This window comes from Pirellulaceae bacterium (assembly GCA_029243025.1).
GTDB lineage: Bacteria > Planctomycetota > Planctomycetia > Pirellulales > Pirellulaceae.
In genome coordinates this window covers 115,343-156,438 of record JAQWSU010000016.1, presented here as the reverse complement: position 1 = coordinate 156,438, position 41,096 = coordinate 115,343, and the positions used below count along the sequence as shown (strand labels likewise).

General features: G+C 52.6%; 24 protein-coding genes and 1 pseudogene (1 of these 25 cut by a window edge). 13 read left to right on the top strand and 12 right to left on the bottom strand.

Going from position 1 to position 41,096, the window contains the following annotated elements; all coding sequences use genetic code 11:
* Positions 1–1,860 (bottom strand): HlyD family efflux transporter periplasmic adaptor subunit (locus tag P8N76_07030; protein ID MDG2381410.1); only part of this gene is annotated, 1,860 nt, incomplete at its 3' end.
* A 340-nt stretch (positions 1,861–2,200) separates the two neighbouring features.
* Positions 2,201–5,071, bottom strand: coding sequence for a hypothetical protein (locus P8N76_07025; protein ID MDG2381409.1), 2,871 nt, complete (start codon positions 5,069–5,071; stop codon positions 2,201–2,203).
* 678 nt (positions 5,072–5,749) lie between these two features.
* On the opposite strand from P8N76_07025, the gene P8N76_07020 reads away from it, so the two are divergent.
* The 7 genes and pseudogenes from P8N76_07020 (at position 5,750) to P8N76_06990 (ending at position 13,619) form a co-directional block, all read left to right on the top strand.
* Positions 5,750–5,980: a hypothetical protein gene (locus tag P8N76_07020; protein ID MDG2381408.1), complete on the top strand. Its 231-nt coding sequence runs from the start codon at positions 5,750–5,752 to the stop codon at positions 5,978–5,980.
* Between the two features lie 15 nt (positions 5,981–5,995).
* Positions 5,996–6,325, top strand: a pseudogene (locus P8N76_07015) (peroxiredoxin family protein).
* A gap of 59 nt (positions 6,326–6,384) precedes the next feature.
* Positions 6,385–7,023 (top strand): hypothetical protein, encoded by a 639-nt coding sequence (locus P8N76_07010; protein ID MDG2381407.1) that lies wholly within the window; start codon positions 6,385–6,387, stop codon positions 7,021–7,023.
* Positions 7,024–7,124: 101 nt separating this feature from the next.
* Positions 7,125–7,745: a thioredoxin family protein gene (locus P8N76_07005; protein ID MDG2381406.1), complete on the top strand. Its 621-nt coding sequence runs from the start codon at positions 7,125–7,127 to the stop codon at positions 7,743–7,745.
* Between the two features lie 427 nt (positions 7,746–8,172).
* Positions 8,173–11,097, top strand: a complete 2,925-nt coding sequence (locus P8N76_07000) for a PQQ-dependent sugar dehydrogenase (protein MDG2381405.1) — start codon at positions 8,173–8,175, stop codon at positions 11,095–11,097.
* 369 nt (positions 11,098–11,466) lie between these two features.
* Complete coding sequence (locus tag P8N76_06995; GenBank protein ID MDG2381404.1) at positions 11,467–12,150, top strand: DUF1080 domain-containing protein; 684 nt, start codon at positions 11,467–11,469, stop codon at positions 12,148–12,150.
* 29 nt (positions 12,151–12,179) lie between these two features.
* Complete coding sequence (locus P8N76_06990) at positions 12,180–13,619, top strand: D-arabinono-1,4-lactone oxidase (protein MDG2381403.1); 1,440 nt, start codon at positions 12,180–12,182, stop codon at positions 13,617–13,619.
* Between the two features lie 140 nt (positions 13,620–13,759).
* Here the strand turns inward: P8N76_06990 and P8N76_06985 are convergent, their stop codons facing one another.
* On the bottom strand, positions 13,760–15,130 hold the full coding sequence (locus P8N76_06985) for a PQQ-binding-like beta-propeller repeat protein (protein ID MDG2381402.1): 1,371 nt from the start codon (positions 15,128–15,130) through the stop codon (positions 13,760–13,762).
* Between the two features lie 412 nt (positions 15,131–15,542).
* Between P8N76_06985 and P8N76_06980 the strand changes: the two genes are divergently transcribed.
* Genes P8N76_06980 through P8N76_06970 form a run of 3 tightly spaced genes read left to right on the top strand, consistent with a single transcriptional unit; the run spans position 15,543 to position 19,362 of the window.
* Entirely contained in the window at positions 15,543–17,222 is a 1,680-nt protein-coding gene (locus P8N76_06980) for a CehA/McbA family metallohydrolase (protein MDG2381401.1), read from the top strand.
* Between the two features lie 18 nt (positions 17,223–17,240).
* Positions 17,241–18,251, top strand: coding sequence for a hypothetical protein (locus P8N76_06975; protein ID MDG2381400.1), 1,011 nt, complete (start codon positions 17,241–17,243; stop codon positions 18,249–18,251).
* Positions 18,238–19,362 (top strand): Gfo/Idh/MocA family oxidoreductase, encoded by a 1,125-nt coding sequence (locus P8N76_06970; GenBank protein MDG2381399.1) that lies wholly within the window; start codon positions 18,238–18,240, stop codon positions 19,360–19,362. The genes P8N76_06975 and P8N76_06970 overlap by 14 nt, the downstream gene beginning before the upstream one ends.
* Positions 19,363–19,416: 54 nt before the next feature.
* Here P8N76_06970 and P8N76_06965 read toward each other — a convergent pair whose 3' ends face one another.
* Both P8N76_06965 and P8N76_06960 read right to left on the bottom strand, forming a co-directional pair.
* Positions 19,417–20,760 carry an MFS transporter gene (locus P8N76_06965; GenBank protein ID MDG2381398.1) on the bottom strand — a complete coding sequence of 448 codons (1,344 nt, stop codon included), beginning with the start codon at positions 20,758–20,760 and terminating at the stop codon, positions 19,417–19,419.
* Positions 20,761–20,795: 35 nt separating this feature from the next.
* On the bottom strand, positions 20,796–21,908 hold the full coding sequence (locus P8N76_06960) for a Gfo/Idh/MocA family oxidoreductase (protein ID MDG2381397.1): 1,113 nt from the start codon (positions 21,906–21,908) through the stop codon (positions 20,796–20,798).
* A 210-nt stretch (positions 21,909–22,118) separates the two neighbouring features.
* On the opposite strand from P8N76_06960, the gene P8N76_06955 reads away from it, so the two are divergent.
* The gene (locus tag P8N76_06955; protein ID MDG2381396.1) at positions 22,119–22,685 is read left to right on the top strand and encodes a DJ-1/PfpI family protein; all 567 of its coding nucleotides are present in this window, start codon (positions 22,119–22,121) and stop codon (positions 22,683–22,685) included.
* On the opposite strand, the gene P8N76_06950 is transcribed toward P8N76_06955, so the two are convergent.
* Both P8N76_06950 and P8N76_06945 read right to left on the bottom strand, forming a co-directional pair.
* On the bottom strand, positions 22,679–23,500 hold the full coding sequence (locus tag P8N76_06950; GenBank protein ID MDG2381395.1) for a TIM barrel protein: 822 nt from the start codon (positions 23,498–23,500) through the stop codon (positions 22,679–22,681). The two genes, P8N76_06955 and P8N76_06950, sit on opposite strands and share 7 nt — an antisense overlap.
* A gap of 119 nt (positions 23,501–23,619) precedes the next feature.
* On the bottom strand, positions 23,620–30,957 hold the full coding sequence (locus P8N76_06945) for a lamin tail domain-containing protein (protein ID MDG2381394.1): 7,338 nt from the start codon (positions 30,955–30,957) through the stop codon (positions 23,620–23,622).
* A 444-nt stretch (positions 30,958–31,401) separates the two neighbouring features.
* Between P8N76_06945 and P8N76_06940 the strand changes: the two genes are divergently transcribed.
* Positions 31,402–32,772 carry a DUF1501 domain-containing protein gene (locus P8N76_06940; GenBank protein MDG2381393.1) on the top strand — a complete coding sequence of 457 codons (1,371 nt, stop codon included), beginning with the start codon at positions 31,402–31,404 and terminating at the stop codon, positions 32,770–32,772.
* Positions 32,773–32,840: 68 nt separating this feature from the next.
* Here the strand turns inward: P8N76_06940 and P8N76_06935 are convergent, their stop codons facing one another.
* The 5 genes from P8N76_06935 to P8N76_06915 form a co-directional block, all read right to left on the bottom strand.
* Positions 32,841–34,499, bottom strand: coding sequence for an AarF/ABC1/UbiB kinase family protein (locus P8N76_06935; GenBank protein MDG2381392.1), 1,659 nt, complete (start codon positions 34,497–34,499; stop codon positions 32,841–32,843).
* 27 nt (positions 34,500–34,526) lie between these two features.
* Entirely contained in the window at positions 34,527–34,790 is a 264-nt protein-coding gene (locus P8N76_06930; GenBank protein ID MDG2381391.1) for a hypothetical protein, read from the bottom strand.
* Between the two features lie 479 nt (positions 34,791–35,269).
* On the bottom strand, positions 35,270–36,031 hold the full coding sequence (locus tag P8N76_06925) for a SapC family protein (GenBank protein MDG2381390.1): 762 nt from the start codon (positions 36,029–36,031) through the stop codon (positions 35,270–35,272).
* A 101-nt stretch (positions 36,032–36,132) separates the two neighbouring features.
* Positions 36,133–37,821 (bottom strand): aldehyde dehydrogenase family protein, encoded by a 1,689-nt coding sequence (locus P8N76_06920; GenBank protein ID MDG2381389.1) that lies wholly within the window; start codon positions 37,819–37,821, stop codon positions 36,133–36,135.
* A 64-nt stretch (positions 37,822–37,885) separates the two neighbouring features.
* On the bottom strand, positions 37,886–39,625 hold the full coding sequence (locus P8N76_06915) for a redoxin family protein (GenBank protein MDG2381388.1): 1,740 nt from the start codon (positions 39,623–39,625) through the stop codon (positions 37,886–37,888).
* Between the two features lie 179 nt (positions 39,626–39,804).
* Between P8N76_06915 and P8N76_06910 the strand changes: the two genes are divergently transcribed.
* Positions 39,805–41,096, top strand: the 5' portion of a protein-coding gene (locus P8N76_06910; GenBank protein MDG2381387.1) for a penicillin acylase family protein. The gene runs 913 nt beyond the window's last position; the window shows 1,292 of its 2,205 coding nt (coding positions 1–1,292); it begins with the start codon at positions 39,805–39,807; its stop codon lies beyond the right edge, outside the window.

Sequence of the window (41,096 nt, the reverse complement as noted above, 5' to 3'; positions counted from 1 at the left end):
GTTGCCCTGAGCACTGTTGCCCTGAGCACTGTTGCCCTGAGCACTGTTGCCCTGAGCACTGTTGCCCTGAGCACTGTTGCCCTGAGCACTGTTGCCCTGAGCACTGTTGCCCTGAGCACTGTTGCCCTGAGCACCACTCTTCGGTTTTCCGCCGCCATTTGCTGGACGCGTGTTGGTCGGTCGCCCCTGTCCGGCTTGACCCGGTCTGCCGCCTGGAGGACCACCCGTCGGTCGCCCCTGTCCGGCTTGACCCGGTCTGCCGCCAGCGGAGCCACGCGGTGGTCCACCGGGGCGTTGAGCAAAGCCAGCACCACCCTCTCGGGCGGTTGCTCCCTGGCCATCGCGAGCACGATTTTGAGCTGCATATTTGCTCACATCCGGTGGTGGTTGATCTTCCTCGAAAGTGAAGCTTTTGAAATCAAACAGGTCGAAGTGTCCGCGCGGATGCAGCACCACTTCGGAGCCCTCTGCCGGCGACCCTTCAGCCGCTTCGTTCACGGCCACAACCTTGTCGTTGGTGGAGGAGATGGCGACCGGGAACGTTGCATACTCATCTCCCGTCTTGACCAAACAAAACGTTCGGCCCTTATGTTCCATGATGGCTTGGACAGGGAGTTGCAACGCATCATTGACATTTTCGATGTGAATTCGCACCTCCGCCGTCAGTCCTGATCGAATTTGCGGTGGTGGGTCAATGACCTGAATTGTTGTTTTGTATTCCTTTGCGGACGAGCTCCACCAACTGCCTGCTTCGGCGTACTTGTTGACCTTGGTGACAACCCCTTCCAGTGACTCGTCCCCAATGGCATCGATCCGAATGGTGCAGGCCATGCCCTCGCGGACCAAACTGATCTGAGACTCGCTGACCTTGGTGGAGACCTGCATCTTAGCTGGGTCGGGCAACCGGATGATGACTTGACGCTCGCGAACCGATGCTCCAGGCTCGACGACGAATTCGCTACCACTGCGACTACTGCGGACGTTGGCGTAGACGACCTGGCCATCCTGAGGAGCCATCGCGGTGCAGGCCGCAATCTGTTCGGTGTATTCCTTTAACGTCTTGAGCTCTTCTTGATAACTCGCTTGCTCATTTTCCCATTTGATCTTGGCGGCTTCAATGTCACTGTCCAGTTGCGTCAGCATCTTTTCCTTGGTGTACGAATCGAGCACATGGAGCTTTTGCTTGGCAAGTTCAAGTTGTTTTCGAGCGGCGTCGACGTTGAACTTCTCGCCTTGGAGTTGGAGGGAGGAGATGAGTCCCCGAGCGACCGAACGCTTGATTGAGTCATAAGACAACTCTGCCTTTTTGAGGTTGTCCTCTGCAACAAAGATCTCGTTCTCGATCGTTTTGCGTTCTTGTTGGTAGGTGCCTTCCAAATACTCTTTTCTCGAAATCACGGCCGTGTCGTAAGCTGCCTTGCTTTGGATCACCAACGTTTCACTGGTTTTCACCAGAATTAATTGTTGTGACTTTGATTGCTCAAGCGCGCTCGAGTCAAACGTGACGAGCCAGTCACCCTCTTTCACGGTGCTTCCCTCAGGAATCACGTCGAGGATGGTCGTCGAGGGTGAGTTACCCCCACTGCGGTTTTTGACGCTACAGCGGACTTCGACATTCTCGGAACTCTCAATTTCACCCTGTTCCAACACGATGTGTTCGTAGGGGCCGCGGGTTAGCGAAGTGAGCAGGGGAGCGTCGATCTTTGCGTTCCGATTTCCACTCTTTGCCCACCAGACGACGGCACCAAGTAACACGACGACCAACAGCGTTGAAACGACCGTCGTGCGTGTTACCCCACGACGATCTGCAAGTCGAGCTTTGGGTCGGCGAGCAGGCCGAGTAGGAGTCAGAAAGTACATAATCACCTCGGCCAAACGTAGGGTAGCGGGGGGCAAGTCGGGGGGAGGTTTCTACGCCGGCGGGACGGTCTTGTCAGTCCGAGCGCTGTCGCAAACTCGTCCTGCAAGCCACCGATGGAGAGAAACCTTACCTAAGTATAAACGCAAATGTGATTGCTGCTTCTACTGCGCGGAATGGTTTGGACGCCTGTCCATCGGACCCATTATTGCTTCTTGAGCCCCGACGACAAGGTCCGATGTCCTGGGGCGTTGGGTTGATAAGGTGGATTGGGGGCTGTGTGGTGGGTCGAATCAGGACAAGATGATCGTTAAATCGGCTGTTTCATCAGCAGATCGTCGGTTAGGCCGCTCCGTTCGGTTTCGGCAGTCGAAAGATACGAATCGGCTCTGTTTCAGATTCTGTACCGCCCGGGGGTAGAATTTCCGGCATTGAGGAGGGGTATTCGTCCGATTCCCTCATCCACATTTCGTCGTCAGGTGAGAGCATGGGATTACCATCCTCTGGGCAATTCGCGATGACGAAAGGGGGATCGCCTCCTCGAATGGGCCCCGGATCGACCCAAAGTCCGAGCGCATCGAGTCGCATGGTACCGAGGTTGAAGTCGAGGAACTGGCGATTGACGTTATAGGTGATCCAGACACCTGTGAACGCATCTTGGGCATTCTGGAGATCGCTGAGAGCCTGAACAATGTCTCGGGCCGCCGTGCCGCTTTGTGCTTCTCCACGAGCTTCATTGAGGCTGGTGATCTCATCATTTAAAACGCTTTGCTCGATAGCGGACAGGACAGCCACGCGCCGAGTTTCAAAATTGAGTTCGTTCAAATTAAGTGTGCGAAGGGTAGATCGCAGGCCTTGGGAAACACGGTCGATGAATTCGTAATAGTTACGACGAGCCTGCTGATAGTCGATGAGTACTTGCCGGTAAGTGTTTCGTTCGATTAACCGCGTGAACGGTGCGTCAAACTCGACGCCCATTCTCAAGCTTCCGGTAGTGGAGCGAAACTTCAGGGGATTGTCACCGACGGTTCTGAGGTCGCCGTCGGCAACGATGTCCAAAACGCCTTCCAGGTCATTGGCGACGAAGGCAATCGCTCGCCAGGTGTTGACGAGTCCGGCACGTGCATTCATCCAATCTAAGCGATTGATGGAAGCAATTCCCAAGGCCTCTTTCATCGATAGTTCGACAGGGATCAGATCAATAGCATCGGTTCGGGCACGCGCTTGAACCAACGAAAGGTCAAGCACATCCGAACTTAGATCTGCCAACAGACCAGGAATCGTGAAGATGACTTCGGATTCCAATTCGGTGTAAATGTCTTCCTTGTCAGGTAGATCCGCTCGGGCTGACAATCGTTCGATTGTCGCATCGAGTTTGGTGATTGTTTCGTCGTATCCCTTGAATTGGGTTTGCAGACGATTGAATTCTTGTTCCAAATCTTTGCTGAGGTTATCGAGTCGGTTGACACTCAAGATGCTGCGGTCGATGTCGGCTGGTAGCCGAGTTTGCTTTTCGATGGCTAATTTCATCTCTTCGCTGAGGACGACCGGGTATTTCTCACTTAAGCGGTGTAACGACTTGCGCCTTTCGGGTAACGCGGCAATTAAAGCATCGATGTCGGCGCGAGCGCGAGCCATATTGTGCGTCATCAAGGTGTTTCTCAATATCTTGATGCGGCCGAGTGCTTTCTTGAGTTCTCCGACATGTCCCTCCAGGGCCTCCGTCCATTCAAGCGTTGCAACCCGTTGACCATCTCGCTCTTCATAATTCACAGCGGCCAGGATTTGTTCGTTCGTCAAGCCGACCATCGCGCTCAAATCTGCGACTTCGATTTGCAGCGGAACAATCGCCGTATCGAGTAGGTTAAATTGATCGAGCAAAGGATCTTCGATCACCACGCCGATGTGGGGCGGGAGGCCTAATTCAATCTTGAAATTGTCGACGGACGACTGGTAGCCGGCCTCGGCACTGGCGAGGGCAAATTCAGTATCGTAAAGCTGCTGACGCGCCTGTGCGATTTGTAAGCGATCGCTGACAACCTGGGTGGGGTTTTCAGGGATCTGCAGGAGGTTTTCGTTCAGCGTCTGCTGGAAGCGAACGACGTTTGCTCTCAAGCCTGCGATGTTGGTTTGTTGATTTCGGATGTTTTGACGATCTTGAAGCAAGCCGTAAAAGCCGCCTACCTGGAGAGCTGCGCCCGCAGCGAATGCGCCGCCTCCACCGAAGACGCCACCCACACCGCCAAATCCACCGCCGACGCCAGTGAAACCCTGGAGCCCAGAACCACCGAACAAGCCACCGATTCGTGACGGGCCACCGACGCCTCCCGCACCCGATGCGATTTCCAAGTAGAAACCACGTCGGAATCGCTCCAGTTGCCGGACATTTGCCAGAAGGTTTCTTTCCGCCAGTGTCAATTGAGTGAGGACTCGATCTTTTCCTGCACCTCGCAAGAGCGGCTGGACAAAAGAAAAATCCACCAGACTGAAGGCGGCGTTGGTGTCGCGTCCGTGAAAGTCCCAAATGATGCTATTGGCGAAGTTGACAATCAGGTCTGCGCCCGTGATGTACGCCTTCTGTACCGCCAGGTCGGAATCGATACGGAGCCCACTGCGTGGTGTGCCACCTCGGTCTTTGCCATTGGCGCGGTAAATAATGTTGCTGCCACCGAATAGCTGGGCGTCGAACTCAAAACGTTCAGCGCTTACATCCAACGCTGAGAGGTAGAGTGACTCGTAGGCTTCCTGGTAGTTCGGCGCATTAATTAGCGCCAGTTCGACAGCGCGGCGTAAATCAAGAACGAGAATCCCGTTCTTATTGAGAGGCAAATACTGCATGTAGTCGGGGTTTTCGACATACGGCGTCGTGCCGTCCTTCGTCCATTTTTGATAGTTCCGCCTGCCGTCAATGCAATACATCAACTTGTCGGATGCGGGATCGTCGGGAGGCATCGGCGGGAAGTCGGGATTGAAAGGGTCATACATGCGAGAACGCGGGTCAATCTTGATGCTGATGCGAGGCGGATCCCAGCGAGGATCATCTGCTTTTTGAGCGATCAACTCATACGCTTCTGCGTCCGCATTTTTTCGATAATAGGATCGCTTGCAGCCGACCGAACTACCGATCACGACGGCCAGCAGCAACAGCGCTAATTGACCAAGGTCAGCAGCTGATTGCGGAGATTGGCTAGGGGAATTCCAGGTTTTTAGCATCTTGATTGTCCAGAAGAATCAGATAGCGATCGACAGACTGCTTTGACCACGAGAACAAACGCTCGCACGAATGTTCGTTTCAATCAGGATTGTCGGATTTCAGTTGGATGGGACTTCAATGTTGTATTGAGTGTTCCGGTTGTAACGATTCTCAGTAAGTCTCAGTGAGTTAGGTGGTTAAGCTGATTTTGCCCTTTTGTTCGCCTTGGGTTGCTCGAAATTTCAAGGCAATGGGGGCGTTCAGCGAGTTGCGATCGTTTCTACCGCTCCATCGAGGGTCGAGACAGGCTGAGAAGCACGATCGCTTGAGAGCCGATTTGCTGTCGTTGCTGTCAGACTCGTTTATTGGCAGCCTGGGTGTCGAAAAAGGAGGGAGTTTTCTTGCAGGAATAGATAAAGGCCCTTAGCTTTTATTCTCGGCGTGATCGGCAATTTTGTGACGAACGGTTTGCAAACGGGCGAAGCTCACCGGTCGAATTACTGTTGAAACGACCGAATTCGCCGGAAGGACGGAGCGATGCTTGAAGAGACATGCTGAAGTTCTAGATGATTGAGATTCTGTACATCGGCTTGCTTAACTTTCCTCGCAGGTTGATACTCGTGAGGGTGAACTTTTCCTGATTTCGTCCGGGGAGCTTTTAAAGGAACTATCAAAAATAGTTTTGCGAAAGATGTAAAATGGTGAATCGAACTCGAGTGACATTGGGGCTATGTTTAACCATTCTGTTGATCGGATTGTGTGGTGCGGACGAGGCTGCCAATCGTGATTCGATGCCCGGCATCGCAGCCGGGGCAGTTGCTCCTGGATTTCGTTTGAAAGACCAGACTGGTCGATTTCGTCAACTTTCAGAATTTGTCAAACCGGATAAATTTGTCGCCTTGGTCTTTCATCGCTCGGCCGACTGGTGACCTTATTGCGTTCAGCAATTGGTTCAATTGCAAAAAGATCGTCAGCAGATCGAGAAGGCAGGTATCCAAGTGATTGCCATCAGTTACGACAGTCCTGAGGTGTTACGCGAATTCTCCATCGCCCAACAGGTCAAGTTTCCCTTGTTGTCTGATGAGTCGAGCCAAGCTATCGATGCCTACCACGTACGGAACGATGACGTTCCACAGAAACGATTTGAGGGAGTCCCTCATCCGGGAACCTTTTTGATTGGTCCAGACGGGAAAGTTAAGGCAAAGCTGTTCTATGATATTCGAAAACGTCATTCGACGAATGAACTTATTCAGGCGTCTCGATCAAATCCGTAAAGTCATCATGAGTGCCCCTCGGTTGATCATGTGGATAAAGGTAATGAAGGAATTCCGTCGTGGCTAGACGCATCATTGTTGTACTTTCGCAAGCAGCTCGCGCAAATTCAACTCAGCGAGATTTTGAGAGTAGTCTCGTGGCAGAACTATTGATGGTTCACGGGTTGGAAGTGACATTGATACCTGACTTGACTCGCCTGAAGCCGGGCGACACGGGACTGTTATGTTTGGAGGGGATCACGAGCGATATGGTAATGCTCAGTTGGATTGATGCCACGCAAGCTCATCAACAACTTGCCCAATTGGAAATACATGGTCGGCCAGGGCGCACTGCTTGGGGGAGCTTGCCGATTGTCGCAGTAGAGCATGCGCGGACGATTTTTCACATTGATCTGCGGGAATTGCCAGCCGTTTCCGATTGTTGTGATGAGATCAAACGCATTCGTGAAGAAGCAACGATGAAGACTTATGACCTAGGCATCACGTTGAATGATCCGGCGACAACGCCCCCTGTGAATGATGTGCCGATTGATTCTCCACCGAGCAGTGAAGACTCTGCCCATGGCAGGAATTCGCTGACTGCTTCGGAATCCTCTTCGGATCACCCGCCTACCGTGAATGAGTCGGATAAAGAGGACGAAGAAGATGAAGAACAATTAGACCGTTGGATGCAACAACTTGATGATTGGGATTCCTAGTTGAGGGTTGTCAAGTCTACAATCAGAGCGTTAGTCGATTGTATCAATAGCAAGCAGTTGGAGAAATATTAGCTTGCCTATCCAGTGACGAGAGGATACTCATGGTTCGGTTTTTCTTGTTGACTGTCGTGGCGTCGACGCTTGTTTCGGCTGCTGTTGCTGGAAAGTACAATCCCGTGCTGAGCGTTGGTGACAAGGCTCCTGCCTGGCAAGGTCTGGTAAACGTTGATGGCAGCAAGCATTCGCTTGCCGATATTAAACAGCCAGTCGTGGTGCTCGTGTTTACCTGTAATAGCTGCCCCTATGCGGTTGATTATGAGGCTCGTCTTAAGTCGCTTGCCGCAGAGATCGATCAGGAGAAGGTCGCGATTGTTGCAGTTAACGTCAATAAGATCGAAGAAGATTTGCCGGCTGCTATGAAGCTGCGAGCTAAAGAGCAAGGCTTTCGTTTTCCCTATCTGTTCGATGGATCTCAGGAAATTGCTCGTGATTACGGAGCAACCTACACCCCTGAGTTTTTTGTGCTCGACGAGAATCGTAAGCTTGTCTACATGGGCGCGATGGATGACAGTACTGATGCATCAAAAGTAACCAAGCGTTACGTCAACGACGCGATTGCAGCGGCCTTGCAGCAAAAGCTTCCAGCAGTCTCCGAAACCGTGGCGATCGGTTGTCGGATTCGTTTCGAACGAATTCGCCGTCGACGTAAAACGTCCCGCTGAAGGGACTGGAGCATTGGATTTCCTGAGCGGACAACGGGAAATGAGTAGCGGGGCTTGACCTGTTTTGCGTCATGATCGCTTTTCCTCTACCTCGCTCGAGATGGGGATTTTGGTTCGCGGATGTGTTTCGCAATATCAGCCGAAAAGTTGCTGCTCATCTACCGGATTCGGTTGGCCAGCAATCAAACGCTGTCGAGATGGTAGCTTGTTTCTAATTATCTATCCTCCAACAGGGCTCGCTTGCTGCTCTGAGGTAATGTCCGATGGAGTTCGATAGGATGCCTTCTTGGGAGGGTTTTCTGGCCGCAAAACTTCTTGGGTTTGATAAACGCCGACTCGCGAGATTGGACTGATCTTCTGATACAATGAGGGCGTCTTGGAAGTGATCATCATTTGTGGGGCAGCGCCGACTATGATTCGAGACCGGATGATTGATATTGTGGCAGCGATCGATTTCGCGTCACGGCGAGCGATTTCGTTGATCCGCTTCGTTTTTTTTGTCGGTTGGATCGCTGTTGCGATCGGCACGGTTGCGATCGGTAGCGAGGAGGAGACGACGGCCAAATCTCGCCGAACCTGGAACCAATCACGGTTTCGCGGGGCTCCCGATCCACCACCCCCGTATCGTGTCGAGCTTGCTTTTCCTGAACTCAAGTTTGCCCAGCCCGTGACGATCACCAACGCGCCGAGGTCAGACCGTCTGTTCGTAGTCGAGGTCGGTGGGAAGGTGTTTTCATTCCCCGATCGATCTGACATCACGCAAAAAGATTTGTTTGCCGATTTGCGATCGTTCATTCCAAATATTTCTCAGACCTACGGGTTGACCTTTCATCCTGAGTATCCTGAGCAGCCGTATGTTTACGTCTGCTATATCCTTTCAGGGAACGCACCTGACGGAAGCGTAATCTCCCGCTTTGAGGTCGACTTCACGGATTTTCCTCGACTCATTCCGTGTAGCGAACGCATTTTGATCCGATGGTTGGCCGGCGGACACAATGGATGTTCCCTGAAGTTCGGTCACGATGGGTTTCTTTATATTTCGACCGGAGACGGGACGGGACCGAATCCACCTGATCTGTTACGCGCTGGTCAAGATGTCACTAATCTGCTTTCTGCCATTCTTCGTATTGATGTGGACCAAACGGATGGTGAGCGAAATTATTCAATTCCGGATAACAATCCATTTGTTGATCTGCCGTCGGCTCGTCCTGAAATTTGGTCCTACGGTTTTCGAAATCCGTGGAAGATGAGCTTTGATCGAGAGACGGGTGATCTCTGGGTTGGCGATGTGGGTTGGGATACGTGGGAATTAATCTATCGGGTCGAGCGCGGTGCCAACTACGGTTGGAGCGTTATGGAGGGTAGCCAACCGATTCATCCAGATGAAAAGCGTGGCCCAACTCCGATTCGACCGCCCGTGACGCAGCACGATCATGCCGAAGCCCGATCAATTACGGGAGGCTTTGTTTATCGAGGCAAATTACATTCGAAGTTAACGGGGACTTATATTTACGGTGATTATGCCACCGGCAAGATTTGGGGTCTGACATACGACGGTAAGCAGTTGACTGAACGACGCGAGTTGGCCGACTCGTCATTACAGATTGTGGCTTGGGGTGAAACCAATGCAGGTGAGCTGTATTTGCTGGATCATCAACGCACCAATCAAATTTACAAGCTTGTCGAGAATGATGCTCAGGATAGCAGCGACCGCTTTCCAGTGCGTTTGAGCGACACTGGCTTGTTTCAATCAGTCGCCGAACATCAACCCGCGGAGGGTGTGCTACCGTACCAAGTCAACGTACCGACTTGGGCCGACGGAATGCAGGCGACGCGGCTGCTCGCGCTGCCCGGAGATGCTCAGATTGGAGGAAATCTCAGCAACCGTTGGACGTTTCCTGACGGAACTGTGATTGCGCGTACTGTTGTAACAGGCCCTGAGCTGCACTCGCGTCGTCTGGAAACGCAAGTGATGCACCGTTATGACGGAACATGGCGACCGTACACGTATGTTTGGAATGAGCAGCAGAATGACGCCTTCTTAGCTCCAACGGAAGGCGCCGATCTGAACTACGTCGGAGCGGCCGGCGATCCGAAAGTTTGGCATGTGGCAAGTCGCGCCGAATGCAAACTGTGTCACTCTCTCAATCTGGGAGCTGTCTTAGGGTTGAATTGGCTGCAAGCCAATTGTTCGGGCGCTCAATCTTCCTCTCAGTTAGACGACTGGTATCGTCAAGGAATTCTCGCCGCGAAACCCCCGGCTGATCAGGCGCATCGTCGGCTTGTCGATCCGCAGGACACGTCTGAGGATTTGTCACGTCGTGCGCGGTCCTATCTACATGCGAACTGTGTGCATTGTCATCAGCCTGGTGGAATCGGCGCTTCTGTGATTCATCTGGATTATGATTTGCCGCTGGAGAAGACATTTCTCGTTGATCAGAAACCAGCGCAAGGAATGTTGGGATTGCCTGATGCCCGAATTCTTGTGCCGCAGGATCCGTATCGTTCTGTGATGTTTTATCGGCTTGCCAAGCAGGGGCCCGGGCGGATGCCTCACGTAGGGGTCACGATGACTGATCCTGTCGGTTTGCAAGTCGTTCATGATTGGATTGCTGAGATGCGACCAACGGGTGACTTGAGGAAAAAAAATGAATGGTCGAATCGTTTTCAGCAACTTCTGACATTGAAAGAACCGGAGACGCATCGGCAACTCATTTCGGATTTGTTATCCACGCCCGAGGGTGCTTTGGCAACGACCCAGAAACTTTACGCGGAGGACTTTCCCACGGAGCTCAAAGATCGGATTGTCGCGCAAAGTCGCACCATGCCCGCTGCATACATCCGAGATCTTTTGGAGCCCTTTTTGCCAGCCGAGCAGAAAAAGCAACGCTTGGGTAATCGGTTTGATGTCGGAAATGTGCTTGACGTGATTGGCGATTCGCAAAGAGGACGACACCTGTATTGGAACGACAACCAAGTGCAATGCCGTTCATGTCACCAAATCTTTGGGAACGGTGGCGATCTCGGGCCGCCACTCAGCGCTATTGGTGGTAAATACAAGCCAGCGGAACTGTTGCACGAAGTGATCGCACCGTCGAAGAAGATTGAACCGGCATTCGTGACGTACGCGGTCGTGACGGATCGTGGTAATGTTTATTCAGGACGCGTCATGCAGCGTAATTCTGATCAGATTGTCATCAAGTTGGTCGATCAAAAAGTGGTCAAGATTCCGATGGACGAGGTGGAAGAAATATCGCCGACCCCAACCTCGCTCATGCCTGAGTATTTGTTGAGGGATTTGGATGCTCAGGAAGCAGCTGACCTGTTGGCTTATCTGATGACGTTAAAGTAGCGGTTTTCGCGTCTCATGCGCCGCTGGAGAAGCTCTACCGGGACACCGGATCATGTTCAGCAGCCTTCCGCCTCGCGCGGCTTACCATGCAATCCGCACACTGGATACCATTTCAACTGGAACTCGGCCATTTTTAGCCGTCTCTCAATGGTGCCACCAGAATCCCTTCCCTTTTTCAGCCGCATGCTACAATCTGGCTTGCCCGCTGCTTAATCGTAGGGTCATTTTTCGGGTGTTGACATGCCCATGTCTCGCCGGGTTTAACGATCAATGAACAGAGGGGTATGCTGAAGGATGAGGCTTCGTTGTTCGATGGGCGTCGCCCGTTCGGTCGGCGCATTTGCTTGGTGAACTTGGAAGGACATTGGAATGAAAAAGGCTGTTGTTTGTTTCGGGTTGATGACGATGTGGATGAGTTCACTTTCTTTATTAGTGGCAGCGGATAATCATCCAGATGTGTCTGGTTGGTCGGACTTGTTCGCTGCCGATTTGTCGAACGGCATTGATACGAAAAAGGTCTGGACAGTCCAGGAGGGTGTGCTGACAGCAAACGCGGATTACTGTTTGTTCACGGACAAGGATTACGATAACTTTGTCCTCGATTTAGAATTTAAGAATGCTGACGGCACGAATAGTGGTGTTATCGTTTACTGTGGCGATATGAAGAACTGGATTCCCAATTCGGTCGAAATTCAAATCGCCGACGATTTCAATGAAAAATGGGCAAAGAGCCCTAAGAGTTGGCAATGCGGAGCCATCTTCGGTCATTTGGCAGCCAGTAAGCAGGTTGTAAAACCCGCGGGTGAATGGAATCGCATGACGATCACCTGCAAGGATCATGATTTGAAAGTGGTGTTGAATGGCGAAATCGTGACCGAAATGGATTTGCGTAAATGGAAATCCGCGCAGAAGAATCCCGATGGAAGTGAAATTCCGCCGTGGTTGAGCACGCCGTTTGCCGAATTACCGACTCATGGACGAATCGGACTACAAGGTAAACATGCGGGCGCCCCAATCTATTTTCGCAACATTAAGATCAAAAAAGTCGATTAGTTGGATCGCAGCTTTTAATGGCGGGTGCCGTGTCAGTCAAGAAGACGAGTGATGTCACGAACTTTGGTCGAAACATTCGGTTTCGACCGAGTTATTGCTATGCACCCGACAGTGAACAGGAAGTGCTGGATATTCTAGCACGACATCAGGGGGAGTCGTTCCGTGTTGTTGGACGTCTACACTCTTGGAGTCCGCTTGCTGTGACGTCCGGGGTTTGTCTCGATCTGCGAAAGCTGAATCAAGTTCGGATACAAGATGACGATGGTCGTGTGCTGGCGACTGTCGGGGGCGGCTGCCAGATCAAACGAATGCTTGTGGAATTGCGTCGCCTGGCAAATGTGACGTCGCCCTCGGTCGGGTTGATTACGGAGCAGACGATCGCCGGCGCTATTTCGACCGGAACCCACGGCTCAGGTAAACACAGTCTGTCACATTATATGCGCGAAATTCGCGTCGCAACTTACGATTCGAATGGCCAACCCGAAATTCGTTCGTTCGATTCGGGCGACGAATTGCGGGCGGCCCGATGCTCGCTTGGCTTGTTGGGCATTATTCTTTCTGTCAGTTTTGATTGTCGGCCTGCGTATCTCGTCGAGGAACATGTTCGATTTCACGACTCACTCTCGCTTGCAGTCGCGGAGGAAGCGGCTTATCCGTTGCAGCAGATATTTGTGATTCCTTGGTCGTGGCATGTGTTCGGTCAGCATCGACGTGAAATCGACGGAAAACAAAATTCACTCGCTTATCTTGCTCGGATCTATTGGCTGCTTGGGATCGATATTGGCTTGCATCTGATTTTACTGACGCTGGCCAAGCTGCTTCGCTCAAATACGATTACTCAATTCTTTTATCAGAAGATTTTCTCTGGGCTTGTATTACAGAATCTCAGGATCGTGGATGAGTCCGAACGCGTCTTGGTGATGGAGCACGAATTGTTTCGACACATCGAAATGGAATTGTTCGTGCCATGTGACAAACTGGCGGAAGCCGTCGAATTTGTCAAAGATGTGATTCGTGGTTTCGGTGGGCGAATGCAAGATGTTACTCGAGCTGGACGCGAGCAACTCGAGCAAATGAATCTTTGGGATTCACTGGTCAAAAGATCGGGAACCTATTGTCACCATTATCCAATTTGCATTCGTCGGATTCTTGCCGATGATACGCTGATTTCCATGGCCAGCGGCGATACCACCTATTACTCGATCAGTCTGATTAGCTATCAACGTCTCTCGGATCGTGACAACTTCGATCACTTCACGAGGTTTCTGGCCGACGCGATGGAGGGGCCGTTCAAGGCGCGGGTTCATTGGGGAAAACTCTGCCCCCAAGATGCTGGCACGCTCCAACGGCTCTATCCACGCTTGGAGGAATTTAAGCGGATTTGCGAGCAGCACGATCCACAAGCTGTGTTTCGTAATTCCTTTGTGGCTGATCGACTAGGACTGCCAAGCCCCGACAAGGTCGATTAGAACGACTTGAAGCTGCAGCCGTGGAAACACAGCTCTGAAAGCGTGTGACTCGGGAAGATGACAATTTCCAAGTGCCTGCTCTGATCGTCTTTCAGGATTATTCGTCGTTGTCACGGGAAAGGTGCATTGCCAGCGGGGCTTCACGGATCCGCACGATCTTTTTTCGGCGACTCGTCGTTCTTTAAGCAGTAGAGATAATTTTGTCCACGCAGGAAGAGTTCTTCACCGACCAAGGCGGGGGACGCGCTGAAATGATCGTTCAGCTGATTGAGTGATAGCACTTGAGGGCGTTTGTCATCGCTCAGCACTAAAGCGGTTCCGTCCAAATCGACGAAATAGATTCTCCCTGCCGCTGCTACCGGTGACGCATAAATGTCACGAATCGGTCCCAGACGAAAGGGGCCTGCTGTTTCCTGCCCTGTACGCGCGTCGAGTCGGGTAAGGATACCCTGATAGTGTCGCAAAAAGTAAATCGCCCCTTTGTACAAAAGTGGTGAGGGAACGTAGGGAGTCGCGCGAGTCCGAGTCCAAGCGACGTTGTTGCTGCCGGTGATATCGCCTGTTGCTCCGTTCAGTCGAATCGCAAGTAACGCTCGAGTGTCATAACTGCTGCCGGCAAACACCATGCCATTGCCTGCCACCGGAGATGCGACGACATTTGCTGACAACCCGCCACATTCCCAAAGTGTTTTTCCTGTCTCCAAATGATAAGCTCGAAGGCGATCCGTGCCGCTCACAATCAATTGCGGTACACCCTCGTGAACGACAACGATCGGGCTTGCCCATGAAGTAACCTCTTTTCTCTCGGATCGCCACAGTTCTCGTCCCGTTCGCTTGTCGAAGGCCACGATGAAGGATTGGCCTTCATGATCCCAGTTAACCGCTAAGACGTTTTGGTGGAGCACCGGAGAACTGCCTTCGCCGTGTCCGTGCTTGGTGTTTTGTAAGCCAAGCTGTTTACTCCACACTGTCTTGCCATCGCGGTCCAAGCAATAGAGCCCGTAAGATCCGAAAAAGAAAAAGCTGAGCTCCCCATCGGTAGCGGGAGAGTTCGAGGCCAAACTGCCACTGAAATGGGCGCCCTCGTGGGGAAGTTGTTCATTTAAGATTTTCTTCCATAGCAGGCTGCCGTCGTTTCGATTAACGGCAACTGCTACGAACTGTTGCCGATGAGTGATCGGCGAGTTGTCATGTGCACCGGGAGCATCGCTGTAACGGGGCGGGAGCGGTGTGCCAGTCGGAATTGCCGAAGATAGGTAGATCTGATCACCCCAGACGACCGGAGTTGAGTGACCTAAGCCGGGTATCGGCTGCTTCCATTTAACATTCTTCGTTTCACTCCAAGACGTGGGCGGATTTGCAAACGGAGCGACTCCATTCGATAGAGGGCCTCGCCATTGCCCCCAATTATTCAGGCGATTGGTTTTGTCTTCAGCCGAGGAACTGTTTCCAACGAACGACGCCAGTAGTAGGGTCGCTATGACTTGATGGAATAACCGGCGCGTTGTCATGATGGAAACGGGTTGAGAGAGATGTTGGAACGAGGAGCAACGCATTACTAGTATAGCTGATCGACAAGTGTCTGAAAGATATTTGCCTTGGAGAGCATGGTGAGCCCTCTCGGTCCGCTGAGAATGAAGCGTACGTGTCATTCTCTGATCCACGCGAATCCCCTCAGCGATTGGTGCACAAATACGCTGGATTGGTTTCGGGCTGGAAGATTGGCCCAGCGAATTTCCTCCGTGGATAAATGAGATTCCTCCTGGATTTAGCGTTGTTGCACCCCTCGGGTCGATTCCAGTGAGGGTGCCGGGCCGTTATGATGATTGGCATCCTTGGAGGCTGCTGGTTGCTGAGTGGTATCTAGTGAATCCTGATTGACCATGCGGTAATGAGATCGGTCGAGTTTGGGTGGCGCGTACGATGTTCCAACTCCATTTGATGATGCGGTACTGTTTGATCTTGCTTTGGCTGGGTTTGGCTGGAGTTGATTGGGTGAGAGCAGCTGAATTCGTTGGAAGGGTTACCGATGCAAGCAGCGGGGCCTCGTTGCCTGCCCGCGTCTATGTTCGAGAGCTTGCAAAAGATCAGTGGTTGTTCGTGAAATCGATCTCGCAGGAAAAACGGTTGACTGCGGTTCCCTATTCTGAGCAATGGGTGCCGCATCCGGAGTCGGTTGAAATTCACACGACGATTTCAGCTGACCCCTTTCGCGTTGAACTCAATCCGGGCTCCTATGAAATTCGCGTCGAGCGTGGAAAGGAATACTTGCCCTCCGTTCATCGCGTGACGGTCACGGATCCTGAGGCCTCCTGGAAGCACACGTTTGCTTTGCAACGCTGGATTAATATGGGGGAACGAGGCTGGTACTCGGGGGAAACCCATGTTCACCGTCGCGTCCGCGAATTGCCAAATGTGATGTTGGCTGAGGATTTGAATGTGGCTTTTCCGGTCACTTATTGGACCATTCAAGCCGGGCAGGCTCCTGATCTTTTGCCCTCGACTTTACGGAGTCAAGGTCCATCTCCATGGGGTAATCGTGTTGATTATGGTCATGCTCCAATCCCGATTGATGCGACGCATGTCATTTATCCTCGAAATACAGAGTACGAGATATTTCGGATCAACGATCGCCCGCATCTGCTGGGCGCTATCTTTATTTTGAATCACAAAACTCGTTTTAGTGATGCCGTACCACCGATCCGAGAGGTAGCCCGTAAAGCTCACTTGGAAGGGGCCTTGTTGGATCTCGACAAACACAGTTGGCCTTGGGCGATGATGTTGGTTCCGATCGCAAAGATTGACTTGTACGAGCTTGCGAATAACAGCTTGTGGAAGACAACTTTCGGTTTTAGGAACACGACGATCAAGCCGGCTCCCTACATGAAGATTGCGATCGGCCAGTCGGGAATGACGGAATGCAATTGGATCGATTTTGGTTTGCAGAATTACTATGCCTTGTTGAACTGCGGTTTTCGGTTGAGGCCGACGGCGGGAACCGCATCGGGAGTGCATCCGGTCCCGCTGGGGTTTGGACGCGTTTATGTGCAAATGCCGAAAGGTTTTGACGGCGGGAAATGGATCGAGGGGCTCAATGCGGGCCGGAGTTTTGTAACGACGGGGCCAATGGTCGATATTCGTGTCAACCAACGCTTTCCGGGCCACGTTTTTCAGGTTGATGAAGCCGATCGAGCTTTGTTGCAGGTTCGCGGTGACGCGTCCTACTCGCGACCGCTTGATACGATCGAACTCGTGCTTAACGGCGATGTCGTTGCCAAAATCCAACCTCAAAATGTTGCGATGCCAAACGGAGCATTTCGTTCAATCATTGACCAGCGTTTGACGATTGAGGAGTCAGGTTGGTTGGTGCTTCGATGTTTTCAAGAGACCGATGGGCACGTTCGATTTGCTCACACGGCTCCTTGGCATGTGGAAGTCGGAAACAGGCCCGTTCGGCCAAAACGAGTTGAGGTGCAGTATTTGGTCGACCGAGTTTCCCAAGAAATCGATCGAAATCGCGACGTTTTGGCACCGGCTGCGCTCCATGAATTTGAATCTGCGTTGCAAATCTATTCAAAGATGATGTCACGGGCCCCACGGTAGTTTTACACCCGGAAAGGAATGAGTGTGACCGCAAAACCGATCCGTATCGCCCTGATTCAGAGCGATTGTGTTGACGAATACTTCGAGGCTCTGCGCAAGCTTGAATCGGTGGACTGTCATGCGGTGGTACCGAATGATCGATCTGATCCAGCGCTTCAAAGCTTGGCCGATCCAAAATCGATCATTGGCATCGAACGGCTGTTTGAGAACGCGGCAGATCGATTCGATGTTGCGGTTGTTGACTCTCCTCTTCCCATGCGAGCGGAGATTGCACGCCGATTGGCGGAAGCGGGTAAACCCAGTTGTTTGAATTTCCCACCTGCCAGCCAAGCATCGGAATGGAATGAATTGTGCGCTGTATTTCAGCGAACTGGAGTTCCCTGGATGGTTGCCAATCCTTGGCGATGTCATGCCTACCTGAATACGATTCAACAGAGTCTTGAATCGAATCAACTGGGCAGGCCCGGACTTTTACGAGTCCACCATTGGGCGCGTCGACCGGCGATAGGACGACTTGACCAGGTTGGAATCGTGTCGCTTGCTGCCACGCAACTCGATGTGGCTTGTTGGTTGTTCGGAGGACGCCCAACGAGTGTGTATGCCGTTGCTTTGTCCCAGAGTTCTCCATCGTCTGATCATGCGATGGATGAGCGGACTGGAGGCTTGCAAATTCATCTCGGATTCGCCGACGGCGGGATGGCCCAGATTGGATGCGTCGTTGCTCCGCATTGCCAACCTTATTCAATGGTGACTCTCGTTGGATCACAAGGAGCAGCTTATGCGGATGATCATCACAACATGAACCTCTTAATCGGTGAGCGAAATGAATCGCTGTTGGTGGAGCAAAGGGCAGACAGTATCGCGCGGCTGTTAGATACGTTGTCCGATTGTTTTGGTGAGTTTGATGACCGGCGCGTTTGCACCCCTGCGGAACTCACCGTGGTCTATCAGGTTGCGCAGGCGGTTGCGGAATCACTGGGAAATGGAAAAGCGGGAGTATGGGACGGAGAACGTTATGAGTTCAGTTGATCATCGACGAAAGTTACAAGTGGCTGTCCTGAGCGTGGTGAAACACGATTATGTGCCGCGTGGTATTCTATCGCACCCTCGCTTTCAACTGTCGGTCGTCGCGGATGATCCTCAGCAGCCTGACTGGGTGCACGAGCGTAATCTGAAATTTGCCGATGAGTTTGGGGTGCCCTATGTGCGCGATGTTGAGCAAGCGATTTCCCAGTTTCGACCGGACGTTGCCGTGGTTAGTTCTGAGGCGGAACGGCACTGTGATTTGAGTGTGCGAGCTGCCAACGCCGGTTTGCATGTTGTCCAGGACAAGCCAATGTCGACTGACTTGACCGAGTGTGATCGAGTGGTGGCAGCTGTGGAAAACGCCGGCGTAAAATTCATGATGTGGAATCGGAATTTCTTGCCCGCTATCATTCAGGCCAAGCAAGTGATTCGTGAAGGCAAGCTTGGGCAATTACTGGCAGTGCATGTTGACTTCTACTTTGCCAAGGATGCTGGGCCTCCCATCGGAAGTCGAGCGTCAAATCAGCCCCCGATGGATTGGTTGGAGGCATTGAAAGCCGCACATGTGACCGGAGCGGATGGAGGAGTGGGCAGAAGGGCCATGGGCGAGCTCGAGGTCGAGGGTATCTATCCGCTGGCCTATATTGAGTCACTCACCGACGCCGCGGTGAAGCGTGTCTTTGCTCGGACAACTTCCCACTTTCACCAACTACATCACGATAATCACGTCGACGATTTGGCGAGCGTGACTCTTGAATTCGAAAATGGATTGGTGGGTACCTTGTGTATTGGGCGTATTGGTAACGCCAGCCATCCAGACATTGGTGAAATCAAGCTTCATCTCGTGGGATCCAAGGCGTCGCTCGTTGTGAGCGAAGCTCGCCCCGAAGTCGCTGTTTATTATCGCGGTCAACCTGAATTGGAGTTTCCCCATGCCCGAATCGCCAATCACAACGATTGGTTGTTGGCGGATGAATTCGCCAGGTCAATCGACGAAGATTGTCCAACACCGCTTGGTGCAGAGGCGAGTCGTGATATCTGCGCAACGGTGCACGCCGCGATCGAATCTGGAAAGACCAATGCGGTGGTGATTCCCGCGAAATCGGTGCGTTGAACGACTTCGCTTTTGTTCTTTCAGGCACTTAGCGGGGCGACATTCGCCGCTGGATCAATCCTGAAGCCCTTGCTTTGAGGTGTCTGGAGCAAACCAGATGACGACCATTCCCAGTAAGTAGATCACGCTAGTCAGGCGTCCGATTTGAGCGTAATCGCCGGCGTAGGTTTGCCCTAACAGCAGGGATGCGATCAAGATTCCAATCACCGTCGCAATCCGTCCAAAGTTAAATCCAATGCCCGCTCCCGTTGATCTGACTCGTGTGGGAAACAGCTCCGGCAAACACAATGGCAACCATCCAAAGAAGAAACCGCTGAAAAGTCCTAGTGCACCCGTCCACCAAAGAAAATCAGCCGCCAGCGGATTGGAAAGCCAGAACAAACATTGGGAGCAGATGAAGCAAGCAAACGATAATAAAAAGTAGCAACGTCGACGTCCGATGATGGTTGCCACAGCTCCACCCAACAGACTGGCAAGTGATCCGGGAGCTGATCGTGCGAGCACGGCACGAGCTTTCAGTGCGGGGTCGGGCGCTCGCTGTTGCGACTCCGTGATACGCGCATCAGCGGTGGGTGCCTCCTCGTTGTCTGGCATGGCGGGGGCGGCCTCTTTCGTTGCTTCACCGACTTGACTGGCCCACGCATTGGCCCAATTGGCATTGCCCCAACCGCCAAACAAGGGAACTGTACCGAGGGCGATTGCGATCAGCGTAATCCGTAGCAGAGGCGTTTGAAAGACTTCGACCAGCGGCGACTGGTCCTGTGTCGATTCTTGTTTTTTGACCGCAGCGAGCCAACGTGGCGATTCCGGGACGAACAGAGCGACGAAAACTGCGAGGCCGATGGGGACGAAGCAGATCAGCATTACCCATCGCCACTCATCAGTGGTCACATGAACAAAGCAGGTCAGAATTGAAAACAGCATGATTCCGACGTTGGCAGCCATACCGATCACACCCGCCAACATCGGGCGTGACATGTTGGGCCACGCTTCGGAAACCAATGCGATGCCGTTCGGCCACATTCCCCCGACGCCGATACCTGTCAGAAAACGTAAAACTAATAGCTGTCCCGGTGAATTGGCAAAGTAGGTGAGTCCAGCGAAGAGTGAATAGCAGGCGATGCTCAAGGCCATGGCCTTCTTTCGCCCCAGGCGATCACCAGCCCAGCCGAGCCCATATCCTCCGGCAGCCGCACCCAACAAGAAGCCACTGGTCAAGATGCCGTACCATTGAGCCAATTCTGCTTCGGTCGGATTAACGAGCAACGACTTAGCAGCTTCACGCATGACGATCGATGAAACGGCAAGCTGGACTCCAGCCAGGAGCCAGCCGAGGAATCCAGCTGTGACGACGAGGTAACGTCCATTTCTCGATAGACCCGATTGGTCAGCGTTCATCGATAGTTCCTTCTAATCCATGAGGTCCAATTCATCTAGTCGGCGGATTCAAATTCCGAGAGCTTTACCCATTCGCCCCGCTGGGCAGAAGCCAAGGCCGCATCGGTGAAGATCTGGACTCGCCAGCCGTCGTAGAGTGTTGGATGATCGGTTGTCGAATTGGCTTGACGCAGTGCGGGGAAGACATGGTTCTTGAATCGATTGCAAAATCCCGTATCACTAATGGTTTCCAGTGAACGCGCTAGCTCAGAACTGTCCGCCAAGCGAATTTCACCCGTGTTTCGATCGACTGAAAGTGAGGCTTTCGTGCCGTGGATTTCTAGCTCAGGGGAGAATCCTTTGCGAATGTAACTCGCATGCGAGAGCAGAATGCTGCCCACAATTCCACTCTTGAATTCAACGGCGATCTGGGCATAGTCGGGTACCGAGCCGGTTCGCGTTGCTCCGGCCTCGCCGGCAGCGTGCGTCTCACCCCAATCAATGGCTTCCGTTAGATCGATTGATCCTAAATCGGGTTTGGGTGGCATGATGGTGCGAGCATCTGTTAAGACTTGGTTGGCTTCATCGTTGAGCAGAAAACGCAAGGTGTCATAAATGTGAGATCCGACATCAGCGATGCTTCCGGCTGCTGAAAGGTTGGCGTCATCGCGCCAGGTGAAAGGCATTGCCACTGGCCGCGGATTGTGCCATCGATAAATTACATTGCGGACCTCCCCCAGTTTTCCAGCTTCGATTAGCTGGCGGGCCCGCACAAACACCGGCACATACCTTGTCCAGAAAGGTACGTAACTCGCGACACCGCTGCTTTGGACAGCACGATACATCTCCGTCGTATCATGAATGGTCTTGCTGACGGGCTTCTCGCAAAAAACCGCCTTATTTAACTCGGCTGATGCCAGAACCGGTTCACGGTGCAAGGCGTCGGGAGTTAAGACCATTACGAGATTTACCTGCGGATGTTCGACGACGGCCTGCCAATCGGTCGTTGCTAGTTCCGCGCCATCGGTTGCTGCGGCTTGCTCAAGTCGATCGCGTCGGCGCGCACAGACGGCAATGATTTTTGCCTCATCGCCGCATTCGCGAATCTCTTCACGGTAGGGCGTGCCAATATAGCCCGTTGCTCCGATGATCCCGATTCCAAATTTCATCGCGTTCCTAGATCCCATCGCGTTTCTAGATCAGAGTTGGTTGTTGATCAGCTACCCATTGTAGGCGAATCGATCGGCCGTTTGTGTTGCCAGACCGATAAAATATGAGGCGATCTCATCCGTGAAATGAGGCGAGTCACCACCAATTCGAATAGAATGGCCAGATCGGAAGGTAAGTAGCATGGACCCACATGGCAGGTGGATATGAGAATGGCGAATATATTGATGCCGATCGGCGACGGAACAGAAGCTTTGGATACTTTTTATGCCTATTACCGACTGCCCGAAGACGGATTCAATGTGGTGGTGGCGGGCCCCGAGGCGAGACTCTATCACACGGTCTTGCACGAAATTCCACCGAACCCGAATGTCCCCTGGGACATTACGCAAGAACGCCCCGGTTATCACCTGCAGGCAACGGTCGCTTTCCGTGACTTGGACGCGAATTCATTTGCTGGCATGTTTGTTTCGGGCGGACGAGCGCCGGAATATCTCCGCTATGATACCGATCTGTTGTCGGTAATGAACGCCATTTCAGTGGCGGAAAAACCGATTGCCTGTTTATGCCATGGAATTGAGCTGCTGACTGCTGCCGATTGTATTCGCGGTAAACAGGTGACCACCGTGCCCAAATGTGCGATGGATGCGGAGCAGGGGGGGGCGACCTATGTCGATCAACCTTGGGTGGTCGATGGACAGCTTGTGACAGGACGCGGTTATCAAGATAACACGGAAGTGTTGCGCGAGTTCTTGCAAATGCTGGCGAACAATCAGTGAGATGATCGCAGGAATTGCGCCGTTGCAGCAGCTGATTCTTGCGGCGTCTGCCCTTCCGGTGCGCACTGGTGGACTGTGATGGATCCCTGGTATCCAATTTGCTGTAGCCCTTGTTGGACTCGAGCAAAGTCGATGCCGCCTGGGTCATGGATTTGAATGATGTCGAATTCGACCGGGCCACGACACCAGGTGTTGAGCGTGACTGAACCGCCGGAACGGATGATTTGATTTTGTAGGTAGACGTTGAAAATCTTGGGCGCGAGGCGTTCGAGGGTCTGCGGTCCGTAGTCTTGGTCACACAATTCGAGATTTGCAGGCTCGTAGATGAGTCCAAAATTGGGCCGATCAATCGCTGCCAAGCTGCGTTCTATATTCTCGATCGTTTCGAACAGACTAAGTGTGTGGCATTGGTGAGCAAGCCGAATGCCTCGTTCCGCCGCTTCATCCGCTGCACGCTGTACGTGAGGAATATCCGCATCTTTCTTGATCGCGACACGGACTAAGGGTGCCTCGAAACGCTCGGCCACATCGAGGTAAGGGGTGATGTTTCGCAAGCAATCCGGGCCCTGGTCATTGTTGTAAACGATCGCGAAATCAGGTGTGGCCATGCTGACGTCCAGCTCGCGGTCCTTTAACGTCTTGACCGCCTCATCGATTTGGTCGGCTGACGATTGGATTCCGATTTGAGAGGCTCGCATGCAAATGGCGTCATATCCGGCCGCTACGGCCAAGTCGGCAACTTCTGCCAAGGTCAAAATCGCTTCTTCTTTGGAAAGGAAGCCTTCGGCAATTCTTACAGACAGCGAGAGTTTCATCGTTTTGTGATTGTTTGAGGTGCTTAAATACAAGTCAGAAAGCGCGCTAGCCCTGTTTTCGGCTGGCTCCCCAACGTTGGGTCCTGCAGTTTACAGCAACTTCGTCTGGTTGGGGTGACTCAAAAGTCGAATCCCGCGGCAGAAGGGCCCAGTCCGTCAAACCAGTCGGCATCGTTGGTAGGATCAGAATCTGCCTGATCCGAATCCTTGAATCGATCGAAGAGTTGATGATTCAGGCTGGCGAGTTCAAGGTCAATCGCTAATGGATCAGCGATTGGCTGCTGCCGTCGAACGATTCGTGAACGCTTTTCAGTCGAGCGTTGTTGCGGCTGAAAGCTCTGGTCGATGGCTGCGATGGTCAAGGATCCATTCCTGCCGGGAACTGCAGCTGCTGAATAGGTACCGTCACGGAAGGCGGCGACCAGATCGCCTGATTCAAATTCCCCGTCGCAATTCCAGTCGCCCTCAGCCCAAGTTGAATTTCCGATTCGATCATCTTCGTACTCTCCACTCTGGAAGGTCATTACTAGATCCTGGGAGTCGAAGCGACCGTCTAGGTTCGCGTCACCCGGTCCGGTTTGAAGCACGTCGGTGATCAGAAAGTAGAGATCTTCTCGATTGGTGAGTTGATCACGATTGAGGTCGAACTGCGGCTCGCCAGCCAGGATCGCGGAGCAGAGGAGATCGACGTCAACAATGTCAATATTTCCATCCTGGTTGAGATCGGCGTTTCCGGCGACCGTGCCAGGTGTCGGGCGAGCGGCCCTCCAGTGATCAGCGATATTTCCGGAGCCTGTTAGTTGGTTTCGGGTCAACGAATCACCTCCGCCGTTTGGCGAGGTTGGCCAAGGCGCCCAGTTGCCGTAGACCACTTCATCCTCAAGCGTGAGTTCCGTTGAATCGGCGACACTGTCAAGCCGACGAAGCTGTAGCATATCGAAATCGTCATTTAGCTGTCCGGCAAAACCACCGACGATCATGACGTCGTTTGAAATGTCGTAATGCGTGCGGAAACCGTCTAGTCTTGTTTGATTTGCAGGTGACTCGGGATTGAAGGAAGCGATGACCATCGTATCGCCTGCCCCCAGCAGTGTTTCACCGAAATCGAAATCAACACCGCCGCGAATCCGCCAATCTGTGAGCGAGAGAGGATCTGATGACTGGTTGGTAATCTCAACGAATTCCAAGTCATCGCTGACCAGCGAGGGAGCTACCTCGATTGCTGCCGAACTGGGGCTGACGGGATGGTAGTTGACCTCACTGATGACAACTGGGCCCACTCGAGGTTCACTGTTCTCTTCTCCGAAGCTTGCGCTGCGCATTGGGTGCAATCGGCCTCCACCGTCGGGATAGCGACCAAATGATTCGCCGGGCCGTGCTGCGATGAAATGGACATCATCGACGAATGCTGCGAGTTCTCCGTCACTATTCGGGATTACAAGCCAAACATCATCCCCCCCGGCGCTCAAAGCAAAGTTCGTATTGCCAGCGGCGGCTGGGGTCGGGTTGAAGTTCGTTTCGTCAAAGACGATACGCGCAGCTGGTTCCAGGATTGTGCCTGCGGGAATAACAAACTTTTGTAAGTTGCCGGCAGCGTCGCTCAACCACCAACCAGACAAGTCGACCGCTTCGTTGCTGGTGTTCAGGAGTTCAATCGCATCGCTGGAAGGAGCAACTGGATTTGTCAGGATTTCATTGATCACCACACCAAATCCATTCGGTCCCTTTTCACCGGGTGTGCCATGTAAAAGATGGCTGGCTCGCCAGTTGTCGTATTTCCCGATCTGATCGGTCGGCACCGACGGATCGATCATTTCAAGCGTGGCGCCGACACCATCGGCACGTGCGGGCCAGACGTCATTGTCATCGTAAGTGAAGTCGATGATTGGATTTCCGGCGGCGTCCAACAGTCGGATTTGCTCACCACCATTTGCCAGTTTTCCGGATGCGAATTCGCCCAAGAGTCGCGGGCCGTCACCGTAACGAATGTTAAAGGCATTCGCATCGCTCACGAGGACTGCACGCTCTCCTGCGGCAAGAGAATCATTTCCAAACGTGAACGTGATTCCCGCATCGAAGTGGACTCCTAGCAAATTAATGGGCACCTGACCCACGTTGATAAGTTCAATGAATTCGAAATCGTCATTGTCTAAGTCGACTTGTTCGACTGATTCGTCCGCCGTTGGGTCGCCAGGGTTGTAATTGATTTCGCTGATACGCAGTGAATCCAACAATGGATTTTCTGCGCTACTGGTGATGCGAACTGTGTCAGTACCGATCATCGCGCCCTGGAAGCCGTAGGCTTCGACCGTGATTTGATTGACACCGCTGGCGATCGCCACATCGCTGGTCCAGTCGGTTACGCCGGTCCATTCTGTTGGGAGCGGAACATCACTCCCCGCCAATCGTAACTCTCGGACGTTAATCCATCCGGTTCCGGCAATGGTGGCGACGTTGGTTTCCGTGGAAAAGTCCTCCGTAGAAATTGAATAATCGACTTTTTGGGCCCGTCTTTCAATCTGATCGCTCAAGTAGTCGGAACGACGGACCAGATCGGTTAGATGTCGGGTAAATCGTTGTCTTGGCAGCAGTTCTCCCCAATGGGTTATCCAAGCAAGCATGTATTCTTCATTGAAAGTCGTTTGAATCATGTCATGGATGTGTCCGTAGTACATGTGTTCCCATTCTGGTACACGTAGCAGTTTGCGGAGATCGCCGTTTGTGGCGATGGGTCGTCGTGTATCGAAAAAAGCATCCAAGTCGTGCGGGAATAATAGGACTCGGTTGTCTTCCGGACGGACATAGAGCTGCAGATTGTGTTGTGATCCATCGGAGAGATAGTTGTCTCCGTGTCCGGTGATGCTTGCAAAACCAAAGGCACGCAGCCATTGATCAACATCAATTACGGACTCCACTTGGCTCTCGAAACCCGCATTGGAAAGTGACATGACTTCGGTAAAGCGGATTAGTTGTGAATAATCGTCTTGCACACGATTGTTCTTATTGAGAAAAGCCCAACGATAGTCTTCGTTGCTTTCACTCAGGTAGCGGAACGGAATTCCGTTGACGCTATCGGGATTGGGGACCTTGCGAGCCTCCGGATTATTTCGTTCAACGGTTGTCAGAGGGTAGTAGGTCAGTTCATATTCGTAAAGCTGACCGTCACTTCCGTTAACGTATTGTTCATCAAGAAAGATATCGGAATATCTGGCTAATTGGGCCTCCGCGGATCCTGTGTGTGCCTGTTTCGGGGTGATGATATGGAACAGATCATTGTATTCCGATGGTAAGCCTCCGGCATGGTTCATGCCGTGATGATAGATGTGTTCTCGTTGACCAAAGCCAGTACTCTCAGAACGATCGAGTGTGATCGCCCCGTGGACTCCGCGAAACAGTTGGTCGGAAGCAAAGCCCACAGAGAAGCTGAGTCGAGGTTGAAATGGTCTTGCTCTTTGGCTACCGCTGAGGCGGACTCCTGCATCGTAGTAGACTTCGTTTTCAGCGTAGACGATCGTCGTTCCAATACGTCCATTACTCATTAATTCGATTGAGCTGTGTAGGAAGTCGCCATCGTCGGGGGTGACGATGATGCGAAAATTGGTAAGGCCATCTTCATTCGCCTTGCCATCTTGGACTTTGTAAAGCGCGCGAGAGGCCTTACCGTTTCGAGGAAAGACCGACGTCGCGTTATTTACATCCTGGCCCTCGACATAAAATTGCACGGTTGAGTCCGCCGGCAAGCCGGGTACCTGAGCCGCATAGCGCCCATTGACGCGATCCGACATGGGGATGCTGGTCCATGAGCCGCTGTCGATCGAGTACCAGAGAGTCACCTGTTGGATACCGTCCGCATCGGATAGGGCAGCGCTGATCGTCACGGGTTGTCCGGCGTCGGGGATTACAGGCGAATGATGCAGGTCGGTGATCGTGGGACCAAAATTTGATTGGAATGTCGAATTCTGCCGCCCGGGAGTTCCGTGGTGATCTGGTTGGGCAATTGTGGATGTGCGCGGAAGACGATTGAAATAAAGTCGGGATTGCAGCAAGTTGGCGCCGCTGATCCATTTTGCTCGAAAGCGAATCTCGTATTCCAAGCCGTTGCGAATCGATACGATCTCTTCACCATGCTTCAACGTCGTTTCAGCATGGTTGTGCATGTGCTCGGTTGCGCCCGAGGCGACGAGCCGCAGTACCTGGTTGTTCGCATCATCTGGGTCAACGATCACTTCGCTGTCGCGGTGATTGCCGATGATTCGCCAGGAATCGGCCGATTCGCCAACCGTGTCGCTTTCGAAGTTGCCGTTTTGGATCAGGCTCCGCGCCGCACCGCTTGGAGATTCGATCACTTGAATATCATCGAGTAAAATCTCACCATCGCTTAGCATACCCAATAGAAATTCGTTCCACTTTCCATCGGGTCCAATGGAACTGGCTTTGCTTACGCCCGTATAGGTGTAGGTTGTCCAGCTGGAGTCATCCGCTTCGTTGCTGGGCGCCCAGGCGAGTCCCACCGCGTTGTCTGCGTTCGGATTCTGCAGCTCGAGACTTGAGCCGCGGCCATCCGCCGCAGCTGGCCACTGGCCGTCTTCAAAATAGGTCACAACGTCGGCGGGATTTCCGCGGCTGTCCAGTAATCGGATCTGTTCGGTTTGGTTGTTGAGCCGCCCGTCGAATTCACCAACGACTTGTATTTCAGGATACTTGGCTTGCAACGCTTCCGCATCTCTAGCGATGATCCAGTAATCGCCCGGTTGCATCTGCGATTTTTGCGGGAATTCAAAGCGAATGCCTGTGTCGAATCGCCAGCCGGAGAGATCGATCGGCTCAGAGCCACGATGGTATAGTTCGATCCATTCCTCGTCGTTCGTCGAGTAGGGCGTGGCAGGTGTGCCCGGATCGATGATGGTCGCGGCTGAAATTTTTCCGCCAAAGACGAGATCACTACTTGTTGCCACTCGTTGATGCACTTGAGCCGAAATTCGATTACTTCCTGACTGGAGTAGCTCTTTGGGGATGGTCAGCGTGTCGCTCAGGATGGCGTTGTTAATCGAACTTGCCGAACGTGTGCTGGGTGTGATTTCTCCATCCGGCATATTGAACCGATGGAATTCGGTTCCATTCACGTAGAAGATGGCTCCGTCATCCACTGCATACTGGAACTGGAATTCGTCGGTCGCATTCAAATCTAACTCGCCGATTTCAAGATGAGTCTCGAAGTAGTAGGCGAAGAAATCGTTTTTATGCAACTCGGTGCCGATGCCAGGAGAGATCACCTGGCTCGTTTCAAATCCCAGTAATCCCGGACCTGCAGGCCATGCCTCATGGGAAGTCTTGTACCAATCGGATGGGAGTCCGGTTCCGCTGTCGTCGTACCGCCATTCGGACTCCAAATCGATGAGGGTCGATTGTGTGAAAGTTGCATCTGTGCCCGCGTCTGGCGCATTGGGGCGATAGTGATACATGATTTCGTTGATCACAATCTGATCTTCGAAATCGAATTGATTTGCCGCGCCTGGCGTTGTCTCACTCGCGAATCGAATTGGTCCGGTTCCGTCTGGAGAACGCCCTTGCGGCAAAGACTGAATCTCAACCGTGTCGAGAATCAGGCTGCTGTCGGACGAGTAAATCGCCAACCGCTCGCCGCTGGTGCCGGTCAGATTCGTGGCAGCCAAATCGATCACGGTACGCTCGCCTACTCCAAGTTGAGTGCCTGCAGGAATCGTGTGTCGTTTGTCACCAATCACCAGTTGAATGCCACTGAGGTCGAGGGTCGAACTACCGTAATTCTGAAGCTCGGTGAACATCTGAGCTGAACCGGCGGCAGCAATTTCGTTGATCGCGAGTGGCAAAGCATCGAAATCGATCGATGAAGGCGGAGCTGTGATCGACGCTAACTCAAGACCAAAGGCCATGTCCTTGTCATCAGGCTCGGCCTGATGGACTTCGACGGCGAGTAGATTGGTTCCAATTCGCAACTGTTCACTCGAAATAACGATCGGTGCGGAACGGTTGGCATCCACTGACGATCGAGCCAAGGTATCCGAGGAAATAGGTCCGTCGGGCAGGTTCTGGCGATACAATTCAACGCCGTTCAGGTAGATGGCCGCTCCATCATCCAAGAATGGGGTAAGGACAAGTTGCGTTCGCCCGGGAGCAAGTCCAAACTCAAAATCAGTGCGGAAGTAATGGGTGGTTGGACCCAGGTTCAACTCGGTGGTTCCAGCGGGCTCTTGCACGAGAAACTGAACTTCACTGAGTCCCACGAATTGCAGCGGGTCGCCGTGGTTGGCCACGCCGTTGGTCGTGTCAACGTCGATCTTAATATGCCGCGCTCGAATTCCATCGAAATCGATGTCTTGAAAGAAATCGTTTTCTAGTCCTGAGGCTTTGGTGAAATGTTGGTTGTCAGTCAATAACTCAAAATTCTCATCATCACCTGCCACCCAAATATCGGCTGTGGCGAGGCCTCGCGTTAAACAGCAGGAGTCCTCGTCAACATGATTGAAGTTCCAAACACGCATCGTGTCGATCGCCCGCTCGGTGCCTAAATCGAAGCGGATCTCAGGATCGATGTCGGGTTCCACCGCGAAAAAATTACCGTTTGACAACCACATGTTTTCGACCGGCGGAGTGACGACGTGCGAGTTACCGATCAGTCCGGAACCGTTCACGATGTTTTGAGCTTCCTGGCCTGGCAGCGCTGAGGAGGCGCTGGCAGTGACGTCCGGGGAAATGGTCGGTTCTGCACCCGCGAGGACAGCTGAACCAGCATAGTAGGGTCCCGGTAAGTCGTGCGTCCATTGCTGGTCATCCAACCCAAGCTCGCGCCAAGCCTCGCCTAAATCATTCCCCTGATCCTCTACTCGCCAGGCGTGCTCAAGTGTGACGAGCGTCTGACGAACCTCATCTTGCAGACCGGTCGCCTCGCCAAAATTCGACACCCCCGGGGTGCCACCCACCAGGATGCTGCTCGCCCAATGTGCCGCCGGGCCACTGGTCGAATTTGGATTGATTTTTGCAAGTGATGCGCCCAGCCCGTCAGGGGCAAGTGGCCAATCGCCCCCATTCGAATAACGGAGGGAATCGAGCTGTCGGTCGTTGCGGTCGAGTAGTCTGAGCGTCTCACCCTCATCGGCCAACTTTCCCGCAAAGGGTCCGAGGGAACCGACCCCGGTTGCCTCTCTCAGGGCGTCTGGCTGGCGAGAAACAACCAGATACTCGCCACGGGGAATGACGGTGCGTGGTGGGAAGGTGTATTCAATCGCTTCGGTTAGGTGCCAACCGGAGATGTCCATGTCGACGCCCATCTGATTGAACAGCTCGACGTACTCAAGGCTTGGGTTGTCTGCCGGATGGTACATGACCTCATTCAGGACCACTGTGCTGTCGAGCACAATTCGTTGTTCAAGAGACTCCGGCAAGAGCTTTAGCTTTCGTGTTTTATTTCGTCGCCGCATTATATTTTATCGCCGTGTAGTTGTAGTTCCGGAGGTTGATTGTTCCATCCACAGGGTCCGTTTCCACTTTGAAACCGGTCTGCAAGCATGATATCTGCGTTATTTGTGTGTGACTACCAAAAAACGGGTGGAGGATGAAGGATGGCACAATTCGAGTCGATTGTTATCACCTAACGAGCGTTTGACTACGAATTCAGGAATGGAATAAGGAGCCTTTTTAAGGTGATGTCGTGAAAGCCTGGTCGCGTCCACGCTGGCTCCGCTCTCCGTCGGTCCGCTTCCCAGTGCTCGTTGCGATGACCAGGCATGATCGGCTTATTGGGAAAGCTCAACCTCTTTTTACAACGATTTTCGCAGCAGAGCGACCGAATTGCCGACTCTGCACTTTGCGGCGGCCGAACAGAAGGGTTAAAATTCGGGAACGCCCGATTCAGGAGAAATGCAATGTTAAACATACTTGGTCATCGCGACCGCCGCGCAACTCATTGTGACGGTATCTCCCGTCGAGGATTTTTGAAGGTTGGTGGGATGGCTGCAGGGGGGCTCTCGTTGGCCAACTTGTTACAGCTGGAGGCGCAGGCAGGTACAGGCCGTTCTCACAAAGCCGTGATCAATGTTTATTTGCCGGGTGGTCCTTCGCATCTTGATTTGTTTGATTTGAAGCCAAATGCACCCGCAGAAATCCGTGGTGAATTTTCTCCAATCCGCACGAATGTGCCGGGCATGGAAATCTCCGAAGTTTTTCCGAAATTGGCCAAGCGCGCGGATCAGTTTTCGATCATTCGATCGGTGGTCGGCAGTGAAGGTCGACATGATGGTTTTCAATGTATGACGGGTCGCACGCATCGAGAGAGTCCACCGGCCGGTGGTTGGCCCATGTTGGGTTCGTGGGTGTCGAAAGTGCAAGGTGCCGTGAACGAATCGGTGCCGCCCAACTTGTCATTGATGTATCCGACCTCCACACGAACCTGGGGTGATCCGGGGACCGCTGGATTTATTGGGTCGGCCTTTGATCCGATGGCACTTGTGGCCAAGGACCCACAGGCGAAACCAACTGGAATGACACTCCAGGGTATCTCGCTCGAGCGTTTGGGGGATCGCCAAAGGTTATTCCAATCGGTTGATCGCCTTCGGCGACAGCTTGACCATTCGGATGCGATGTTAGGAGTCGATTCGTTTACTGAGCAGGCGTTGTCGATTTTGACTTCATCAAAGCTTGTCGAGGCGCTTGATGTTTCTCAGGAGGATCCTCGAATTGTCGAGCGATACGGAAAGAATGATCCAACCTATCAACGTGATGGCGCGCCCAAGATGGTTCAAAATTTTCTGATCGCTCGCCGACTTGTCGAGGCCGGTGCTCGTGTCGTCTCAATGAATTACAGTCGCTGGGACTGGCATGGGGGAGACGGATTGAATTTCCCAAGAACTCGACAGGAAGCTCCCCTGTTGGATCAAGGACTATCGGCTCTGCTTCAGGATCTCGATGAACGCGGTTTAAGCGACGATGTTTCGGTTGTGGTCTGGGGCGAGTTTGGACGCACCCCGAAAATTAATAAGATGAATAGTCGTGATCACTGGCCGCAAGTCTCTTTTGCCCTCATGGCAGGGGGTGGCATGCAAGCTGGGCAAGTGATTGGAGCGACAAATCGCCTGGGCGAATACGCTCAGCAACGTCCCGTGACGTTTGCGGAAATCTTCGCGACGCTCTATCACAATCTGGGGATCGATATCCAGTCGGCAACGGTTGATGACTTGAGCGGACGTCCTCAGTATCTTTTGGATGCGGGCGTGATGCCTGTCGCTGAACTGGTTTAATTAGCCGGGTGATTTTCCAGCCGCTTCTCGAGATCGATGTCGGCTGGCCTGCTGAGGGTTCTCTGTTATTAATCCAAATCGCCAGATCGTCGAATGGCGTGTAGGAGACGAAAACCCAGTAAGACGGCGACCAGACAGCCCGTCGCGCCGGGTATCGAATAACCCCAAAGTTTCGGAGGGACTTGACTGCTCCAGAGCGTTGCTGATCCGACGAACAGTGCTGCAGTGACGATACCCAATACGAGTCGATTGACCGTCGAATCCAGTCGGCGGTGATCCAAATGAATATCGAAGCGACCTTGTTTCATGCGGCCAAGAATATCAGCCAAATCAACGGGTAAGATCTCTACAAGATGGTTCCAGTCGCGATAGGCCGTGTTGAGTTTGCGCCACATTCGAGTCGGGGACAACCGACGCCGGATGGCCTGTTCGCGATAGGGTTCGAGGAGTTCGGCCAAGCTGAATTGGGGGCTCAACTGTCGAGCAGTACCTTCTAGCATGATCAACACTTTGAGGAGTAAGGCAATGCGTGCCGGGAGGATGATGCTGTGTTTCCTCACGATCGTGACCACTGCGTTCAAGGCTCCACTCAAATCAAATTGGTCCAGTGATTGGCTGCGATAGTCGGTGACAAAGTCAGATAGATCGTTGTTGAGCGCACTGCGATCGAGATCCTGTGGAACCTGTCCCAGTCGTACGACGATCTCAGCAAGACGATCCGAGTCTTCATCGACCGCTGCCAGTAGCATGTCCTCGACTTGCTCACGAAGCTCCTCATCAATGTTTCCGACCATGCCGCAGTCGAGAACGCCAATGACTTCGTTGGGAAGGACCAGCAGATTTCCGGGATGAGGATCGGCGTGATAGAAGCCATCGCGGAAGATCATGTCTACGAACATGGTTGCACCCCGTTTAGCGATTGCGCTTAAATCGTAGCCCGCCGCGTTTAAAGCCGAGGTGTCAGAGAGACCGATGCCATCAAGAAAATCCATGGTCAGCACACGACGCGATGATGATTCTGGATAGGCCGCGGGAAAACGGATTCTGTCAGCTTTGGAAAAATTATGCGTGAAATGCTTTAGGTTGCGAGCTTCTCGCTCGAAATCAAGCTCTCGTTTTAGCGTGCGACTGAATTCGGTGACCGTATTCACAGGCTGGAATTTTTGAATCCCTGGTGCGAAAGATTCGGCGAGCTTAGCCAATTCCAACATGATCTCAAGATCGTTTTCAATGCGAGATTGAATCCCCCGATGTTGCACTTTGACGACGACCTGTTGGCCACCCGATAACGTCGCTCGATGAATCTGAGCGATCGAAGCAGACGCGAATGCGGCCTCTTCAAAGCTTGAGAATATCTCTTCGGGAGTGCAGCCAAACTCCTCGTCGAAGAGGGCGCGCACGGTGTCAATGTTGTCAGCGGGTGTTCCGGATTGCAATTTGCTCAATTCGGTTGCCAGCTTGGGGCCGATAAGATCGGGACGTGTGCTCAAGATTTGCCCGAGCTTAATGAATGTTGTGCCCAGTTCGGCCAATGCCGAGCGAATCCGTACTTCGATCGGCAGATCGCCCAAACGAGAGCCGTCCTGGGCGCGGAACAATTGCTGAACCCAGTCGGCCCGCACATTCCCCAGCCAGCCGGCCAAACCGTATTTGGCCATCACCGACGTCACCTCGCGAAAGCGACCTGAATTGCGAACAAACTGTGGGATTGATGTTAGTTCAACCATCCCGTATCACCTGTCTTCGAGAGGGAATTAAAGCGTTTTTCGAATGCGGTGAAAACCGTTTTGAATCTCTTTACCCACGACCTTGAACGCACTCAAAATGCCTTCGGTAGATTCACCGACTGCATCTTTGATGGGTTCGTAATCTTGGGATAGCTGATCGAGTTGTGCCGTGATCTTGGCCCACTCTTCTTTGACTTCGGCTTTACCCGAATCGATTTGAATCGCTAATTCGTCCCGTTGTTTCTTGAGTTCCGTCACTAAATTGTTCAGCTGATTTCTTTCTTCAGACATCGATCTGAATTCCCAACGAAAAGGAAGGTTGAAGGGGAACTGTGAACAGCCTCCTTTTTAGCCGCTCTGATTCGCTGCGGCTAGCGATGGGGCGGATTGTAGATTGCTTCTAGCAGGTTCAATGATTCATCGGATCGCTGCTGAAAGCGGTCGATGGGGCTTGTGACGGTCTCAGCGAAGCTGAGTTGAAAGCCTCAGTTCAGAAGCTATTTTGATCGGACGGCCTGCTGGTCCGCACGTCCTTGGTCGGGTCACGCTTGCCAAAACAAGCTGAATTCCACTCAGGGCCATTTGCCCCGACCTGTCACGCTTCCCGGCGCGAAGTTAGCCCGCTCTTCGGTTCGTCACCATCGGTGATAACGAACCGAAGCTTCCCGGCTTTTCTGCCGTGACGGCTCAAGCGTCCTAACGCGATGCAGCCCAAGCGATTCTTGCGGTCCGACAGAACGAGGCGGATGCCACTACCGTTCGACAATCGACTATTCGGCGGTTTCTTCGGCTGGGCTCGCTTCGGCCGCAGTTCCGTTGGTTTGCAGCGATTTTGCCAGCATATTCGAAAAGTTATCCATTGAGGTCAGATGAGCATAGGTGAGTTCCAGTTCATCGGTTTTCACGAGCTCAGCCAACTTTTCGGCGGGCAGTTCCTTCAATTTCGTACGGCTGACGGCCATGAATCCACCCAGGGAGCGTTTTTCACCACCGCCCAGCGTAAAGTCGACGCGCATCGGCTCCAAAATTTCGAGTTCTTTTAATCGCTGACAGTAGGCTCGCGTTCGCTGATGTTGAAGCTGATATTCTTCCAGGAATCCTAGCATTTTGGTCAGGTAGGGGGAGCGTTCTTCGTCATCCTGAAACAATCGATCGCCACGTCCTTCTGTGTTGCAGCCTTCCCATTTTTCATCGACGCAAAGCGTGTACTTTGTCTTATCTTCGCCTTGCCAAAAAACAAACGGGTAGCGGCGGACAAAGGCGGGAACATAATTGGCAGACCATTTCCCGTCATCGGTCAAATAGATGTTTTGTTTATCTTCGATACCCAACACGACGACCGGAACAATCTCGTCGCTTCCGGCGAAGACGATGGTGAATTCGCGCGAAGCTCGGGGGATTTCGACAGCGGTCAGAGGGACCGAATTGACTTCGCGCGTAAACTCATAGTTTACACGTTCGATCGAAAGATCTTTGTGTTTCTTTACCGTGAGTGGAATCACGCTGTCGTAGAAAAGTTGCTGTCTCGCCATCGCCAAGGAACTCCTTTATTCGATTAGTTATCCGCCTTTGCGGTGTTTTAGCCATCCATACTTCATAACCTAACGCAGTTTCTGATTGTCGTCGACCAGACTTATCCGCGCAACGATTGAAGCAGTAATCCAGGTAGCCGAGATAATCTCGGTTGGCAATAGAGGTCGAAAAGCTTCCAAGCAACTGCCTCCGGACGACGGTGCGTTGAAAACCACATGGGTTTTGGTGACATCGTGAGGGGGCAGACGAGGACCGTCTTTTGTGGTCGGTCTAACAGGTAGGTATTGTGGACCCAGCCGATTCCGCTCTCGACATCCGTGAGCGTGGAGCCAGGATATCCACCCCAGGGAGGCGACATCAGCGCGTACGACACGGCTGGCCATTGATTCACCCCCACCGTTCCATAATGAAGCTTGCGAATTGCCTCGTGAATTGTCGCTGAATTCTTCAAGTTGGGCGCAACCGTGATGGCCGCAGCCAGTGTGCCCCAGATTCGGTCATTGGCAAATTCAGCGGCTCGTTGGACGAACTGTTCCGGGGATTCGGCATCAATTCTTACTTCGCCGCAGACGCAGACAAATGATTCTTCGTTGAACAGGTGGGGCGCGTACTCGATCGAAATATTCTTCCGGAGTGTCCACGGCAAATGGTGGTCGGTGGGCGTCTGTTCTGCAAACCGGGTGAACCGTTCCATCGCACCGGGATAATAGGCGACCCGTGGTGGAATGGTTTGCAGCGTATTTTCGATCAATTCCAGTAATTTGGCTCGATGTGGGCAGCGTTCCCAGGTGATGAGTAGCTTGGTCGCGATACAATTGAACGAGGCATTGTTTGTGATGGATGCTGTAATGTTTTCAGCCTGGAAACGAAGCTGGGCGTCGGAGTAATTGCCCGGCGTGATAATCCAAGGGCTGACATTTCCCAATTCGCTCGTGACGCGTTTTTCCAAAACACGTTGGTTGGCCGCTTTGCGCTGGGCTTGGCTCTCGCGCGGTCCCCAGACAATCGCGTCATGCGTATCAATCGATCCGGTAATGTGAACCTCATCGACCCGGTCGTGGCCAACGGCGTAGCGACCCGTTTCAGCAGCACCGTAAATAATGCGGAGAAAGCCAGCCTTGATCAACGCGGCAAGCGATCGCTCAAAAATTGTGCCTAGATAGGCGTTGACCGGGTTCATCTTGAGCAACACGACGCAGTTGTCCTGCAGTATTTTGGTCAATGCGTCCGTGGCCGGAATCGCGGATACATTTCCTGCGCCGAGTACCACGCAGACTTGTCCTTTCGTACTACTTTCGCCGGAAACGATTGAGATGTTGTCGCCAAAGATCTGATCCGGTGAGACGGAAGGTTCAAGCCATGTTTCCGCTTTCATTGGATTGAAGAGCAGCCGATCATACAGGCTTTGGGTCGGAAAGATGGGCACAATCGTCTGCCCCTGTTCTTCCCGCGTGGGACCGGGTAACTGAGGTTGTCCGACGCGTTGAATCGCTTGGAGCGAATCGATGAAAAGTCGTAAATAGCGGAGCACGGAGACGGGACCGGTCGTGATTTCTTCGGACCGAGCGGGACTGTCGTGGGGAATACCTTTTGCAAGGCAGGCCGATTCGACCCATTCCGTTGCGACTGACTCGACGCCTCGGATGCATTCATGCGCAAGTTGAATGCGATTTTCGAGTGAGCAGCGGGTGAGACGTGGGGATGACTCACAAAGTTCCGCGACCGCAGTATCTACCGTGGTTTGATCAGAAGTCTTTTGTTGAGCAACTGCAATGGTCGTATCGGACATCGGTTTCGACTTTTCTGGGGAGGCATTGCGGTCTCTAGGGGCAATGAAGGTTACGTGGCGAGACCTAGCGGATCACACGGCCGTTCTTGGGGTTTATTTGCAGGTTGAGCTGCTCGTTGTCTCGCGTGTAAAAGTAGAAGCCATACATCATTTCATGATAGGTCTGCTGACCTTCAATGACCGTTGCCTCAGCATCTGGATTAAAGGGGTTAAACTCCGAGTTGTCGAAGTGCGCAATGCATTCAAAGCGTGTGTTGGCAGGAAATTGTCGACTGTTCGGTGTCCAGCGATATCCCATTTGCCAATCAAAGTTGTAATTAGGAATGGTGAGCAGTCGTTCTGAGCTGCCGTCAGGATAATGGGCCAAGAAGATCATATCCTTACCCCGTAAATGCATGTGAGTAAAGAGTCCGAGGCCCGTGGTTTGGGTGTCAAGAGTTTCGGACTTCGAGACACGATGATTTCCATCGCCGGGGGGAATGGAAAAGGTCGTGTTCTTTACCAGCAGGTGGCGGAACTGTTTGTTGATCAGCCCACCCGCGTAATTTAACCCCAGGGAGATTCGACATTTTTCCGGTTGGCCAGTTGTGGTGTAGTGGATTTGCAAGGCGAGGGCCGTGCCGCGAGGAATGAGAATTCCAACTTCCGAGTCAATCGTTAATGGTTGACTCCCCGGAACCTTGCCTGTGATGAAGTAAGCGTCGCTCAGTTTCTTGCCGAGCGGAATGGCTAACAGATTGCAGTGATGTAGCACGCGCGGGTTGTCGGATACAATCTGGATCGCATCAAGCCAGGTGTCATGGAGAAAGACATAGGGCAGCAGGCTGTATTTGTAGGGAACATAACCATCGGTCGGTATGTTGTGCGATTCGGCCGCACGAATAATCTTGTCTGGCTTGCCGAGCGACCACGTCTGAATTGGGGCCGGTTCGTCAAATTCTTTCGCCTCACCACGCTGCATCCCTTCCTTGACCCATTGAAGAATCGTTTCTCGTTCGTCGCGAGACAGGCCACGATGATTGATGAAATGCTTGTCTTCTGAGCTGGCGTACCAGGGAGGCATCCGGCGGTCACGAACAACTTCTGCGATCATTTCGCCATGCGCCGCTACATCTTCGTAGTTCGTTAAAGCAAATGGGGCTTCGCTGCCTGTGCGATGGCACTCAACGCAGTGTTGATGCATCAGAGTTGCCACATCGTCAGTGAAATTAAGCTGATCCTTTAACTCGGCAACGGGGGAGACGGTGATCAAACAACCATCGACGGGCGTTTCGGAAACCGCGACCGGATCACCTGCCACAACAGCAGAAATTGCCGACTCCAGATCGTTGGATGATGGTTTGGGTAAAGCACCGCCAATGCGGTACTGGTTGTCGATGCGACCACGGTACGACAAACGGAAATTCGCATCCAAAACGACTGCTTCGGGCGTGCGTTTAACGCCGAGTGCTCGAACGCAATTGTGGTCGATATCTTTCACAAAGGGGAAGTCGCAAGTCGTGGCAATTGCGTGATTGGCAATGTCCGAAATTGAATCCTCACTCACATTCAAACCGATGAATTGGACACCCGCACCGCTGAACTTCTTGCTCATCCGGTTTAGCTTGGGGAGGTAGCGTTGCACCAAGGGGCAGGTTCGATTGATGCAGATAATGACATAAGCTTTTTGTTTGCCAAACTCGGAAAGCTCCCGCTCAAGAAAACGAATGTCTTTGAATCGTAACGTGTCGACCGAATCACCGATGGGTACGGCGGGGGATTGAAGATCGGCCGCCTGGCCACGGGACAGCCCGATCAGACTCATCGCTACCAAAAACCCGCAGGAAAACCCGTGAAAAAATCTCGTCTTTGCTTGAATTAACATTGAATTTCAGTTCAACCTGGGGGAACGTGCTTTGAGTTTGTTCATCGGCTTTACCGGAGTATAACAGAGGATGACTTTTTCGTTGCCAGTGGGGCGTCACGCTCAGAAAGTGTTAAACGATGTTGAATTGCTTCCCGGTTTTTCTGCGACTTTGTCAACATCGGAGGATTTTGTTTTTTCTCCTGCTGTTCACAGCCAATTTTCTCTGCTTGAGTCCCGCTTCTGCGAATCCATCGGCGGAAGAAATGGCCCAGCAGGTCACCATCCATCGTGATGAATGGGGGGTGCCCCATGTTTATGGTCCGACCGATGCAACGGTTGCGTTTGGCATGGGATACGTGCAGTGCGAGGACAATTTGTGGCAGCTCGAGGATACGTTCATTCAGAGTCTGGGGCGATATGCTGAAATTCAGGGTGAACGTGGTTTGGCGAACGATATCCTCCATCGTACCTTTGAAATTGATTCGCGTTCTCGTCGAGCTTACGAGCAATTGGACGATGAGATGAAGGCGATTTGTGTTGGCTTTACCGATGGAATTAATTTTTATTTAAGTCAGCATCCTGAAATCAAGCCGCGGTTGATCGATCATTATCAGCCTTGGCATTTGATCGCATTTGATCGCTTCATCATGCTCAGCTTTGTCTACGGAAAGTCTCACGCGCCACGACCCAGTGCGCCGCGACAGGGAAAATTAGAAAGCTCGTTGATCGGATCCAATCAATGGGCCATTGGACCGTCAAAGACGAAAGATCAAACGGCGATGTTGTTCGTGAATCCACATCAGCCTTTCTATGGTCCAGGTCAGTTTTATGAGGCTCATGTCAAGAGCGAGCAAGGTTTGAATGTTAGCGGAGGTTGTTTCTTTGGTTCGCCTTTTCCGACCTTGGGGCACAACGAGCATTTAGGTTGGGCATACACGGTGAATGAACCGGATATTGCCGATGTTTACCGCGAGACCTTTGATCTCGAGGGGGAGCCATTAAAGTATCGCTATGGCGATGGATATCGCGAAGCGACTACCTGGAAGGATGTGATTCATGTCAAGACAGAGGCGGGTCTCGAGCAGCGAGAGTACACGTTTCTGAAAACACACCATGGTCCGTGCGTGGCTGTTGAGGATGAGACGCATCGACTGTCGGTGAAAATAGCGGCTCTTTTTGAAGGCACTCGATTGAGTCAGGGGCTTCAAATGGCCAAAGCCACCACGCTTGAGGAATGGTTAGCTGCCAATCGTCTCCAGCTGCTACCGATGTTCAATGCGGCCTACGCAGACCGCGAAGGAAATATCTTTTACATCTACAACGGCTCCATTCCCGTCCGTGATCCTAACTTTGATTGGACTCAGCCAGTCGATGGATCCGATCCGCGTACGGAATGGAAGGGCATTCATCCTCTGGATGATTTACCGCA

Bases quoted from the DNA above. Each gene is read 5' to 3' on its own strand.
- P8N76_07025 (MDG2381409.1), bottom strand. From the start codon at position 5,071: ATGCTAAAAACCTGGAATTCCCCTAGCCAATCTCCGCAATCAGCTGCT.
- P8N76_07020 (MDG2381408.1), top strand. From the start codon at position 5,750: ATGGTGAATCGAACTCGAGTGACATTGGGGCTATGTTTAACCATTCTG.
- P8N76_07005 (MDG2381406.1), top strand. From the start codon at position 7,125: ATGGTTCGGTTTTTCTTGTTGACTGTCGTGGCGTCGACGCTTGTTTCG.
- P8N76_07000 (MDG2381405.1), top strand. From the start codon at position 8,173: ATGATTGATATTGTGGCAGCGATCGATTTCGCGTCACGGCGAGCGATT.
- P8N76_06995 (MDG2381404.1), top strand. From the start codon at position 11,467: ATGAAAAAGGCTGTTGTTTGTTTCGGGTTGATGACGATGTGGATGAGT.
- P8N76_06985 (MDG2381402.1), bottom strand. From the start codon at position 15,130: ATGACAACGCGCCGGTTATTCCATCAAGTCATAGCGACCCTACTACTG.
- P8N76_06980 (MDG2381401.1), top strand. From the start codon at position 15,543: ATGTTCCAACTCCATTTGATGATGCGGTACTGTTTGATCTTGCTTTGG.
- P8N76_06975 (MDG2381400.1), top strand. From the start codon at position 17,241: ATGAGTGTGACCGCAAAACCGATCCGTATCGCCCTGATTCAGAGCGAT.
- P8N76_06970 (MDG2381399.1), top strand. From the start codon at position 18,238: ATGAGTTCAGTTGATCATCGACGAAAGTTACAAGTGGCTGTCCTGAGC.
- P8N76_06965 (MDG2381398.1), bottom strand. From the start codon at position 20,760: ATGAACGCTGACCAATCGGGTCTATCGAGAAATGGACGTTACCTCGTC.
- P8N76_06960 (MDG2381397.1), bottom strand. From the start codon at position 21,908: ATGAAATTTGGAATCGGGATCATCGGAGCAACGGGCTATATTGGCACG.
- P8N76_06955 (MDG2381396.1), top strand. From the start codon at position 22,119: ATGGCGAATATATTGATGCCGATCGGCGACGGAACAGAAGCTTTGGAT.
- P8N76_06950 (MDG2381395.1), bottom strand. From the start codon at position 23,500: ATGAAACTCTCGCTGTCTGTAAGAATTGCCGAAGGCTTCCTTTCCAAA.
- P8N76_06945 (MDG2381394.1), bottom strand. From the start codon at position 30,957: ATGCGGCGACGAAATAAAACACGAAAGCTAAAGCTCTTGCCGGAGTCT.
- P8N76_06940 (MDG2381393.1), top strand. From the start codon at position 31,402: ATGTTAAACATACTTGGTCATCGCGACCGCCGCGCAACTCATTGTGAC.
- P8N76_06935 (MDG2381392.1), bottom strand. From the start codon at position 34,499: ATGGTTGAACTAACATCAATCCCACAGTTTGTTCGCAATTCAGGTCGC.
- P8N76_06930 (MDG2381391.1), bottom strand. From the start codon at position 34,790: ATGTCTGAAGAAAGAAATCAGCTGAACAATTTAGTGACGGAACTCAAG.
- P8N76_06925 (MDG2381390.1), bottom strand. From the start codon at position 36,031: ATGGCGAGACAGCAACTTTTCTACGACAGCGTGATTCCACTCACGGTA.
- P8N76_06920 (MDG2381389.1), bottom strand. From the start codon at position 37,821: ATGTCCGATACGACCATTGCAGTTGCTCAACAAAAGACTTCTGATCAA.
- P8N76_06915 (MDG2381388.1), bottom strand. From the start codon at position 39,625: ATGAGTCTGATCGGGCTGTCCCGTGGCCAGGCGGCCGATCTTCAATCC.